Below are 56255 nucleotides of genomic sequence, written 5' to 3' on the forward strand. Positions count from 1 at the left end.
CGACCTGCCGCTGACCGACCTGCGGCCGGCCGAACCGCCCCCAGCCCCGGCCGCTGCGGCGGCGGACCTGCGCCAGTTGCGCATCCTGGTGGTGGAGGACAATCCGCTGGTGCTGATGGCGACGGTGGAGGGGCTGACCCAGGAAGGCTTCACGGTGGAGACCGCGGAAGACGGGGTGTCGGCCTTGACCCTGCTGGAGACCGACCAGAATTTCGATCTGGTGGTGTCGGACGTCGTGATGCCGGGCGGCGTCTCCGGCATCGACCTTGCCCGCCAAATCCGCGAGCGCTGGCCGCAGTTGCGCGTGCTGCTTGCGTCCGGCTACAGCCCGGAGTCGCTGGCCACCATGGGCGCCGACACCGCGTCCGTTCTGGCGAAGCCCTTCAGCCCCGACCAGCTGGCGGCCCGCATCCGATCGCTGGTGCAGGCGGGAGCGGGATCGGCGCGGCCCGCGGGAATCACGCCAGAGGGGATTACGCCAGAGGGGATTACGTAAGGGCGCTGACGAACATCGGCGTCCACATCGCCATGCACCAGACGAGACCAAGGCACAGGCCGCGGGTCAGATCGTCGAAGGTCGGCTGCTCCAGACGGTTCAGCCTCCACATCGCATTCAGTTCCCCCGGCGTCGGCGCCTGACCGGAAGAATCGGCATCGGGACCGGCGGCGCGGCGATCGGTCGGTTCACGGCTTGCGGCTGCGCGCCGTTCAGGGTCGCGTGACAGCATGGCTGGGCCTCGCATCGATAGCGGAATGCCCAACAAGTTTGTGGCCATCGCCGCTGCCGGCCACCCTTTCTTCCGTCAGCCATTGAATTTTGTCGACATACGAAAAAAGGCCGCCATCCGCTGGACGGATGGGGCCTTTTCGCCAAGCTACCGGCCTGTTCGGCCGGAAGCGGTCACTTGCCGGGGCGGATCACCGGGGTGAGCTGGTCGCCCCAGTTGCCGGCCTCGTTGTGATAACGGGCGGTGCGCATCAGCTCCACCGTCACGCCGGCCTCGACCGCCTTGACGACGGCGTCGTTCAGGCGATGCAGGTTGTTGGCGACGATGCGGATGGCGCTTTCCTGCTCCGGAGTCAGCTCCGAGCGGTCGTCCGGCGGCGCGTCCTTGAATCCCGACATGCGTTGTTCCTTCCCCTGGATTGGGACCGCCCCGGCGGGACCGGCTGCGGTCCAGAACTTGGTCATGATCCTGCCCGGCTTCGGATGCCGGTTTCCATCATGTACCACATTGTGTGCGCCGCGACAAAGTTCCCGACGCGCCAAACGCTTGCGACCATTGGCCTCTTGCAACCGGCGAACCGCCCCCATCGCGGTTCGCCGGGGCGTTTCGCGGCAAGGCACCCGCCGGCGGTCTTTTCTTTCGAACCAAAGAAATAATGCTTCAGGGTCATGACAAAAATTCGGATTAACTCCACTGTTGACGAATCTCGATTTCAATGCCCAAATTTCGACACGAACGTAATTTCCCCACACGGAGCTTATCTTGAAGAACGTCGCCGCCAAGGCCCTGCTGGTTGCGTCCACTCTGTTCCTGCTGAATGGTGCGGCGTTCGCCGGACAGCAGGACTTCACGATCGTCAACAAGACCGGCTATCCGCTGAAGCACATCTACGTTTCTGAGAACAACAACAACAGCTGGGACGAGGACATCCTCGGCCGCGACGTCCTGGACGATGGCGAATATTTCGAAGTCGCCTTCGCCAAGGCCGAGAAGACCTGCAAGTGGGACATGAAGGTCGTCTATGACGACGGCGAGTCGGCGGTGTGGCAGGGCCTGAACCTTTGCCAGATCGCCAAGCTGACGCTCAAGTGGAACAAGAACACCGGCGTCACCTCCGCCCAGACCGAGTAAGCGTCTCAGCGGAAATTGTCGGTGCTGCGGTTCATCAGGTGGATGAAGACGTCTTCCAGCGTCGGTTCCGTCGCGGTGATCCGCAGCGCCGGCTGTCCGGTCCCCGGCTGTGCAGTCCAGGGGGCGAGCGCCCGGTCCAGTGCCGCGGCGTCGATGCCGCTGACATGCAGGCGGCTGCCGAAGACCGCGACCATCTCCACCCCCGGCTGCCCTTCCAGCGCCGCGGCAATGCGGTGCAGGCCGCTGCCGGCGACCAGACGGGTGTGCAGGCCCGATTCGGCGATGACCTGATCGACCGTGCCGGAGGTCATCAGCGTCCCATAGGCGATGTAGGCGATGCGATGGCAGCGCTCCGCCTCGTCCATGTAATGGGTGCTGACCAGCACCGTCAGCCCTTCCCCGGCCAACCGGTGGATCTCGTCCCAGAATTCCCGCCGCGCCTTGGGATCGACGCCCGCCGTCGGCTCGTCCAGCAGCAGAAGCTTCGGTTCGTGCAGGATGCAGGCGGCCAGCGCCAGGCGCTGCTTCCAGCCGCCCGACAGTTCCCCGGCCAACTGCGTGCGGCGGTTGGACAGCCCCAGCCGATCCAGCGCTTCCACCACCCGGCGGCGCCGGTCGGGCAGACCGTACATCCGGGCGACGAAATCCAGATTCTCGGCGATGCTCAGATCCTCCCAGAAGCTGAACTTCTGGGTCATGTAGCCGACCTGCCGCTTGATCGCCGCACTCTGCCGCCGGATGTCGAGGCCCAGGCAGGTGCCCTCCCCCGCGTCAGGAGTCAGCAGGCCGCACAGCAGGCGGATCGTCGTGGTCTTCCCCGATCCGTTGGGGCCGAGGAAGCCGTAGATCTCCCCGGTTTCGACCCGGATCGACACATCGTCGACCACAGTCTTGCTGCCGAAGCGCTTGACCAGCCCGCGCACGTCGATGACGGGAGTGCCGGCGGCGGGTGCGCCTTCCTCTCTCATGGCGTCGTCCCCGCCGCCCAGACATCGACCGGCAACCCCGGATTCAGTGGCCGGTCCGGCACCGCCTCCACCCGGAAGACCAGCTTCTCGCGGCTGCCGACGCTGTAGATCACCGGCGGCGTGTATTCGGCCTGGGAGGCGACCCGCGTCACCCGCGCCGACAGGCCGGGCGGGCAGCCGTCGCAGCGCACCGACAGGGTTCCCCCCGGCGCCACGCCCGCCATGGCGGTTTCCGGCACGAACAGCACCAGCCTCACCCGCTCCGGCGGCAGCAGCGACACAACCGGGGAGCCGGCCGGCACCCATTCGCCTGGATTGTAGAGCGTATCCTCCACCAGCGCCGCCGCCGGGGCGACGGGCGCCAGATCGGCGAGCCGGCGCTCCGCCTGGGCCAAAGCCGCCTCCGCCTGGGTCACCGCCTCGTCGGCCGCCCGCAGCTGGTCCGGACGGGCGGGCAGCGCCGCGACCGCCAGTTGCGCCTCCGCCTCCGCCAACTGGCCGCGGTCGCGGTCATAGGCGGCAAGGGCCTGATCAAGCTTGTCGGGGGAGGAGACCTTGCGGGCGACCAGTTCCCGCTGGCGGGCCAGTTCGGCGGTGGACAAGCGCAGAGCCGCTTCCGCCCGCGCCTTCTGTGCAGCCAGCACCGCCACCTCCTGCGGTCGCTTGCCGGTGGCGAGGTCGGCGCGTTGTGCCCGCGCCTGGGCCAGCGCCGCGGCCAGCCGGTCGCGCTCTGCCGTTGCGGTGGCACGGTCGATGGCAAACAGCGGCGCCCCGGCCGCCACCTGCGCGCCGCGGGTGACCGACAGGCTCTCCAGCATACCGGCGCTCGGGGCGGCGATGCGCAGATACTCCCCCTCCACATAGCCATGGGCGAGCGGCGGCGGCCCGCCGACCGCGAACGGCAGACCGACCGCCAGCGCGAGAGCGGCCAGCCCGTCGAGGATGGTCCCGAGAAAGCCGCTCACGGCGCACCCTCCCCTGCCCCGTCTCCCGTATCGCGCAGCAGCACCCGGCGCAGATTGTCGATGTGGATTTCCATCAGCGCCGTCACGTCCAGCGGCGGCTCGCCATCGACGCCGTCGAAGGAGGTCCGCCACACGGCGCTCATCAGCAGCGGCGCCACAATCAGGCGCACCGTGGGATCGACCTCCACGGGGCGGAATTCGCCGCTGTCGATGCCCCGCCGCAGCAGGGCGGCCAGCACACCGAAGCCGCGGCGGATCACCTCCCGGTGGTAGAAGGCGGCAAGCTCCGGGAAATTGCCGGCCTCGGCGATCACCAGCCGCGGGATGACGGCCATGCGGGTCGTCGCTATCAGCCGCGCCACCATGCGCAGAAGCCGCTCCAGCACCGGAAAGCACGGTCCGCCGGCCGCGGCGACCAACGCCTCGGCCTGTTGCAGGTTGGGCAGGATGGCGGCGCGGATCACCGCCTTGAACAGCTCGTCCTTGCTGGGAAAGTAGAGATAGAGCGTGCCCTTGCTGACGCCGGCGCGGGACGCTACCTCCTCCAGCCTCGCGGCGGCGAAACCGCGTTCGGCGAAGACATCCATCGCGGCGGCGACGATCTCCTGCGGGCGGGCCTCCTTGCGGCGGCGCCAGCGTGGCGGGTCGCCGAAGGGGACAGGACCGGAGTCGGGATCGGAGTTGGGACCGGATTGGCGGGAGGGCATGGCTCGCCCCTTTTTATAACTGACCAGTCAGTAATTAACACGACTTGGTCCTTCCACCAATGGCTAAGGTCATTGTGCGGCGCAACAGAATCTATGCAAAAGGTCTTGCCTTTCCGCGAACAGTCACGGACACTTTCCACCGGCTGGCCGCGTACGAACAGAGTCGCGGCCATCCCCGGCCCGGACGGCGGGCTCCAAAACAGGGCATGAACGGCGTGGCCGGACCAACGGTCGCCGCGGTTTTCGGGAGGTACGGATCAAGGCGCCGACGCCGGGACCCGATGCATTGCGATGCCTGGACGACATTGTCCGGCATATGCCCGGGCCCCCTGCCGAGCAAGGGGATCGATCATGCCGAGTGCTGCCCAGTCCGCGTCATCCTCCAGCCTGGAGCTGCTGACGATCTACGAGGTCAGCAAGATCCTCGGGTCGTCGCTCGATCTGGAACAGACCCTGCGCGAGGTGCTGCGCGCGCTGTCCTATCAGCTGCAGATGCACCGCGGCCGGGTCTATCTCCAGGGCGAGGACGGGGCTCTGCGGCTCGTCGCCGCGCAGGGGCTGCCGAAGGACTCGCCGGCGCAGGAGATCGACTACAACCAGGGCGAAGGCATCAGCGGCCGCATCCTGAAGACCGGTATGCCGGCCGTCGTTCCCAACCTGGCGGAAGAGCCGCTGTTCAACAACCGCTCCGGCGGGCGCGACGATCTGGACGAACAGGTTGCCTCGCTGGTCGGCGTGCCGATCAAGGCCGCCGGCACAGTCATCGGCGTGCTGACCATCGACCGCATTTCCGACGATGGCCCCAGCGGCCATTTCGGCTCCGATGTCCGTTTCCTGACCATGGTCGCCAACCTGATCGGCCAGACCGTGCGCCTGCACCGGACGGTGGCCGAGGAGCGGCGCTTCATGATGCGCGAGACCTTCCGCGTCCAGAAGGAGCTGCGGCCGGTGGTGGCCCCCGTCAACGACGTGGTCTGCACCAGCCCGAACATGGTCGACGTGCTGGCCCAGGTGCACCGGGTGGCGCCCTTCAAGTCGACCGTGCTGATCCGTGGCGAGAGCGGCACCGGCAAGGAGCTGATCGCGCGGGCCATCCACAACCTGTCGCCGCGCAAGGACGCCCCCTTCATCCGCGTCAACTGCGCAGCATTGCCCGAATCGCTTCTGGAGTCGGAACTGTTCGGCCACGAGAAGGGGTCCTTCACCGGCGCGCAGAAGGACCACAAGGGCCGGTTCGAGCTGGCGTCGGGCGGCACCCTGTTCCTGGACGAGATCGGCGACATCTCCTCCAACTTCCAGGCCAAGCTGCTGCGCGTGCTGCAGGAGCAGGAGTTCGAGCGGGTCGGCGGGTCGAAGACGATCAAGACCGACGTGCGGCTGATCTGCGCCACCAACCTGAATCTGGAGGAGGCGGTCGGCCACGGCAAGTTCCGCGCCGATTTGTATTTCCGCATCAACGTGGTGACGATCCACCTGCCGCCGCTGCGCGAACGGCGCGGCGACATCGCCACGCTGGCCAAGCATTTCGTCGCCAAGTTCGGCCGTGACAACGGCCTGAACCTGGACATCGCCGCCGAAGCGCTGGAGGTGCTGAACCGCTGCACCTGGCCCGGCAACGTGCGCGAGCTGGAGAACTGCATCGAGCGCGCGGCGACCCAGTGCCGCAACGGCACCATCCGCGTGCCCGACCTGTCCTGCAGCATGAATCTCTGCAACTCGTCCGTGCTGTTCCAGTACCGCACCATGGGCGCCGCCGTCGGCGGGCTGGCACCGTCGATGAGCGGGACCGCCACCAATCCGGCTGCCGGCAATCCGGGAGTGGGCAATCCGGCGCAGGGGCGGGCTCAGCCGGCCCCCATGAACGGCGCCGCAATGCCGCCGGCCGTGCCGGCCCCCGTCAACGGCGGCCCCAACGGTGCGCAGTGGCCGGCCTGCGCGTCCGGCTGCGGGGCCGGGCCGATGCCGGTCTGCGGCGCCTCCAAGCCGCTGCCGCCCTCGGCCATCATTCCCCTGCCCGCACCACAACCGGCGGCATCCACCCCCGCCACCCCGTCCGCACCGGCTCCGCAGCCGGCAGCCGCCGGCCCCGACCTGCCGTTGGACGAGCCCGAGTCAGGTCCGTTGCGCGACCGCCTGATCTGGGCGATGGAACGGACGGGCTGGGTCCAAGCCAAGGCCGCCCGCCTGCTGGGCATGACGACGCGGCAGGTGAGCTACGCGCTGCGCAAGTACAACATCGAGATCAAGAGGTTCTAAGAATCGGGCGAAGCGCCCTCACCGTCACACTTCGCTGCGATTTCGTGCTACCCTGGCGGGCCTTCGGTTCGATGGCGCGTTCCCCGTTCGAACGGATTTCCGTCTTGCCTTCGCTTGAGAAGCCCCTTGCCCTGCTGTTCGTCGACATCGCCGACAGCACGATGTTGTACGAGCGAATCGGCAATGCCACCGCCGCGGCGCTGACGCAGCGGGTGCTGGCCCATCTGCGCCGGCTGGTGGAGGAGCAACGCGGCGGCGTCATCAAGAGCCTGGGCGACGGGCTGCTCGCCGCCTTTCCGGTATGCGACGACAGCGCCCGCGCCGCCTGCGCGATGATGGACATCCAGGACCAGCACGGGATGCGGCTGCGCATCGGCATCCATTTCGGCGCGGTGATCGAAGGGGTGGGCGACCTGTACGGCGACGCCTGCAACGTGGCCGCAAGGGTGCAGCAGATCGCCCGGCCGGGCGAGATCCTGGCGACCCAGGCGCTGGTCGACGGCCTGTCGCCGGACCAACGGAGCCGGACCAAACCGCTGAGCAACGTCGCGATGAAGGGAAAGGCCGCGCCGATCCGCGTCCACCAGATCCGCACCGCCGACGAGGCCGACGACGCCATCGAAAGCACGACGCTGGGCTTTTCCCTGGTGCCGGAGGCCAGCCGCAGCATGGTGACGCTGCACCTCTCCTACCGTGGGCAGGACATCACGATGAGCCGGGGGCTGCCCCGCGTCACCATCGGCCGCGAGGACAGCAGCGGCCTGCGCATCGCCTCGCGCCAGACCTCGCGCCAGCATGCGGTGATCGACTTCACCCGCGAGAGTTTCCTGCTGACCGACCATTCCACCAACGGCACCTACATCCGCAGCGGCGGGTCGCCACCGGTGGTGCTGCGCCGCGATTCGACCAAGCTGGTCGGCAGCGGCCTGATCGGCTTCGGAGCGGAGGCACTGGACGAGAGCCAGGACCATGTCGTCGCCTTCCGCGGCGAACTGGCCTGACCGGTTTGTCGGCACCCCGACAAAGCCCCTTGCCACACCCGCCATTGTCGCAATGACGACAGCGTCCGCGACCCCGACAAATCCAGGCAAGCCATTGTAATTCCTGTATTCTGCACTCTGGCCCCGAACTTGCTTTTCTCCACTTCGTCCAACGGTGTCGTCCGGCACGGCAGGGAAGGAGTGGATGATGAGCAACGTGGTTTCGCTCGACAGCATCTTCGGGCTGGGGGAACTGGCCCCGCCCGCGACGATGCCGGCAGCACCCGAGGCGGCGTCCGGCTGTTCGTCGTCGTCCTGCGGATCCTCCGACGGGCCGGCCGACATGGACCCGGCGGTGTGGGAGAAGGTGAAGAACCACCCCTGCTACTCGGAAGAGGCGCATCACTATTTCGCCCGCATGCATGTCGCGGTCGCCCCGGCCTGCAACATCCAGTGCAACTACTGCAACCGCAAATACGATTGCTCGAACGAGAGCCGGCCGGGCGTGGTCTCCGAAAAGCTGACCCCCGATCAGGCGATCAAGAAGATCCTCGCCGTTGCCCAGGAAATCCCACAACTGTCGGTGATCGGCATCGCCGGCCCCGGCGACAGTCTGGCGGCGAATGGCAGGAACACCTTCGCCACCTTCGAAATGCTGCAGAAGAAGGCGCCGGACCTGAAGCTGTGCCTGTCCACCAACGGTCTGGCCCTGCCCGACCATGTCGACACCATCGCGCAATACAACATCGACCACGTCACCATCACCATCAACATGGTCGATCCGGAGGTCGGCGCGCAGATCTATCCGTGGATCTTCTACAAGCACAAGCGCTGGACCGGGCTGGACGCCGCCAAGATCCTGCACGAACAGCAGATGCTGGGGCTGGAGATGCTGACCTCGCGCGGCATCCTGGTGAAGGTGAACTCGGTGATGATCCCCGGGGTCAACGACGAACACCTGCTGGAGGTGAACAAGGCGGTGAAGAGCCGCGGCGCCTTCCTGCACAACATCATGCCGCTGATCTCCGACCCCGCCCACGGCACCTATTTCGGCCTGAACGGCCAGCGCGGGCCGACCGCGCAGGAACTGAAGGTGGTGCAGGACGCCTGCGAGGGCGGCGCCAAGCTGATGCGACACTGCCGCCAGTGCCGCGCCGACGCCGTCGGCCTGCTGGGCGAGGACCGTGGTGAGGAGTTCACCGCCGAGAAAATCGAGGCGATGGGCGCCATCGACTATGACGACGAGGCCCGCCGCAGCTACCGCGACCATGTCGAGGCCGAACGCGCCGGTCGCCATGCCTCCAAGGCGGCGGCCCAGGCCGATGTACGGGAGAGCATCGGCTTCACCGTCGACCCGATCCTGATCGCCGTCGCCACCAAGGGCGGCGAGCGCATCAACGAGCATTTCGGCCACGCCAAGGAATTCCAAATCTACGAGGTCGGCCCGAACGGCGCCAAGTTCGTCGGCCACCGCCGCGTCGACCAGTATTGCGAGGGCGGCTCCGGCGACGTCGACACGCTGGACGGCGTGCTGGCGGCGATCAACGACTGCACCGCGGTGTTCGTCGCCAAGATCGGCGGCTGCCCGTCCAAGTCGCTGGCCGAGGCCGGGATCGAGCCGGTCGACCGCTTCGCCTTCGACTACATCGAGGAATCGGCGCTGGCCTACTTCAAGGACTACGCCGAGCGGCTCGGCCAGGGCGCCGTCCGGTCCCGCGCCGGCCAGGACGCGGTGATCCGCACCGGAGCGCTGACCGCGCGCCGCGCCTGACACCTTCGTTTTCCCCCCCTTCCACAGCCATCCCATCACCGAAGGAGAGAGCCATGGCCTACAAGATCAAGTCCGCCGAATGCACCGTCTGCGGCGCCTGCGAGGCCGAGTGCCCGAACGTCGCCATCAGCCTGAAAAAGGGCACCTACGTCATCGACCCGGCCAAATGCACCGAGTGCCAGGGCCAATTCGACAGCCCGCAATGCGCCGCCGTCTGCCCGGCCGATTGCTGCGTCCCGGCGTGATGTGAAATCCCCTCCCTCCTGGTGGGGAGGGGGAACCCCAGGAGCACCGCGCCATGCTGGACGAGGTGGATGAGGACTGGCTCGCCCGCCGCTACTACGGCGGGGATCTTCCGTCCGAAGCGGAACGCTGCCTGCATCTGGCCGCCGCCAGCTATGCCGACAGCGGGGCGGCGCTCGCCCATCTCGCCTGCGCGGCGGAGATTGCTCCCGGCCATCGCCTCGTCGATCTCGGTCATTACAAATTCCACTTCTACAAGGCGAACCTGGATCAGGCGCTGGTCTATGGCGAGCGCATGATCGGCCACGCCATGGCCGCGCTCGGCGTCAATCATACGGATTGGCGCACCATCACCCCCGCGACCGCCGATTTCCGGGGGCTGGAGCCGGCGCCGCGCCTGTTTCTGTTCGCCCTGGTCGCCATCGGTTACCTGCTGCTGCGCACCGGCCGGCTCGACGCCGGGCGGGAGGCGCTGACCAAGGTCTGCCAACTCGACCCCGACGACCGCTTCGGCGCCGCCCGCTTGATCGCCGTCGCCGACCGACATGAGCTTGAGGAGGCCGACGCATGAGCGACGACATCCTCGAATCGCTGGACTGGCGCGGCGAACCGGTGGACTGCGCCGCCTGCGCCCACCGCGACCGCCGGCTTGATCCGGAGACCGCCGCCCTGCCGGCCGGCGGAAAAATGCCCGGCCGCTGTCTGCCACGGAAGGCCTGCGTGCAGGACCGCTATGCCAAGCGTATCCAGCGCTTCTTCGAATGGAACCCGGACCTCGCCGCCGGCCATCTCGACCATCCCTATTTCGAAGTGCGGGCGAATGCCGCGCGCTTCGCCCCGATCTTCCTACTTCCCCGACTGATGAACGACCCGGACGAGACGGTGCGCTCCGTCCTGGCCCGCCGGCTGCCGCGCCGGCTGTTGCTGAAGCTGCGCGACGACCCGGACCGCGAAGTGCGGATCGCCGTCGCCAGCCGGTTGGAGGATGCCGACCTTGCCCCGCTGATGCGCGACCCTGACTGTTCGGTGCGGCTGCGCGTGGTGCGGCGGATCTCCGACGGCATGCTGCCGGCGATGATGCATGACGAGGATCCGGAGGTGCGGGTGGAGGTCGCCCGCCGCCTTGCCATGGACTGGCTGCCCAGCCTCGCCTGGGACGACAGCCCGCGGGTACGGCTGGTGGTGGCGCAACGGCTGCCGACGTCGAAGCTGCACGTCCTACTGCCTGACGCCGACTGGATGGTCCGCCTCGCGGTTGCCGGGCGGATCGACGCCGGACAGCTCGGCCCCCTGCTCGACGACCCGGAGGAGGAGGTGCGCGCCATCGCCCGCCAGCGCGCCGCCGGCCTCGCAATCGCCAACGATCTTCCGCCCCTGTAGCGGCCCCTCAACCCACGGAGCGCAGCCCGATGACAGAGACAGCCGCCCAAACCACCGCCCCTGGCCGCCGCGAACGCGCCCGCAACGCCGAGGATGCCAACGAGCTGGTCGGTCCGCCGGTGCTGGAACAGGGCTTCAAGGTCAAGGCGCTGCGCGACGTGCGCAATGACGGCACCTATCCCGGCCGTCCGGTCGGCGACTTCCTGATCCGCGAGGGCGATGTCGGCTACGTCATCTCCACCGGGACCTATCTGCAGATGTATTACATCTATGCCGTTGATTTTTATGAAAAACGGGTCGTCGTCGGCATGCGCGCGCGCGAGCTGGAGGTGATCGACGCCCACTGCAACGACCCCCAATGACCCCGTCCAAGACCCCGGTCCCCAGCTGATAAGGAGCCTCGCGATGTCCGACGTCGAAGCCGCTGCCAAGCCCGGTTTCATCCCGCCGCGCGAACCGCTGTACGACTGGGGCCTGCGGGTCACGGTGCAGGAGGACCTGTTCAACGACGGCAGCCATCCGCAGGTGCCGGACGGCGCGCTGCTGGCGCCGAAGGGCACGCCGGGCGTGATCGTCCGCGTCGGTCGCACCGAGGAAGGCAGCCTGCCGGTCTATCTGGTGGAGTTCCCCGGCGGCACCGTCGTCGGCTGCCTGGAGGAGGAGATCGTCCCGGCCGACGGGTCGCGGCGCGGTGTTCCGGGTGTGATGTGATGGGGGGTGATGTGATGACGATCTACCTCGACAACAACTCCACCACCGCCCTGGCTGCGGAAGTGCGCGAAGCAATGCTGCCGCACCTGTTCGGCGAGTTCGCCAACCCGTCCAGCCCGCATTCCGCCGGCATGGCCGCCCGCCGCGCGGTCAGCGAGGCCAAGGCACAGGTCGCCGCCCTGATCGGCGCCAGGCCGGCCGACCTCGTTATGACCGGCAGCGCCACCGAGGCGACGCACGCCGCCATCCTGGGCGCGCTCCGCGTCATCGAGGAGACCGACCATCGCCGCGACCACATCGTCACCACCGCGGTGGAGCACCCGGCGACGCTGGCCCTGTTCGACGACCTGCGCCAACGCGGCTGGCGCGTCACCATCCTGCCGGTGAACCGCGACGGCCTGCCCTCGCTGGTCGATCTCGCCGCCGTGGTGACGGAGGCGACGGCGCTGGTCTCCATGATGTGGGCCAACAACGAGACCGGCGTGCTGATGCCGGTGGAGGGCGCCTCCGCGATCGCCCACGCCCATGGCGCGCTGTTCCACAGCGACGCGGTGCAGGCGGCCGGTCGGGTGCAGGTCGACTGCGGCATCGCCGATTACCTGACGCTGTCCGCCCACAAGATGCACGGGCCGAAGGGCGTCGGTGCGCTCTATGTCCGCAAGGGCGCCCCCTTCCACGCGCTGATCCACGGCCATCAGGAACGCCGCCGCCGCGGCGGGACGGAGAATGTGCCGGGCATCGTCGGCTTCGGCGCCGCCGCCTCGCTGGCATCTCTCTGGCTGGACGAGGCAGACCTGATCGCCTTCCTGCGCGACCGTCTGGAACAGGGCATCCTCGCCCGCTGGCCGGGTGCGGTGGTGAACGGCGCCAGCGTCGCCCGGCTGCCCAACACCAGCAACATCCGCTTCGCCGACGGCCATGGCCATCCGATGGATGGGGAAGAGTTGCTGATGCGGCTCGACCGCGCCGGCATCGCCGTGTCGATGGGGGCGGCCTGCTCCTTCGGCAGCAACGAGCCGAGCCATGTGCTGACCGCCATGGGGCTGAACGACGCCGAGGCCGCCGCCAGCCTGCGCTTCTCGCTCAGCCGCTACACCACCGCGGCGGAGGTGGACGCCGTCCTGTCGGAACTGCCGGCGCTGCACGCCCGGCTGATCGCCGCCTGAGGCAAAAGACAATCAGAACAACAGGATGGAGTGTCCGCGATGAAGGTGATGATCCGCAAGGCGTCCGAGCAATACACGATCTACGTCGCCAAGAAGGACCTGGAGGAACCCATCGTCGAGATGGAGAAGCCGGGCCTGTGGGGCGGATGGATCAAGGTCGCCAACGGCTGGACGCTCGACCTGCCGGAGATGCCGGACGACACCCGCCTGCCGATCACCGTCGAAGCCAAGAAACGCGGAACGGAGTGACGCCCATGGCCCTGTCTCCCGAGCGCATCGACAGCATCGCCACGCTGGCCGGCCGGCTGTTCGCCGGGGGCGACAAGCTCGACGCCGTGGTCCGCGGCGTGCGCGAGGCCAACCCGGACCTGAAGACCGTCACCGGCGCCATGGCGGCGGTGATGGCCGAGGATCCGTTCCGGGAAGAGGCGGGCTTCGACCTGCATCTGGTGGACGGCAACAACCACTGCTGGCTCATCACCGACAAGCCGGAACTTGCCACCGGCGTCGTGATCGCCCAACGGGACGAGGACGAGTGAATGAGCGATGCCGCCGCGGTTCTGCACCAGCCCTCCCCCGCCGATGAAGACGTCACCGACGATCTTGAGTTTGACGACTACATCCCGCTGACCGACCCCGACATCTCGGGAGCGGAGGTCGAAATGCTCGCTCGCCTGCTGTCGTCCGGGGCCTTGAGCGACGGGCGGATGGTGCGGGCGTTCGAGGACGCCTTCGCCGCCTATGTCGGCCGCGACCATGCGGTGGCGGTATCCAGCGGGACGATGGCGACGCTGCTGATGCTGAAGGGCTATGGCATCGGTGAGGGCGACGAGGTGCTGTGCAGCCCCTTCGGCTGGCATCAGGTCCAGCATGCGGTCGCGCTGTCCGGCGCCACGCCGGTGCTGGTCGACATCGATTACTGGCAGCACACCATCAACCCGGAGAAGGCGGCGGCTCTGATCACGCCGAAGACCAGGGCGATCCTGGCCGGCAACGTCAACGGCCACCCCGCCCATTGGGACGAGCTGCGCGCGCTGGCCGATGCCAAAAACCTGATCCTGCTGGAGGATTCGACCGAAGCCATAGGCTCCACCTACAAGGGCCGGATGGTCGGCACCTTCGGCGACGCCTCGGTCTTCGACTTTTCAGAGCCCGGCATCCTGCTGGCCGGCGAGGGCGGCATGATCGTCACCGACGACCGCGACCTTGCCCACCGGCTGCGCTACATGCGCCGGCGCGAGACGGAGCACCGCAACACCGTTGTCATCACCCGCACCCTGCCCTGGCAGGCGGGGATGAGCGACCTGAACGCGGCGCTCGCCCTGGTGCAGTTGAAGCGGCTGCCGGAAGTCCTGACCCGCCGCAATCTGGTCATCGCCTATTACGACGCGGCGATGGCGAGCTTCGAGGGGATCAAGCCGCCCTATCGCGGACCGGGTGCGGAGGTGGTCAACCCGATGGTGTATTGCGTCCATCTCGGCACCCGCTTCACCGCGTCGGGGCGCCGGTCGATCATCGAAGACCTGGACACCCACGACATCGACGCCAGCGACTACGGTCAGCCGCTGCACACCCAGCAATACTACATCGAAGCGCTCGGCGAGAGCCGCGCCGGCCGCGGTGCCTGCCCGGTCTGCACCAAGACGGCCGACCGCGTGCTGGCCCTGCCACTGCACCGCAAGATCACCCGCGATCAGGTCGCCTTCATCGTGGAAACGCTGAAGGACGCCAGCGTCAACACCGGCGCCGGCGCCGCGATCTATCTGTGAAGCCCCGAAGGGAAGAGGCACCCATGACCGTCACCACGCTTGCAACCGATCCTGAGTCCGTCACGGTTCCGGACGCCGCGGCGGCGCTGGCCGACATCGCCGCGGCGCTGGCGGCACGGCAGGTGGTGCCCTATCTCGGCCCCGGCGCCTTCGCCCTGCTGCCGCCCGACCAATGCCCGATCCCGCGCAATTCGGCGGAGCTGGTGCAACGTCTGAACGCCAAGGTCGCCGCCCCCGGCCGCATCCGCTCCAACCTGACCGCGGTCGCCCAGTTCATCGAAACGCGCAAGCACCGCAAGACGCTGGAGACCATCCTCAACGAAATCTTCCGCCAGACCGTGCCGGCGACCCCGGTCCACGCCTTGCTGGCGACGATCCCGGCACCGCCGCTGCTGGTCGACGTCTGGTACGACACTGTGCTGGACAGCCTGCTGAGTGCGGCGGCCGACCGGACCTGGGGGCAGATTCAGGGGGTGTCGCACCCGCAATCGACCGGCGAATGGGTGCGCTACTACGCCCCCGACGGCACTGAGTCGACGGCAGAGGCGGCGGCCGGCTGGGACACCGTGCTGTACAAGCCGTCGGGCGCGGTGGCGCCGGCCGGCAACTACCTGATCTCCGACAGCGACTATGTCGAGATCCTGACGGAGATCGACATCCAGACCCCGATCCCCGCCATCGTGAAGGATCGCCGCGCCGGCCGGCACTTCCTGTTCCTCGGCTGCCGCTTCGACCACGAGATCCAGCGCACCTTCGCCCGCCAGATCGCCAAGCGCTCCGCCGACAGCCACTGGGCGGTTATCCCCGGCGAACTGTCGAAGAACGAGGCGCGCTTCCTGGCGCTGCACGGGATCAAGCGGATCGATGTGACGCTGGAGGAGGCGGTGGAGGGATTGCAGGCAAGGGTTTGAATTGTTGGGGTGTCGGCTTCGGATGCTCCCACCTAGCCTCCCCCGCTGGGCGGGGGAGGGACTGCCGCTGCCTTTTTGAACAAGTACTTATCCCCTCCCCCGCCCAGCGGGGGAGGGTTAGGGTGGGGGCAATCGAAGCCGACACCCTACCCCCAAAGAAGCCGCACCGCAGCGCAACACACTCCACCTCCGTCCGTTACAGTGCGAAACGGATGGAGCGTGCCGGAATGGTGACGAACAGCGGCCCCGCTTTGGCCGCGGCATTTGCGACCCTGCTGCTGACGGCATCGGCGGCCATATCGGCGGCGAACGCGCAGGAAACCACTCCTCCCCCCGGCGATGAGCCGGCGACCTCCGGCCCGGCCATCGGCTTCTGGATCGACAACGACCTGTTCGGCGGCGGGACCGACCGCTATTACACGAATGGATTCCAGTTCTATTACTTCTCGGGCGCACGGCCGACCTACGGCAACATCGACTGGCTGGCCAATCTGGTGCCGTGGATCGAGCCTGGCGGGGTGCGGCGCTATGGCTTCGCCTTCGGCCAGAACATGTATACGCCCAGCAATCTGAGTGCCCGCAACCCGGACCCCAAGGACCGGCCCTATGCCGGCTGGCTCTATGGCCGGCTGTCGGTGCTGAACGAGGCGCCGACGGCGGTGGACCGCTTCGACCTAGACCTCGGCATGGTCGGCCCGGCTTCGCTGGCGGAGCAGACGCAGAAGACGGTCCACAAGATCGTCGACGGCGCCACCTATCCGGAGGGCTGGAATTATCAGCTGCGTGACGAGCCGGGCGTGGTGCTGAGCTACGAGCATGTCTGGCGCGACGAGAAGCCGAACAGCCTCGGCCCGGTGGAGTGGGACTTCAGCCCCCATGTCGCCGGCAGCCTGGGCAATGTCCTGACCTTCGCCGCGGCCGGGGCCACCGTCCGGCTGGGCGGCAACATGCCGCCGCCGGTGGGCGCGCTGGTGAATCGCCCAACCTCCAGCATCCCCTACCAGGACAATCCCTATTCGGAGCGGCCGGGGCGCTTTTCCTGGTACGTCTACGCCAGCGCCGAAGGGCGGGCGGTGGTGCGCAACATCTTCCTGGACGGCAACACGTTCCGCGAAAGCCGGTCGGTCGCCAAGCACCCCTTCGTCGGCAGCATGCAGGCCGGCCTGACCCTGCGTTACGGCCGCTATGGCCTGACCTATGCCCAGACCCTGCAGACGCCGGAGTTCCGCGGCCAGAAATCGCTGACCAACTACGGTTCACTGCGTCTGTCGGTCCAGTTTTGAGGGGTCAAAGGAAGGGCAGCGGCAGGATCAGGGTGAAGCCGTCCGCCGCCATCAGCACCCCCGCCGCAGCCAGCGCGCGGCTGGTCCACAGGATGAAGCCCTTGTTGGTGATGGCGAAGACCGACGCCAGCACGATGGCGAGCTGCAGCATGCCCTCGGCGAAGTCAAAATAGGGGTCCTGGGCTGCGGCATGGTCGCGCCGCAACTCCGCCGCCTTCGCCTTGCCCAGCAGGTCCTTGCGGCTGTTCTTGCCCTCGTCCGCCTCCATCCGTTCGGCCGACTGGCGGTATTCGGCGGAGCGCTGCAGCGCCTTGGCCTGCGCGTCGGCCGGCATGCCGGCGGACAGCAACTCGATCTCGTCGGCGGCAAGCCGCAGGCTGATCTGGCGCTGGGTCTTGGCCTGATAGTAGGCGAAGCTGTCCGACGCCTCGATGGCGCTGGCCATCAGTTCCTTGCCGGCGTTGGAACCGGCGACGCTGACGATGGCGAGCACCGCCGCCAGGACCGAGATGTAGATGGCGGTGGAGGTCTTCACCCCATGCCCGCCCTCTTCCCTGTCTTCCGAATGGTGCCGTCCGGCGGCACGGCGCTGGGCCTCCTCCCGCTCATGCGCTTCGTCGATCAGGTCCTTCACTTCGGCTGCTTCCATCGTCTCTCTGCCCTTCGTCGGAGACCCGCCGATCGGCGGATGACGAAAGAGGTAGCGAAACACGCGACGCGAGAAAAGCCCCGCTTGCGCTCCTGCGGGCCGAACCGCGCGATGTCACCGCCGTACGCACCCTTTCGGTGAGCGGAGTAGCGCACCCGAACGTCCCGCCCTCCAACATTCGCCCCTTTCATGGGCGGCCGGTTCAGGCTATGTCAGGGGCATGAACCAGTTCGCACGTCTGGCGATCGAGGCCGGCCCGCTCGCCGCCTTCTTCGTTGCCAATTCGCAGGCCGGCATCATGACCGGCACCGCGGTCTTCATGGTCGCCATCACCATCGCGGTGGCGGTGTCCTGGCGGCTGGAACGCCGCATCCCGATCATGCCGGTGGTCGGCGCCGGATTCGTGCTGCTGTTCGGCGGCCTGACGCTGTGGCTGCAGGACGACCTGTTCATCAAGATCAAGCCGACCCTGGTCAATCTGCTGTTCGCCATCGTCCTGTTCGTTGCCCATGCGATGCGGCGCAATGTGATGAAGCGCCTGCTCGGTACGGTGCTGAGTCTGTCGGACGACGGCTGGCGCACGCTGGGCATCCGCTGGGCCTGGTTCTTCCTGCTGCTGGCGGTGCTGAACGAGGTGGTGTGGCGCAACTTCACCACCGACATGTGGGTCAACTTCAAGGTGTTCGGCATCATGCCGCTGACCTTGCTGTTCAGCGCCTTCCAGGCGCCGCTGATCATGCGCCACCAACTGCCGGAGGAACCGGCGGAAAGCGGCCCGGCGGCCTGAGGGGCGCCCTTTATCACGGCGCTCCCGACAGCCGCCTCTTGTGCGGCGCGGAAGGGGCACTCACATTGGTGGCGACCGCGACGACGTCCGCTCCGACCGAATTTCAGAGGTATTGATCGATGGGCAGTTTCAGCATCTGGCACTGGTTGATCGTTCTGGTCATCGTGCTTCTCCTGTTCGGCGCCGGCAAGCTGCCCAACGTGATGGGCGACATCGCCAAGGGCGTGAAGGCCTTCAAGGCCGGCCTGAAGGACGAGGACGAGGCCAATCCGCCCGCGGCGACCACCGCCCAGGCCCCTCCCGCCGCGATCAACCCGGCCCCCGCCCAGCCGACCCAGTCCGCGGCCGCCCAGCCTGTCGCGCCCCAGCCGGCCCCCACGCAGCCGGTCCAGACTCAGCCCGCCGACCCGGCCAAGCCGCACCAGGGCTGACGTCCCTTCTTTCGTGCCGCCCACCCGCCGGGCGCGACCGCATGGCGGTTTGATGGAGCGGCAAAATACGATAAAGAGAAGGGGCTTTCCGCAGCCGGGCCGTGTCACCGCGGCCCCGGCGATCGGAAGGCCCCTTTTTCTGCATTCAGCCGGCCCGCATGACGGGCAAGCGCAGGTCAACCGTGACGCTCCAGCCACCGCCCCGGCGGGCTCCCACCCTGACGACACCGACTTCCAAGGACGAGATGAAGGCCAACGGCAAACCTTCCGAGACTCCGCCGCCGGAGAACGAGGACATCGCCAAGCTGCTTCGCGCCTTGAACGAGGATCTGCGGGCCGACCCGCAGGACGAGGACGTGGAGTATGAGGAGGAGGAACCGGCGGGGCGCAGCCTGCCGCTGGGCAAGATCGCGCTCGCCCTGCTGGCGGCCGGCGGCATCGCCGTCGGCGTGGTCTATTTCGGCTCGGGCGATCCGGCACCGGTGACGACGGCCACCAACAGTTCGGCGCCGATGGTGCCGGCGCCGGCCATCACCCGCGCGCCCTCCTCCCCGGCCCCCGCACCGACCGCCGCACCGACCGCCACGGCCCCGACGACCGAAAGCCTGCCGGCTCCCGTCCAAACGGCACCGGTCCAGTCGGCACCGGTCCAGGCCGCGCCATCCGCCGCGCCGCCGCCTCCGGTCGCCGCCCTGCCCGCCAGCCCGCCGCCGGTCCTGAAGGTGCCGGAGCCGCCGGCGGTGCCAGCCACCGCCCCTGCCTCCTCGCCGAAACCGCGGGCCGCCGCCCCGACCGAGACCGCTCCTGCCGCGCCGGCCGCACAAAAGCCGGAGCCGGCGAAGCCCGACCCGGCCAAGCCGGAACAGCCCGCCGCCGCGCCGAACGATTCCGGCTCCCTGCAGGCGATGCTGGCGCCGCCCAAGGATGCCGCGAAGCGCCCGCCTGCGGCATCGGCCGGCAATGGCGAGGCGAAGCCGAACGCCAAGGCCCTAGGCCCGTCGGCAGCCCCGTCCGCAGCCCCATCAGCCACACCGCCGGCCGGGCGCTATACCGTGCAGGTCGGCACCTTCTCGGTGACGGCCAACGCCGATTCGCTGGCGCAGCGGCTGCAAGGCGGCGGCTTCCAGGCCTATACGGTGGACTGGACCGACAGTTCGAACCGGTCCTGGCGCGCCGTGCGCGTCGGCGGCTTCCCCGATCCGGCCGCGGCCAAGCGCGAGGCGGAGCAGTTGAAATCGAAGATGGGGCTCAACCCGGTCGTCGTGACCACGCGCTGATCCCGGTCCGGGCCGGAGGCGATTCGCTGCCGGTTCTTGCCCCTGCGACACTGTGTCATCCAAACGAAAGCCCGGCGGCGACATTTGGTCGCGGCCGGGCTTTTTCTTGGGCTTAGTACCCCCGTTCTTTGGTCGGGGGAGCCGGGAGTGCCGCTTGATCCGTGCTTCTCTTTGCTCGTACCATGGACATTCCAGGGCACGAATGCATTGCCCCGGCCACAAATTGGGAAGCCGGCAAAAGACCGGCGTACCGGAGGACGCCCCGCCATGAAGCCGACCATCCTGGTTGTCGACGACGAGCCCAGCATCGTCCTGTCGCTCCAGGTTCTCATGCAGCGCGCCGGGTTCGACGTGCGCATCGCCCGCGATGGGGACGAGGCGCTGCGCTCGGTGGAGAATTTCACCCCCGACCTGATCCTGCTCGACGCGATGATGCCGAAGCGCGACGGCTTCGACGTCTGCCAGACCCTGCGGACCAATCCGGCCTGGAAATCGCTGCCCATCATCATGCTGACCGCGCGCAGCCGCGACGTCGAACGGCAGAAAGGCATGGCACTGGGCGCCACCGACTACATCACCAAGCCCTTCTCCACCCGCGACCTGCTGACCACCGTCCGCCGCCATCTGGGCCTGACCGCCGCGACCGGTGGCGGGGAGCCGTCGCCATGACCGCCCCCGCGCCCTCAGCCAATCCCCTGCCCCGCCGCATGATCCCGCTGGCCTTCCGCGCCGCCGGCCTCGGTCTGGTGGCGCTGGCGGTCGGGCTGGCGGCGGCGGTGCGCGGGTCGGACGCATCGGATCCGCTGCTGACCTATGCCGTGGTGATGACGGCGGCCTGCGCCACGGCGGTGTGGGGGCTCTGGCTGGCGGTCGACCGCTTTCTGCTGCGCGCCGCCGAGACCCTGAGCCGCGAGGCCGGGCTGATCGCCCATGGCAATGCGGAGGGGGCCGTCGGCGGCCGGGTGCCGCTCACCCGCTATGGCGACCTGCTGCCCATCGCCCGCGCGGTGAACGAGCTGTCGGACAAGCTGGCCCAGGTCCGCCGCGACATCGCCCGCACCGTCGCCGACCACACCGCCAAGGCGGAGGAGCAAAAGACCCAACTCGCCGCCGTCCTGCGCGACCTGCACGAAGGCGTTCTGGTCTGCAACACCAAGCACCAGATCCTGCTCTACAACCAGACCGCCCTCGACATCCTCCACCTTGCCGGTGACCTCGGGCTGGGCCGCTCGCTTCTGCATTTCGTGGTGGCGGAGCCGGTGACCCACACGCTGGAACGGCTGACCCTGCGCGTCCGCGAAGGCCGGCACCTCAACCACGAGCACGGCACCACCGCCCAGTTCGTCGGCGCCACCACCGACGGCCGCATCCTGCTGGAAGGCCGGATGAGCGCCATTCTGCAGGATCCCGACCCGGGGTCCGACGAGCCGCCGACCATCACCGGCTATGTGCTGACCCTGTCCGACGCCACCAGCGAGCTGGCCGCGCTTGGCCAGCGCGACGCCCTGCTGCGCGAGGCGACAGAGGGATTCCGCGCCCCCATCGCCAACCTGCGGGCGGCGGTGGAGACTCTGTACGACGCCCCCGACCTCGGCCCCGGAGACCGCGCCGCATTCGAAAGCGCGATGCTGGAATCCTGCGACAGCCTGTCGCAAAGGTTGGAGCGGGTGACGACCGCCTACCGCAACGTCGTCACCGGCAGCTGGCCGATGAGCGACATCCACTCCAACAACCTGATCAACCTCGTGGCCCACCGGGTTGGGGCGGAGACCGCCACCACGGTCACGCTGACCGGCCTGCCGCAATGGGTGCATGGCGACAGCCACAGCCTCGTCCTGCTGTTCGCCTATCTGATCGGGCGGGTCCAGGCGCTGACCGGCGCCAACGCCTTCGACCTGGAAGCCGCCGGGCCGCAGGATGGTGACCGCTGGGTCTATCTCGACCTCGTGTGGGAAGGGCCGGCGGTGCCCAGCGCCACGCTGGACGGCTGGCTGGACCAGACGCTGCCCGGCGGCCTCGGCGGCCTCAGCGCCGGCGACGTGCTGCAGCACCACCGCAGCACCGCCTGGAGCGAGCCGCTGCCGAACGACCTGCCCGGCAGTGCCGGCCGCGCCCGGCTGCGCGTGCCGCTGCCGCCGGCACAGTCGCCACGCACCGCCCAGCCGCGCGCACGGGCCGGCGCCCGCCCGGAGTTCTTCGATTTCGGGCTGCTGCACCAGCCTCTGGCGACCAGCGAGCTTGGCCGCACGCCGCTGGACCGCCTGCATTACGTGGTGTTCGACACCGAGACCACCGGCCTCTCGCCCAGCACCGGCGACGAGATCATCCAGATCGCCGCGGTCCGCGTCGTCGGCGGGCGCATCCTGACCGGCGAGACCTTCAACACGCTGGTCGATCCCCGGCGGCCGATCCCGCCGGAGTCGGTCCCCTTCCACGGCATCACCGACGGCATGGTGGCGGGCAAGCCGACCATCGACGCCGTGCTGCCGCAGTTCCGCAGCTTCGTCTCCGGCGCGGTGATGGTGGCGCACAACGCCGCCTTCGACCTGAAATTCCTGAAGATGAAGGAACGGGCGGCGGGGGTGTCCTTCGACTGCCCGGTGCTGGACACCATGCTGCTGTCCCGCATGCTGCTGGGCAATGACGGCGACCACACGCTGGACGGCATCGCCGAACGGCTGGGCATCGCGGTGGTCGACCGTCACACCGCGCTGGGCGACAGTCTGGTCACCGCCGCGATCTTCCTGCGGATGGTCGAGATGCTGCGCGAGCGCGACGTGCGGACGCTGGACGACGCCATCCGCGGCGCCAACATCCTGGTCGAACTCGCTGCCCGGGAACGCGCCTTTTGAGCGCGCCTGACGGTGAAGCGGGCCGGGACCCGGGCCGGGAATCTGGCCACGACACGGTCTCCGGCCGCCACCGCGACCGGATGATCGGCTTGTTCCTGCTGGCGGCGGCGCTGTTCAACCCGCCGCTGCTCGGCCTGTTCGGGGTGGAGGGGAGAGTCCTGGGGGTACCGGCGCTCTATGTCTGGGTGTTCGGCCTGTGGGCGGCGGTGATCGCGCTGGCCGCGCTGGCCGGCCGGAAACGATAGGGGCGCGGCATGGAGGTCGGACTGGATTGGACCGCCGTCCTGATCGCCGCCCTCGCCTACCTTTCCGCCCTGTTCGCCATCGCCCATTGGGCCGACCGGCGGGAGGTGGCGGGGCGAAGCGTCATTGCCTCGCCCACCGTCTTCGCGCTGTCGCTGGGCGTCTACTGCACGACCTGGACCTTCTACGGATCGGTCGGGCGGGCGGCGACGCTGGGCATCGGTTTCCTGCCGGTCTATCTGGGCCCCACCCTGCTGATGCTGCTGGCACCGCTGGTTCTGCGCAAGATCCTGCGGATCGCCAAGACGCAGCGCATCACCTCCATCGCCGATTTCCTCGCCAGCCGCTATGGCCACAGCCCGCTGCTGGGCGGGCTGGTGGCATTGACCGCGACCGTGGGCGTGACCCCCTACATCGCCCTGCAATTGAAGGCGGTGGCCGTCAGCTTCGACGCGCTGACCGGCGGCGGCGGGCTGGGTCCGGCGGAGGGTCCGTTTCTCGACCATGGCTTCCTGATCGCGGCGGTGATGGCGCTGTTCGCCATCGTCTTCGGCGCCCGCCAGATCGACGCGGCGGAGCACCATCCCGGCATGGTCGCCGCCATCGCTCTGGAATCCCTGGTCAAGCTGGTGGCTTTCCTGGCGGTCGGGCTGTTCGTCGTCTGGGGTCTGCAAGACGGTCTGGGGAGCCTGTTCGATGCCGCCGCCGCCCGTCCCGACCTCGCCCGCCTGATGGGCAGCGATCCGGCACTCGGCCATACGCCGGCGGGAAACGGGACAGTGGGAAACGGGCCAGTGGGAAACGGGCCGTGGGGCGCCTGGGTCACCACCACCATCCTGTCGGCCGCGGCGATGCTGTGCCTGCCGCGCCAGTTCCAGGTGATGGTGATCGAATCGGTGGACGAGCGCCATCTGGACCGGGCGGTCTGGCTGTTCCCGCTCTATCTCCTGCTCATCAACCTGTTCGTGCTGCCGGTTGCCCTGTCGGGGCTGCTGAGCTTCGGTGGACGGCTCGATCCGGACCTGTTCATGGTCGCCCTGCCGCTGAGCGGCGGAGCGGACTGGCTGGCGCTGCTGGCCTTCCTGGGCGGGTTGTCGGCGGCGGCCGGGATGATCGTCGTGGAGTCGGTGGCGCTGTCCACCATGCTGTGCAACGATCTGGTGATGCCGATCCTGCTGCGCACCCGGTCGCGGGCGCTGGCGCGCTCCGCCGATCTGGCGCCGCTGCTGCTGTCGGTCCGGCGCATCGCCATCGTCGCGATCCTGCTGTTCGGCTACGCCTATTTCCGGCTGGCGGGATCGGCCTACGCACTGGTGTCGATCGGGCTGATCTCCTTCACCGCGGTGGCGCAGTTCGCCCCGGCCCTGATCGGCGGCCTTTACTGGCGCGGAGCGACCCGGCGCGGCGCCATCGGCGGGGTGACGGCCGGGACGCTGGTCTGGGCCTACACCCTGCTGCTGCCCAGCTTCGCGCGGTCGGGCTGGCTGCCGGCCAGCTTCATCGCCGACGGGCCATGGGGCATCGCCGCCCTGCGGCCCTATGCGCTGTTCGGGCTGGAGGGTTGGGATTCGCTGGCGCATTCCCTGTTCTGGACCGCGCTCGCCAACATCGGTGCTTATGTCGGCCTGTCGCTGTTCGACCGGCCCGGCGCTGCGGAGCGGGCGCAGGCCGCCGCCTTCGTCGATGTCTTCCAGTCGGCGCCGAACGGTGCCGTGCCGCTGCGGGAAGCACCACCGGACTGGCGCAGCGCCGCCAGCGTCGGCGACCTCACCCGCGTGGTCGCCCGTTTCCTCGGGCCCCAGCGCGCCGAGCGCGCCTTTGCCGGCGCCGATCCGGACGAGCCGGCCGGGCCGGAACGGCTGCGGCTGGCCGAGCGGCTGCTGGCTGGCGCGATCGGCGGGGCGTCCGCCCGCGTCGCCCTCGCCTCCTCCGTCTCCGCCGGGGCGGTGGAGGCGGCGGAGCTTCTGCGCATGCTGGACGAGACCAGCGACGTCATCGCCCACAGCCGCGAGCTGGAACGCAAGACCGCGGAGCTGGAGCGCGCCACCGACGCACTGCGCGCCGCCAATGAACGGCTGACCGAGTTGGACCGGCTGAAGGACGATTTCCTGTCCACCGTCACCCACGAACTGCGCACGCCGCTGACCTCGATCCGGGCGCTGAGCGAGATCCTGCACGACGACCCCGACCTCGAGTCCGACCAGCGGCAGGAGTTCCTGGCCGTCATCATCAAGGAGAGCGAGCGGCTGACCCGCCTGATCAATCAGGTGCTGGACATGGCGAAGATCGAGGCCGGGGCGATCGACTGGCGGATCGAGACCATCGACGCCGGACCGGCGCTGGCCGAGGCGGTCGCCGCGACGGAGGCGCTGTTCCTGGAGCGCGGCATCACCCTGTCGGTGGACATTCCGGGCCACCTGCCGCCGGTGCGCGGCGACGTCGACCGGGTGATCCAGGTGGTCGTCAACCTGCTGTCCAACGCCGCCAAATTCACGCCGCTCGGCGGCCGGACCCGGCTGGAGACCCGGTTGGAAACTGGCTTCCTGCGGGTGACCGTGAGCGACAGCGGACCCGGCGTTCCGGCGAAGGACCGCGAACTGGTGTTCGACCGCTTCCGCCAGTCCGGCGACACGCTGACCGGCAAGCCGGCCGGCACCGGCCTGGGGCTGGCCATCGCCAAGCGAATCGTCGAGCATCTCGGCGGCCGGATCGGGGTGGCGGACGCGCCGGCCGGGCCGGACCCCGAGTCGGGCAAGGGCGCCGCATTCTGGTTCACCCTGCCGCTCGCCGGGAGCGCGGCCGATGTCCCGGAGCTTGGAGAGCGGCGGGAGTGATCGGGCACCGATCCGCTACAATGGTCTGGCGGGGCCGCAATCCCGTGTTATCCTGCAGGATATCCGCGCCCCACATCAAAACCCCACATTGAAAAAGGATTTCCGCTTGCGGTCCGGCCCAAGCTCTCGCCCCGAGCGGCATACAACCGATGGGGTGCCATACGCCACAGCCCTTCCCGTTCGGACGATGCGCGCTTATGGTAGGCTGCGCGGAACCGGGCGCGCCGCGGGGCGCCATGCGGGTCCGGCGGAGCGGCCCGCCTGTCGGGCGGGTTGGCGGTAGGAAGGCGGGATGGGCAAGATACTGGTTGTCGACGACGAGCGGGACGTCCAGACGCTGATCATGCAGCGTTTCCGCCGCGCCGTACGTGCCGGCGAACTGGAATTCCTGTTCGCCCATGACGGCAAGGAGGCGCTGGAGACCCTGCGCTCCCGTCCCGACATCGACATGGTTCTGAGCGACATCAACATGCCGGGCATGGATGGGCTGACCTTGTTGGACCATCTGCCGCAGGTGAATGCCGACATCCGGGCGGTGATGGTGTCGGCCTACGGCGATCTCGGCAATGTCCGCGCGGCGATGAACCGCGGCGCCTTCGACTTCATCATCAAACCCATCGACTTCGCCGATCTGGAAGCCACCATCCACAAGACGCTGGAGGCCTGCCGTTCCGTGCGCCGGCTGCGCGACGCGCTGCAGGAAACCCGGACGGCGGAGGCGGCGTCGCGCGCCCAGGCCGCCCGCCTGCGCCGGGTCCTGGACGGCAGCCCGATCGGCGTGACGATCATCACGGAAAGCGGCGAGCTGCTTTACTGCAACCAGCGCTGCACGGACCTGTTCGGCGTGCCGGCGGAGACGCTGCAGCTTCACTGCGCCCCCACCCTGTTCCGCCATGTCCAGGACCGGCTGACGGCGCGGCCATCGGAAACCGAGGCTCTGTCGGCTTCGGAAGAGATCCATTACGTGCGCGAGGACGGGCGCACGGTGTGGATGGCGATGTCCGTCGACCGCACCAACTATGAAAGCAAACCGGTCTTCATCGTCTGGCTCTATGACATCACCGAACGCAAGGTGCAGGCGGAAGCGTTGCGCCGTGCCAAGGATTCGGCCGAACAGGCGCTGGCCGATCTGGAACGCATGCAATCCGACCTGATCCGGGCGGAGAAGATGGCGGTGATCGGACAGCTGATCGCCGCGGTCGCACACGAGATCAACACGCCCGTCGGCATCGCGCTGACCGCCGCCACCCATCTGCAGACCGCGTCGGAAGCGATCATCCTGACCTTCAACGGCGGCCAGCTGCGCAAAAGCGATTTCCAGGAGTATATCGGCACGGCCAGCGAGGTTTCGACGCTTCTGGTCGCGAACATCGAACGCGCCGCCGCCCTGATCCAGAGCCTGAAGCTGGTGACGGAGGGCAAGGCCAACTCCCCGCGCAGCCGCTTCGACCTGCGCGACTATCTGGCCGACATTGTGCTGGCGGTGCAGGTGCAGCCGGCCGCGTCCAGGCACCAGCTTGTGCTGGACTGTCCCGACGGCATTGCCCTCGACACCTACCCCGGCGCGCTGACCGAGGTGCTTCTGGCCCTGCTGACCAATGCCTTCGCCCACGCCTTCGAGACGGAACCGGCCGCGGCGGCCGTCGTGGAAGGCGTCGGTGCGATGGCCGCCGGCGGAACCGATGGCCTGGAAGAGGGGCCGGATGGCAGCCGGAACCGCCGGGGCCGGGTCACGGTTTCGGTCCGGCTGCTCGACAACGATCGGATCGAACTTGGCGTCTCCGACAACGGCCGCGGCATCCCGGTCGACATCCAGCCGCGGCTGTTCCAGCCCTTCGCCACCACCCGGCGCGGATCGGGCAGCATGGGGCTGGGGCTTTATGCGGCGTTCAACCTCGTTACCGGCAAGCTGGGCGGCGAGATCGACATCGACAGCGTGGTCGGCCGTGGAACGACCGTGATCCTGCGCCTGCCGCTGGATGCCCCCTGACACGGCTTGGATGACCACCTCGCAAGACCGATACGGGCGACGGGAAACAGGCGACGGGAAACGGACACGGACATGGACGATTTCACCAACCGTAAGGTTTTGCCGCCCCGATCCGTGCAGGAAGCCCTGGACCTTGGGCGCGTCTATCACGACCAGCTCGTCGCCGCGATGCCCGGTCTGCTCGTGCACTGCAACGACACCATTCTGCATTGCAGCGCTACCCTCGCCCGCCTGCTCGGATATGAGTCGGCCGAAAGCATCCAGGCACTGCCCGGCGCCATGACGCTGGTCCCCGAAGACGACCGGCACACGGAACAGGATGTCTACACGCGCTGCCTGAAGGGATTGATCCGGTCGCAGGTGCGCCGGATCAAGCGTCAGCGCGCGGACGGCAGCGTCCAATGGTTCGACCAGCTCATGGAGTCGGTGGACTGGGGCGGCCGGCCGGCGGTGATGGAGATGCTGACCCTGATGCGCCCGCTGGCCGCCAATGCCGAGCTGCCGCACCAGGAGCAGTTGTTGCAGGCGGCGATCGACGCGATGCCGAACGGTGTCCTGATGTTGGATCGCGACCTGAATGTCGAAGGCGCCAACAGCGAATTCTATCGGCTGTGGGATTATCCCATCGGCATGTTCCCCCCCGGAACGGCCGTTGCCTTGATTTTGACCTACAACCACGCACGCGGCGATTATGGCGACGTTCCCTGTGAAGAGACCGTCGCGGAATTGTGCTCCCGTTATCTGGTCAAGGGGGTCTTCAACTCCGAGCGCCGCGTCCCGAACGGCCGCACCCTCGATATTCGCACCGCGCCACGTGCCGATGGCGGCTATGTCATCACCCACCATGACATTACCGACCGCAAACGCATCGAAGATGAACTTCGGCAAGCCAAGGAGCGTGCCGAAGCGATCCTGAAGGAACTGCGTGAAACCCAGCGGCAGTTGATCGTGCAGGAAAAGATGGCCGCACTGGGCCAACTGACCGCCGGAATTGCCCATGAATTGAAGAACCCACTGAACTTCGTCAACAATTTCGCTGAGCTTTCGGGAGAATTGCTGGACGAGTTGCTGGAGCTGCTGGAGCCGCTGAACGGCCATCTGGATGATGCCACACGTATCGATGTCAACGACCTGGCCGGCAGCCTGCAAGGCAATTTGCGCAAGATCGCCGACCATGGCCGGCGCGCCGACGGCATCGTCAAAAGCATGCTGGCCCATTCGCGTGGCGGCGGTGGCGAGTGGCAGGCGACGGATCTGAATGCGCTGGTCGACGAGGCGTTGACCCTGTCCTACCATGCCTTCCGCGCCCAGGATCGTGCCTTCAACGCCATATTGGAAAAGCACTTCGACCTTGTGGTCGGCGAGGTGAAGCTGGTGCCGCAGGACGTGTCGCGTGTCCTGGTCAACCTGTTCACCAACAGCTTCTACGCCATCCGGAAACGCCAACTGATCTGCGGCGACCCGAATTTCGCGCCAAGGGTCGACGTTACAACCTCTGCAAGCGCCGCCGACGTGTCGATCCGAATCCGGGACAATGGCATCGGCATGTCGCCGGCCGTCCTCGACAAGCTGTTCACACCCTTTTTCACCACCAAGCCGACCGGGGAGGGGACCGGGTTAGGCCTTTCGCTGAGCTATGACATCGTGGTACATCAGCACAGGGGGCGATTCGACGTGTCCAGCGTCGAGAACGACCACGCCGAATTCACAATCACGCTGCCACGTGCAGCGACCGCGGTGTCGTTAGGGGAGCGCCGAAAGACATGACCCTGGGAATTCTTGTCGTCGACGACGAACCCGACATCGAGGATCTGTTCCGCCAGCGCTTTCGTGCCGAGCTCCGCCGGGGTGAATTGGTCTTTCATTTCGCCGCTTCGGCCGAGGAAGCGTTGCAGAGTCTGAACTCCGGACTGCAACCGGAGGCGGTGCTCGTTCTTAGCGACATCAACATGCCGGGCATGAGCGGGCTGGACCTGCTGGAGCGCCTGCGGGTCGACTCGCCGGACGTGCCGGTCATCATGGTCACCGCCTATGGCGACAACGAGAACCGCCGCCGGGCGCTCGACATTGGTGCCGCGGATCTGGTGACCAAGCCCGTCGATTTCGTCGCGCTGAAAAAGCTGGTCCACAGCGTCATCGAGCAGAAAAGCGCCGCCTGACGGGGCATCCCGGTCCATTCCGTTCATGCCCCGCACACGGCGGTGATGTCGGTCAGTTCGGATGATGCGCCGGTCGCGCAGGACGGGCAGTGCGGGTCGACCGGAACCGCGATCTCGCTGAACTCGCCCCGCAGGCCATCATAGAGCAGGAGGCGGCCGGCCATCGGCTCTCCCAGCCCCAGCAGAAGCTTGATCGTCTCGGCCGCCATGATGGTGCCGATCACGCCGGGCAGCACGCCCAGCACGCCGGCCTCGGCGCAGGACGGCGCGTATTCGGCCGGCGGCGGTTCCGGGAACAGGCACCGGTAGCACGGGCGCACGCCCGGCGCGGCGCGGCCGAACACGGAGACCTGGCCTTCGAACCGGAAGATGGCGCCGTAGACATTCGGCACGCCAAGCCGCAGGCAGGCATCGTTGACGAGATAGCGCGTCGGCAGATTGTCGGATCCGTCGACCACGACGTCATGGCCGGCGAGCAAATCCAGCACGTTGGCGGCTTCCAGCCGGGCTTCGTGGGCCACCACCTCGATGGTCGGGTTCAGGTCGAGCAGCGCGGTGCGTCCGCTCTCCACCTTGCGCTGCCCCAGCCGGCTTTCGGCATGCAGAATCTGCCGTTGCAGGTTGCTGCGCTCCACCCGGTCATCGTCGATCAAGGTCAGCCGGCCGACGCCGGCGGCAGCCAGATACAGCGCGATCGGCGACCCCAGGCCGCCGGCGCCGATCAGGGCGACGCGGCTGCGCAGCAGCTTGTGCTGTCCGGCCTCGCCAACCTCGGGCATGGTCAGGTGACGGCGGTAGCGCTCGCGCTGGGCGGCGTCGAGCCGCGGCGGCACCTCCACCGGCAGGCCCGCGGCCTTCCAGGCGGAGAAACCGCCGGCGACCGAACGCACATCCCCATAGCCCAGCCGCAGCAGATCCTCGGCCGCGAACAGCGACCGGGTGCCGCCGGCGCACATCAGCAGGATCGGGCGCGCCGGATCGGGCGCCGCGTCTTCGATGCGCAATTCCAGGAAACCGCGCGGCAGGCGCAACGCCCCGGCCGGCGTGCCGGTCGCCGTCTCCTCGTCCTCGCGGACGTCGACGAGCAGGGCGCCTTCGGCCTGGAGGGACTGTGCCTCGGCGGCGGCGACCTCCGGAATACGGGCGCGCAGGTCAGACAGGCGCCGGTCCTTCAAGCTCATGACTGCTCCTCAACCACCCGCCAAGGCGACCATCAGCGTCAGGGTGGCGCCGGCCGGCACTGCCGCCTCCAAGCCACCCAGACGCCGCACGTCGTCGCGACCGAGATAGACGTTCACGAAGCGGCGCAATTCGCCCTCCGCGGTGAACAGCCGGTCACGGAACGCCTCCTGCCCGGCGGTCAGCGCCGCCAGCGCCTCGCGCACGGTGGCCCCCGGAACCGCCACCTGATCCTTCCCGCCGACGAAGCCACGCAGCGGGGTCGGTATGCGAATCGTCACCTCGGTCACGCCTGCATCTCCTCTTCGGGCAGGGCCTCCGCGGCCTTGCCAAGCGCCGCCTCCGCCTCGGCGGCCAACCGGCGGAACAGATCGCGCACCTGCTTGGCCCGCATCAGGTCGATGCGCAGGTCGAGCACGTCCTTGAAGCCGTTCTCGTTGGCCCAGACGTCGGCCGGCGCATCCATGCGGCAGTTGGTATGGGCGAGATGGTCGGCGATCAGCTCATCGATCGAGTCGGTCGGCTGCTGGCTGTTGTCGCCGAAATGGAGCGCCATCACCTGTTCGATCAGCGCCGCCTCCTCCGCCGTCGCCTCGTACAGCCCGCGCAGGCGCAGTTCGTTCAGCACCGGCTTGGTCGTGCGCGCCAGCATGCGGCGGGGGATCAGCCAGCGGATCATCGCCCGCTCGACCGCCAGTTCATGGATCAGTTCGGCGAATTCGGCGTCGGTCAGGTCGTTGCGGCGACACCAATCGGCCAGCGCCTCCGGGCTGCCGAGCTTCCTTGCGCTGCAAAAACGCCAGACCTCGGCATCGACCGCCGCCTGATCGACGGTCACGCCGACCACCTCCGCCAGTTGAATGATCAACAGCCGGCCGAGCGCCGCCTTGTTGATCTGGGCGAAGTCCGGACGGTGCAGCGCCGCATGGCTGGCAATTTCCGACAGCGGCACGCTGTACCCGCCATGGGCGACGCGCCGGTCACGCTCATACAGAACATTGAACGCATGCGAGGCGTTGAAGGTGAAGGGGGCCGGACGCGGCGGCATGATCAGGCTGGCGAGATGGCTCAGCAGCGCCTCGGCGTCGCGGCGCTTCTGGTCGACCGCACCGACCGCCAGGAAGGCTTCGATCCGCTCCGCCTCCGCGTCGGTCAGCCCGGCATCCGCCCAGATGCGGTCGCGCTTGCGGTCGGTGAAGTAGAGCCGCTTCGCCGCAGCAATCACCCGATCGTGCAGATCGGCATCGACCACCCCTGCCGCCCGCGCGGCCGCCATGCTGGCGCGCAGATTCACCAGTGGCTCCGACAATGGGAAATAGCCGTCCTCCGGTCCGGCATGGGCAAGCGCGACCTCGTCGTCGCCGGTCAGGCGGCCGTCGATGAACTGCCGCGCCACCTCGCCCACCGGCACCATGCCGAAGGGATGGCACTCCGCAGCCCGCAATGCCCCCATGCTGGAGGCGCCATAGACGGCGACCCCCTGATGCAGGGCGAACAGGATCTCCTTGTGCCAGACCGATAGCGACTGGCCGAACACGCCGTCGATCAGGGCGATCACGTCCGGGCGATGAATGGTCATCGCGCTGAGGACGTCCGCCTGCGCCGCCGGCGGCAGATAGATCGCGTCGGGCAGCAGCGCCCGGGCGTCGTCCAACGGCATCGTCGGGCCGAGGAACACGCAGATCTTCATGCGCCCCTTCCTGTTCATGCGACCGCTCCCAGCAGACCGGCCTGCGCCTGCAGTGCCTTGGCAAAGGCCAGGGGGCGTGCGCCCGGGGTGTAGAAATCGAAAAGATAACCTTCCAGACCGGGCACCACCACCCGCACGACCGGAATGCCGATCTCCGGCTGGGTCAGGTCGAAGACCAGGGCCTGTTCGATGCCGGACCGGCGCAGAACCTCCAGCAGCAGCGCAATATCGCCCTCGAAGGTCGGCGCCGAAAGATTCGCGTGACGCCGGCCGTCCACGTTGCACGGCGTGCTTTCCAGCGCCGCGATTTCCGCCGTGCCGTCGGCGTTCTGGTTGCGGATCAGGTCGCGGCGGAAGAAGTCGTCCCGCGATCCCGCGATCAGCACGAGGCGCGACTGCACCGCTTCGGTCAGGGCACGGCACATGGCGACCGCCGGCTCCAGATGGCTGCCGTAGCCGCGATGCATGCCCGTCTTGCGGACATCCCGGTCATAGACCATCGCCATATAGCTCGGCACCCCCATGTCGGTGGTGACGTCGAACAGCAACGGACAGATGCCGGCTTCATCGAAACGGCGCAGCAGATCGAGGACGGAGGGCGCATCGATGGTCGACAGGTCCACCCGCGGCATCGGAATGCGCAGCGCGTCGCTGGCATAGCGCCAGCACGCCACCGAGTCGCGCTCGATCACCTCGTAGAGGCCGGCGGCGATCGCCTCAAGGATGTGGTTGCCGCTGGCCAGTCCGTTGGTCCCCATCGCATAGAAGCTGCGCAGGCCGGGCCGGGCGACCGGATTGCTGTAGAGGCCGACGGAGGTCCACGGCGCGGCGACCGGGCGTCCGTTCATCAGATCCCAGCCCCAGGTCCAGAATTCCGGATTGTCGGGACGGAAAGCTCCGCCCTTGGTGCCGGGGATCCGGTCGAGCGGAATGCGCCCGTCGGCGGGCAGCTGGTTCCAGCTGACCTCCAGATAAGGAAGCTGCAACGTCTCGGCGTGGTAGAACTCGATCGCCTCCATCGCAGCCGACACGGTGGCGGCGGCAAGGCTGAAGCCCTTGCCGGCACTGCCCGACAAGGTGGGGCTGTTGGGCCGGTGACCCAGCACCGTGTGGATGCCCAACCGGTCGAGCCCGGTGACGTCGGCCAGCCGGGTGATCCCGCAGCGCGCGAAATGGGGGGAGATACGCACCAGCGTCTCTTCAGGCGTCGCCGTGCGATGGGTGCCCAGGAAGAAGCGCTTGGCCGCATTGTGGACGGTATCGCCCAGCCGGATACCGAACGGCGCCGCTCCATTCGGAGCGGGAGTGACACCGGGCTGCAGTGCGGCCGGAGGCGGCGATGCCGGGCGGCTTTGATCGAACGAAGCGTTGACTGGCATGGGTGCGGTCTGGGCCCTCGGCTGCGGCCGGTTCGGAAAGGGACGTCAGCATTCATCGTCCCACCGCGATCGGCAAGAGCCAACTCGGCGGAACCACTCAGCGGAACTAGCGTGACGCGGGGGCCGGACGCCGCGAGGACGCCGGCCCCCTCGACGTCACGACTTGACCGGCGTGTCGTCGTCGGTCGCCGGCGGATTGGCCGTGCCCGCAGCGCCGGCCGCAGGAGACGGTGCGCCAGCCGCAGCGAAGCCGGCCATGCCAGCGGCGCTGGCCGCAGGAGACGGTGCGCCAGCCGCAGCGAACCCGGCCATGCCCGCACCGCTGAAAGCAGGCGACGGAGCACCCGCCGCAGCGAACCCGGCCATGCCCGCAGCACTGGCCGCAGGAGACGGTGCGCCAGCCGCAGCGAACCCGGCCATGCCAGCAGCGCTGGCCGCAGGAGACGGTGCGCCAGCCGCAGCGAACCCGGCCATGCCCGCACCGCTGAAAGCAGGCGACGGAGCACCCGCCGCAGCGAACCCGGCCATGCCCGCAGCACTGGCCGCAGGAGACGGTGCGCCAGCCGCAGCGAACCCGGCCATGCCGGCAGCACTGGCCGCAGGAGACGGTGCGCCAGCCGCAGCGAACCCGGCCATGCCAGCAGCGCTGGCCGCAGGAGACGGTGCGCCAGCCGCAGCGAACCCGGCCATGCCCGCACCGCTGAAAGCAGGCGACGGAGCGCCAGCCGCGGCGAAGCCGGCCATACCCGCAGCGCTGGCCGCAGGCGACGGAGCACCCGCCGCAGCGAACCCGGCCGTACCCGCAGCGCTGGCCGCAGGCGACGGAGAACCCGCCGCAGCGAACCCGGCCATACCCGCAGCGCTGGCCGCAGGAGATGGAGCGCCAGCCGCAGCGAACCCGGCGGTGCCTGCAGCACCCGCCGCAGCAAACCCAGCCATACCCGCACCGCTGAAAGCAGGCGACGGAGCGCCAGCCGCGGCGAACCCGGCCATACCCGCAGCGCTGGCCGCCGGCGACGGTGCACCTGCGGCGGCGTGCCCGGCCATGCCTGCGCCGGCAAAGGAGGGAAGCGCGACGCCGGCCAGCGAAACAGCCGATGCCGCATTGGCAATCGATTCAGCGACCGTTGCGACACCGGTCTCGTTTGACAGGTTACCGAATGCCTCCGCCGCGGCAGAGCGTACATCCTCGGCCGTTATTCCGGCGAAACCGCTCTGCGCGAGAAGCGCTTGCTTGCCGGCAATATCCGACGTGTTCAACTGATCTCTAAATCCGCCATCGGTGGCGAGACGCTTTATAAGGTCAAGAGCCTGTTCGCTGGCCATTTGGCCCCTCCTGCAACGGGACTGCCAATTCGATTGTTACTATCGTTGAGCAACAGCTAAACCAATAGCATAGGCAATCGAGTTGGTTTCTACCAAATTCCGGCGGATTCCGATGAATCGCGCATAAATTTAATGTTGGGCCGCTGACCAGTCAGGCGACGGAAACCGCACCGATCCGCAAAGAAAACGCCGCGCATTGATCCAATGCACCAAATGTTAAGAACGACACGCAGAGACAAAAACGGTCGCCGCGATAAACTAGTGTCAAAAACGGCAGGCCGACTGGAGCGACTCGGCATTGCTCCAGTCAGCCCGCACATTACCGTTCCTGAACTCAGGCGGCCTTCTGATAAGCAGAGGCGGAGGCACCGCTGAAATTAGCGGTAAACGACGCCATCACATGGACATCGACCGTTTCAATCGCCGACGCGCTGGCAGCGACATGCCGCGGAGCGAGCGCGCGACCGTCGGCGGTCTCGATCGCCGACGCGCTCATCGCAACATGCCGCGGAGCCAGCGCACGACCATCAGCCGTCTCGATCGCGGACGCGCTCATCGCAACATGCCGCGGAGCAAGCGCGCAACCATCAGCCGTCTCGATCGCAGACGCGCTCATCGCAACGTGCCGCGGAGCGAGCGCGCGACCATCAGCCGTCTCGATCGCAGACGCGCTCATCGCAACGTGCCGCGGAGCGAGCGCGCGACCGTCGGCGGTCTCGATCGCAGACGCGCTCATCGCAACGTGCCGCGGAGCGAGCGCGCGACCATCAGCCGTCTCGATCGCAGACGCGCTCATCGCAACGTGCCGCGGAGCGAGCGCGCGACCATCAGCCGTCTCGATCGCAGACGCGCTCATCGCGACATGCAGCGGAGCAAGCGCACGGCCGTCGGCCGTCTCGATCGCGGACGCGCTGGCGGCAACCTCGGTCACCATGCCTGCGCTCGGAGCGAGGTTGGAAGCAACGGCTGGAACAGCTTCAGCTTGCGTGCCGAAGACGTTTGCAGCAGCCGTGCGCATGTCGGACGCCGTCAGCGTTCCGAAGCCGCAACGCTGGAGAAGATCGCGCTTCCCCTGTGCGTCGAGCGATTGCAACTGGCTGCGAAAGCCATGGTCGGTAGCGAGGGACTTCAAGAGATCGAGAGCCGTCGAGTCGGCCATGTTCATCGCCTCCACAATTCATGCCGGCCAGTTCCAGCGGACACGACGACGGTACTGTGAAGCCTCAGCCTCGAACAAGCTAAAAAAGTTGCACAATGCGGGAATATTGCTACCGTCAGGCCATCGAATCATTAAGCCCGACTCTGCAGCGACCGGACTGCTTGAGCGCGACCGCAGCCGAACCACTCCTCCCGGGTCTGGCGCCAGAAATCAGCCTCCGCCGGGACCATCGGTTCGGGCAGAAGACCCGACCCGCGGATCCGGGAACCAAGCCGGCGCGCCACGGCCTGCGAAGCCGCATTGTCCGGGTGGATCGAATGGACGACCTCGGTCCAGCCGAGATGGTCGAACACCCAGTCGATGGCCGCGACGGCACTCTCCATCGCATAGCCGCGCCCCCAGCACTCGCGTGGAAGAACCCAGCCAACCTCCGTCACCGGCCAGCCTTCCGGCACCCATGGGCCGACCCGCCCCACCCACCGGCCGCTGTCCTTCTCGATCACCGAAAACATGCCGAAGCCCTGGATCGCCCAGGCACCGGCCATGCCGACGAACCCCCGCCATGCCACGGATCGCGATTGCAGGCCGCCGATGAAGACGGTCGCCTGGGGATCGGTCATCATCGCAGCCCAGGCGTCGAAGTCCTCCGCTTGCGTGGGCCGAAGGATCAGACGCGCGGTTTCCAGAACCGGTTCACCCATGGATGCCACCATCGCCAATCAGAAAGCACCGCGAAGACGGAAAACCCAAGCCGGGAATATCCTTTGCAAGGAGCTGCGGCCTCGCGCGCAGATCAAGGATAATCGACAACCGAAAACACATGGCGGCACCGTGTCAGACAACGCATGGACGAATCATCATTCACAGGCATCAGCCGTCCGTCCAGAGCGAACTGTCGGTACTACCCCTTCATCTAAGCGGAACACCCTAGGCGTTCTGGGCTAGGGTGGCGGCGCGTCCGGCATCCCATATAGTAGCGCGCCTCCCGGTCCCGCGACCGTGGGGGGACAAGAAGAACGGACACAAGAACGGAGTACGATGATGTCGCGGTTTCGGATGGCGGTTCTGGCCCTGACGGCAATGAGCGGCGCAACCCTGGCCCTCACCGGCTTCAGCGGCGCCGCCGCAGCCCAGTCCAAGCTGGATTCCTCGGGCCAGCCCGTGTGGGACGAAAGCCATAACCAGCGTCCGACCGCGCCCAGCGACCGCGCGCTGGCGGCCGGGGTGGTGACCCTGCGCACGGCGACCTCCGCCCCCGGCCTGCTCGGCGTCTACGCCCGCAACGGCCTGCCCTTCGACATCGTGCTGAGCCGGGTCGACGCCACCCAGTGCGTCAACATCGTGCCGGAGGATTGCGGCCTGCTCGGCACCGACATCCGCGTCGCGACCGGCGCGGAGGTGCTGGTGCGCAGCGTGCGGCAGGCCGACATGACCCGCACCTACGGTGTCGTCCCGGTCTACAGCTGGCGCCCGGCGGTCGCCGCCAAGTAAAGTGGCCAGACGGGACCGCCGCCACCCGTGCGGCGGTCCCGCCCTTTCCATCTCCACCCTATTCTCTTGACTTCCCGTCGCCTGCGGGCTGAATGCCCGGGAGATCAGACGGGTTGCCGGCGATGATGTCCTTGTCCAAGATTATTCTCCTTGCGCTGGTGATCGGCGCGGTGTGGTTCGGCTGGCGCTGGGTCAACCGCGTGCAGGAAATCGGCCGCGCCCGCACCGCCGCCCGCCGCCAGGACGGCCCCAACCAATCCGGACGGCGCGATGCCGCATCCGGCGCCTCGACGCGCGACGCCGGCACCTACGCCGTGGAGGCGGAGGACATGGAGAAATGTCCGGAATGCGGCGCCTATGTCGCCCCCCGCTCCGCCGTGTCCTGCGGCCGCCCCGCCTGCCCCTACGGCCGCTGACGGCGGGAGCGGTCTGCCGCGCTGCGGCTTGATTTGACGGTCCCACCCGCCTATCGTGCGGCGCGTTTTCAACATTTCTATTGTGGACCGTCCATGGCCTCCCAGATCGGGACTTCCGACGGCGGAAACTCCGCCGACCGCCGCGGCCTGTCGTTCCAGGCCCTGATCCTCAAGCTCCACCAGTTCTGGTCGGAGCAGGGTTGCGTCATCCTGCAGCCCTACGACATGGAGGTCGGCGCCGGCACCTTCCACCCCGCGACCACGCTGCGCGCGCTGGGTCCCGATGCCTGGAAGGCGGCCTATGTCCAGCCGTCGCGCCGGCCGAAGGACGGCCGCTATGGCGAGAACCCGAACCGCCTGCAGCACTATTACCAGTACCAGGTCATCATGAAGCCCTCGCCGGCCAACGCGCAGGAGCTTTACCTGGACAGCCTGCGCGCCATCGGCATCGACCCGGCGCTGCACGACATCCGCTTCGTCGAGGACGACTGGGAAAGCCCGACTCTGGGCGCCTGGGGCCTGGGCTGGGAAGTGTGGTGCGACGGCATGGAAGTGACGCAGTACACCTATTTCCAGCAGGTCGGCGGCATCGAATGCGATCCGGTCGCGGTCGAGCTGACCTATGGCCTGGAGCGCCTCGCCATGTATGTGCAGGGCGTGGAGAATGTCTACGACCTGGACTTCAACGGCCAGGGCGTGAAGTACGGCGACGTCTTCAAGCGCGCCGAGATCGAATACTCGAAGCATAACTTCGAGTTCGCCAACACCGACATGCTGCTCCAGCATTTCAAGGACGCCGAGGCCGAGTGTCAGGCCCTGGTGGCGCAGAACCTCGCGCTGCCCGCCTATGACCAGTGCATCAAGGCGTCGCATCTGTTCAACCTGCTGGACGCCCGCGGCGTGATCAGCGTTGTCGAGCGCGCCGCCTATATCGGCCGCGTGCGCACGCTGGCCAAGGCCTGCTGTGAAGCCTGGACGGGGGCGAAGTAATCCCATGACCGAACTCCTGATCGAATTCTTCTCCGAAGAAATCCCCGCCCGCATGCAGGCGCGGGCCGCCGACGACCTGAAGCGCCTCGTCACCGACAAGCTGGCGGCGAACGGCCTGACCTTTGCCAAGGCCGAAGCGCATTCCACCCCGCGCCGTCTGGCCCTGGTGGTCGACGGGCTGCCGGAGCGCACCGCCGACGTGCGCGAGGAAAAGAAGGGTCCGCGCGTCGGCTCGCCGGAGCAGGCGGTCGCCGGCTTCCTGAAGTCGGCCGGCCTCGACAGCCTCGACCAGTGCGAGCAGCGCGACACCGGCAAGGGCGTCTTCTATTTCGCGGTGACCGAGAAGAAGGGCCGCGAGACTGCCGAGGTGCTGGCAGAGATCATCCCTGCCGCCATGGCCGAGCTGCCCTGGCCGAAGTCGATGCGCTGGGGCACCGGCACCGTACGCTGGGTCCGTCCGCTGCACTCGATCATCGCCCTGTTCGGCGGGCGCGTGCTCGACGGCGGCTATGACATCGGCGGCACTCAGGGCCGTATCGCCTTCGGCAACGGCACCCGCGGCCACCGCTTCCTGGCGCCCGACGCCTTCACGGTGGAGAGCTTCGCCGACTACAAGGAGAAGCTGCGCGCTGCCAAGGTCGTGCTCGACCGCGAGGAGCGCAAGGCCAAGATCAAGGCCGACGCCGAGGCGCTGGCCAAGGCCCAGGGCCTGACCCTGTCGCCCGACGACGCGCTGCTGGAGGAGGTCGCCGGCCTCGTCGAATGGCCGGTCGTGCTGATGGGCAGCATCGACGAGAGCTTCATGGACGTGCCGTCGGAGGTTCTCATCACCTCCATGCGCACCCATCAGAAGTATTTCGCCGTGCTGGACGCCGAGGGCCGGATGGCCCCGCGCTTCATCGTCGTGGCCAACACCGAGACGCTGGACGGCGGCAAGGCCGTGGTCGCCGGCAACGAGCGCGTGCTGCGCGCCCGCCTGTCCGACGCCAAGTTCTTCTGGGACCAGGACCGCAAGACCAAGCTGGAAGCCCGCGTTCCGGCGCTGGAGAAGATCACCTTCCACGCCAAGCTGGGCACGGTGGCCGAGAAGGTCACCCGCGTGCAGTTGCTGGCCGCCGAGATCGCCCGCGCCATCGGCGCCGACAGCGACGCCGCCAGCCGCGCCGCCCTGCTCTGCAAGGCCGATCTGGTGACCGAGGTGGTCGGCGAATTCCCCGAGGTCCAGGGGATCATGGGCCGCTACTACGCGCTGGGCCAGGGCGAGAGCGCCGACGTCGCCAACGCGATCGCCGATCATTACAAGCCGCTCGGTCCGTCGGACAGCTGCCCGACCGCGCCGGTTTCGGTTTCGGTGGCACTGGCCGACAAGATCGACACGCTGGTCGGCTTCTTCGCCATCGACGAGAAGCCGACGGGCTCGAAGGACCCCTATGCACTTCGCCGTGCCGCGCTGGGCGTGATCCGGCTGGTGCTGGAGAACGGGCTGCGGGTGACGCTGTCGGAGATTTTCGCTGCGGCCCATGGCGCCTACACGGTCAGCGGCTTCGCCTCGGCCGGCAGTGTCGGCGGCGACCTGATGTCCTTCTTCGCCGACCGCCTGAAGGTGGTGCTGCGCGAGCAGGGCGTCCGTCACGATCTGGTCGATGCCGTGTTCGCGCTCGGCGGCGAGGACGATCTGGTGCGGCTGCTGGCGCGGGTGAAGGCCCTGCAGGCTTTCGTCGGGTCCGACGAGGGCGCCAACTTGGCAGCGGCCTATAAGCGCGCGTCCAACATCGTGCGCATCGAGGAGAAGAAGGATGGCGCGAGCTTCGACCAGCCGGTCGATGCCGCCCGTCTGGCCCAGGACGAGGAAAAGGCGCTGTTCGCCGCGCTGAATGAAGCCTCGGCGACCGCCAAGCCGCTGCTGGACGCGGAGGACTTCACTGGCACCATGGCGGCGCTGGCGAAGCTGCGCGGCCCGGTGGATGCCTTCTTCGACAAGGTGACGGTGAACGCGGAGGACAAGGAACTGCGCGCCAACCGCCTGCGCCTGCTGACGCAGATCCGCACGACGCTGAACGCGGTGGCCGACTTCTCGAAGATCGAGGGGTGAGGCTTTCGGGGGTGGGGCGTTAGACCCCCACCCTGACCCTCCCCCGCTGGGCGGGGGAGGGGATAAGGGCTTGTTCGGAAAAGCAGCGGCAGTCCCTCCCCCGCCCAGCGGGGGAGGATAGGTGGGGGTCTAACCCCGCACCCTCACAACCCCGCCAAAGCCCGCCGGATCGCTTCGCGGAAGGCATCGAGCGAGGCGATGTCCAGCAGGAACAGCGCGTGACCGCTGGCATCACCGGCAGCCAGCGCCATGTCGATGCGCACGAACAGCACCGGGTCGGTGGCGGACCCAATGACCGCCGCCGGCGCGCCGGTGCCATAGCCCGGAACCGCGCCCAACAATTCGCCGCCGATCAGGTTGGATAGGCTGGCGAGGCAGCCGTTCAGGATGATGTTGCCGATCTCGGTCAGCGCATCCTGTTCCATCTCTCCCGGCGCCTCGGCGGCGGGGTCGACGGGGACGAGGCGGCCGACCAGGGCCAACGTGCCGCGTTCGGGGAAGATCAGCATCGCTTCGCCGGTGAAGGGGCCGGTGAAGGCGCCGCGCACGGCACAGACCGGCTGGTCGCCCTCCAACTCGCCACCCACCTCGCTGGTGATGCGGGCGCGGGTCGACACCGCGAAGGACGGCACCGACAGATGCACCTCCTCCCCCAGCATGCAACTGAGCGCGGCGGCCGGTTCGCCCATGCCGATGTTGAACAGCTCGGCGATGGCGTCGGCCTCATCGGCGTCGAGGCGGAGCGGGTCTTCCGATGCCGGGCCGGCGGATGTGGAGTCGGCCATCGGCGTCACTGCCCGGCCGCGGCGAGGAAGTCGCGGATCTTGTCCGACGTGATCGGCTTGGCGATGAAACGGACGCCCAGCGCCTCCGCCTTGCGCTTCAGCGTGTCCTGCACGTTGGCGGTCAGCAGGCCGATGGGCAGGCCGACGAAGCGCTCCTTCAGCCGCTCGGCCAGGGCCAGCCCGTCCATGCCCGGCATGTTGTAATCGACGATGGCGGCGACCGGCGGCACATCGCCGACGATCTCCAGCCCCTCTTCGCCGCTGGCCGCGGTGACGATGGTCCAGTCGGGCCGCAGAGAGGCGATGACGCTGGAGACCATGTTGCGCGCCAGTCGGCTGTCGTCGACGACGAGGATGCTGGTCATGCCGATACTTCCGTCCTAAAGGTTCCGTTCACACCTTGCGGGGTTCTTACCGCAAAGCGCCCCTGCCCACAACAGACGCTTCGCATCGGCCCCGACAACTTCAACCGCGATGGTCCTGCAATATATCAATGCTCAGCCGTGACTCCGCCGCTCTCGACGCGGTTCGCCCTTCGGCTCCGATACCGGTCCGGGCCGTGCTCGACACCAACATCCTGGTTGCCTATGCGCTGCTGGGCGATGCCGCGGCACGCCGGCACGACGCGATCCGCCGCTGCGTGGAACGGGTGCGCGCCGACCATGGCCTCGTCGGCAGCGCCGAAACGCTGGCGGAGTTGGACGAGGTGCTGATGCGGCCGACCTTCGACCGCTACGCCGCTGCGGCAGATCGCCGCGCCTTCCTCGTGCTCATCAGGAATGAGACGACACTGGTCGCCCCCGCCGCCGTCGGGCGCCTGTGCCGCGATCCGGAAGACGACATGTTTCTCGCCGCAGCGGTCGGCGGATCGGTACCCTGGCTGGTGACCGTCGACCGCCAGCTTCTGTCGGTGCGCCGGGCCGGCGAAACGCGGGTGCTGCGGCCGGAACGCTTCCTCGAAGCGATGGCTCTTCAACATGGTCCCCAAGAATAGCCGCCAAAAATAGCCCGTGGGCATAGCCGTCAGAATCCGCTCGACAAACCGGGCGCGCTTTCTAGAATGAAAAGAGAACACACCGCAAACCGCGGGTGAACAGGGAATGGCCGGTGCGGAAAGCGCCGGCGGTATTGGCGGAGCGCAGGGGGCAACCGCAGCGATGAGCGTCCAACGGCTTCTGTTCGACGATCTGCCGGAGACCGAACCGGCGCGCAAGCCGCGCCGGGCGCGGGCTGCCGCGGGCGCCACAGCTTCGACGATGGCCGCCCAGGTCGCGGTCGATGTGGTGCGGGAGGCCGCCCCCCTGCCCAGGGCGGCGGTGATGGCGGCGACTGTCGCGACCCTGCCGCTCGCTCCGCCGGCTCCGCCACCACCGCCCCCGGCCTTCGATCCGGCCGCCCTGTCCAACCCCGAACTTCGGGCGCTGGTGCAGGCGCTGCCCGACCAACGGCTGGCCCATCTGCTGATCGAGGCGGCACGCGAACTGAAACGCCGCGCCGCCCCCGACCGCGGCGATGCCGACGGTGAGGATGGCGATGTCCCGATGGAACCCAATCCAGCCCTTTTGCGCGCCGCCCGGCAGGCTGTCGGCGAATTGTCCGGGGATGACTTCTGAGCCACGTCTCACCGTTGGGGCGGCCCCTTAGTCAATAAAGTTTCCGAGACAAACCGCGCGGCTTTATGTCATGATCTGTCCCAGCCCACGCTCTACATGCCGCATCGCACAATATAGCGGTTACAAAGCGCCACCGGGCCCGCCGAACCTACAAGCGACGTCTCCCGGAGGGGTCTTTGGACTGGATCACTTGGTTGCAGGAATGGGGGAACGCCTTTTACCCGATGGCCTTTCTCTGGGCCTTTTTTGAAGGTGAAACATTTGTAATCTTCGGCGGGATGGGCGCCAAACTTGGCATCGTCAATCTGTATTGGCTGGTCGGTTCGGTGTGGATCGGCAGCTTCCTGGGCGATCAGGTCTGGTTCTGGCTGGGGCGCCGTTGGGGCAAAAAGGCCCTGGCCCGCTTTCCGTCCGCCGATGCCCATGCCTGCCGGGTCCTGAGCTGGCTGGAGAGATACGGCGTCGCCTTCATCCTGGTCTTCCGCTTCCTCTATGGCGTGCGCAACATCGCGTCGGTCGCCATCGGCACCTCCGGCATGCGGTGGTCCCGCTTCCTGTTCTGGAACTTCATCGCCGCCGGCATCTGGGCCTGGACCTTCGCCGGGGCCGGTTACCTGTTCGGTGAAGCCGCCGCCGCGATCGGCGAGGACGGGCCGAAGATCCTGTTGCTGAGCGGCCTTGCCATCGGCGGTCTGTGGATCGGGGTCAAGAGCTTCCGCTGGGTCCGCCGCCGTGCGCTTGCCGCGACCAACCCGGCGGAGTGATCCGCCGGCTTCTCGGACCGCGCCGGTCTCAGACCGCAAGAGTCTCCTGATCCTTCAGCCGCTCCCAGATCGCATTGAATTCCGCATGGCGGCCGGCAAACAGCGAGAGCAGGCGCGGGTCGAAATGCACCCTCGGATCCAGGCGGTCGTCACCGTTCAGCAGGATGTCGACCGCCTTCTCGTGGCTGAATGACGGCTTGTAGGGACGGGCGCTGCGCAGGGCGTCGTAGCAGTCGGCGATGGCGACGATGCGGGCGGCCAGCGGGATTTCCTCCCCCTTCAAGCCACGGGGATAGCCGGTGCCGGCCCACTGCTCGTGGTGGTACAGCGCGATCTCGGCAGCCATCTTCAGCCGGTCCGACGCGATCAGAATGTCGTGGCCGTAGACCGGATGGCGCCGCATCTCCGCCAGCTCACGGTCGTCGAGCCGGCCCTTCTTGTGCAGCACCGCCTGATCGACGCTCATCTTGCCGACATCGTGCAGGGCGGCGGAAAAGCGGATCTCGTTGCAGAAGGCGCGGCTGCAGCCGGCCCAGGTCGCCAGCGCGTGGGAGTATTCGTTGACGCGCAGGATGTGGTTGCCGGTGTCCTCGTCATGCACCTCTGCGGCGCGGGCCAGCAGGTTCACCGACACCATGAAGGCGCGCTCCGTCTCCGCCTGCAGTTCGGCGACGCGGCGGCGCTCCCGGGTCAGGGCGCGGTTCCGCTCGGTCAGACGCTCCAGCGTCGCGGCGCGCTCCAGCGCCCGGCCGACGATGTGGTTGACCGGAGCGATCATCTGCTCATGTTCTGGCAGAAAGGAAGGCGGTCCCTCCACCGGGCGGCGGTTGATCAGCTGCACCACCCCGATCGGCCGGTCACGGAAGCCTTTCAGCGCGAAGGCCATGATGGAGCGGGTGCGGAAACCGGTGCGCTGGTCGAAGGCGGGGTTGAAGCTGTAAGGGCGATCCTCCGCGATTGCGTAGGCATCCTCCAGCAGCAGAGTCTCGCCGGTCGCCGCGACATAGCCGACAATGGAGGCTTGGCTCACCGGCACCGAGAACAGCGTCGGTTTCGCGCGGATCACGTCGTTCTGGGCGCTGACCGCCTCCAGATGCCGGTGTCGCCCCTGCCCGCGCAGCATGAAGATCGTGCCCGCCTCGGCCCCGGTCAGGTCGCGGCATTTGCGCAGCACCCGATCGCTGAGCGATCGCAGCGACTGGTTCGGCGCACTTTCGATAAATTCAAGGAATTGGCCGACCAGACCCACAGCGCTCCCCCACCCCGGCGCACATACATCGGTGCACGAACAGAGTACCCCAATTGTCGCGCCCGGAAGAAGGGGCTTGCAGTTCTGAAAGTCACCAGCTGATCACAGGTCACAGACGACCGTCACAGCCCCATCCAGCCGCCGGCCCACAGCCAGACCGCCGCCAGCGCCATCGACAGCAGCGCCATCGGCACACCGCAGCGGGCGTGCTCGACAAAGCCCAGCCGGACACCGGCCGCCGCCGCCCGCTCCGCCACGATGATGTTGGCGAGGCTGCCCGGCAGCAGCAGGTTGCCGGCCAACGTCGACAGCAGCGCCAGACCATAGAGCGCCCCCTCCGGCGGCGACGGCCAGGCGGCCAGCAGCAGGATCACCGCCGGCACATTGCCGATGCTGTTGCTGCCCGCCAGCGCCAGCGGCAGCATCACCGCCAGCCGGTCGGGAAGCCATCCCGCCGCCTGCAGGTCGCCGACCAGGGCCGCCGGGATGCCGGTCAGCCCCAGCGCGTGATTGATGGCGAAGAGCGCCGCGAACAGGACCAGCAGATGCCAGTCGACCATCCCCAGCATGTCGCGGCTGGCCATGCGCCGGCTGATCATCATCACGCCGGCCACCAGCAGCACCGAATGCTCCTGCGGGATGTCGCGGGTGAACAGAACCAGCAGAACCAGCGTCGCCGCCACCGCCTTGCCCAACTGCCAGCGGTCGAGCGCCACCGGCGCCACCTGTCCCCCGCCCTCCTGCGGCATGCCGAAGCGCCCGCGCCAGACGAGCCAGACGGTGCCGTAGACGATGGCCATGGCGGCCAGTGCCGGCCCGCCGCAGACCGCCAGGAAGCGCCAGAAATCGAGATGCCCGACCTGACCGATCAGGATGTTCTGCGGGTTGCCGATCAGCGTGGCCGCCGACCCGGCATTGGCCGCCCCGGCGAGCGCGATCAGGTAGGGCCGCGGGTCGAGCTTGCGCGCCTGCAGGCCCAGGCACAGCATCGGCGTCATCGCGAAGACGACCACGTCGTTCGCCAGCACAGCGGACAAGCCGCCGGCGACCAGCACGATCACCGCCAGCAGCCGCGCCGGCGAGCGCGCCGCCTGCGCAACCTTCAGCGCGCACCAGTCGTAGAAACCACTGCCGGCATATTGCGCGGACAGGATCATCAGCCCCAGCAGGATGAAGATCGTCGGGAAATCGACCGCCGCGACCAATTGCGTGGTGTCGAGCGCACCGGCCGCCAGCAGCAGGATCGCCGCGACCAGCGCGATGCCGGTGCGGTCGATGCTGAGACCGGGAAAACGCCCCAGAGCCATGCCCAGATAGGTGGCGGTGAACAGAATCAGGATGGTGGCGGTCATAATGCCCGATGCGCAGGGAAAGTCAGTCGAGGGAGATGGTGGTTCCCTCGCGCGCGGCAAAGCAGTTCGGGAACTCCGCCTTCGCCGCCGCCTCGATCCGCTCCATGGTGGCGTCGTCGTGGTCGGGATCGTGATGGAACAGGCCCAGCGTCTTCACATGGGCCGCGCGGGCGATCCGCACCGCCTCCATCCAGGTCGAATGGCCCCAACCGACGCGCTGCGCCCATTCCTCGTCCGTGTAGGTCGAGTCGTAGAGCAGCAGGTCGACGCCATCGACAAGGTTCAGAATGTTGCGGTCGGGCTGGTCCGGCACATGTTCGGTGTCGGTGACATAAGCCACCGACCGGCCCTGATACTCGATCCGGTAACCGGTGGCGCCGTCGGGGTGGTTCAGCGCCGCGGTGTGGATTCGCACCCCGCCCTCCAACTTGAAGCTGTGGCCGGGCGGCACCTCAAGGAAGCTCAGGTTGCCGCCCATGGTGCGCAGCGGCACCGGGAACAGCGGCCGTTCCATCTGGCGCGCCATCACCGATTCGATGTCGGGACTGCCGGCCAGATGGCCGGAGACCACCCGCAGATCGAAACCCTTGGTGTAGGCCGGCGCGAAGAAGGGAAAGCCGCTGATGTGGTCGAGATGGGTATGGCTCAGCAGCAGTGTCGCGCTGGTCACCCCCTCGGCCAGCAGCTTGCGGCCCAGCATCCGCAGTCCGGTGCCGGCGTCGATGATGATCCGCTGCTTTCCCGCCTGCACTTCAACGCAAGCAGTGTTGCCGCCGAATCCCAGATGCGAGGCCATCGGGCAGGGAATCGTGCCGCGCACGCCCCAGAAGGTGACTGAAAACCCCATTCCCCCGCCTCCAGGCGCGTTGATACGCCGATCCAACCCCTTTTGGATGGCGAGTTTAGCGCGATCCTTCGGTATGTACACGATGGCGGACGTTCGGCAAGGAATGATCGCCGAAAAACGGACGGGGCCGCTTCACAGGAAGCGACCCCGCCAATCATCCTACTGCTCGGCCGTCTTACAGTTCGGCCGCCATGTAGGTCGGCAGCCAGCCTTCGTTGGCCTCGCGCAGGCGCTTCAGCGAGACGATGTCGCCGCCACGGCCCGACAGCGACGTGCCGCGGGTCTCACCCAGCACACTGACCGGAACGCCGGCCGCCTTGGCCTTCTCCTGCACCGTCGCGGCAATGTCCGGACGGACGGCCAGGACGTAGCGGCCCTGGTCCTCGCCGAACAGCACGCGCGGACCGGCGCCGTCGAAGCCGGTCAGGTAGGCGCCGATGCCGCCGGCCAGCGCCATTTCGGCGATGGTGACGATCAGGCCACCGTCGGCCACGTCGTGGCTCGACACCACCAGACCCTCGCGGATCAGGCCGCGGACGAAGTCGCCGTTGCGACGCTCCACCGCCAGATCGACCGGCGGGGGAGCCCCCTCCTCGCGGCCGAGGATCTCGCGCAGGAAGATCGACTGGCCGATGTGGCCTTTCGTCTCGCCCACCGCAAGGATCACGTCGCCCTCACCCCGGAAGGCGATGCCGACGGCGATCATCGCGTCCGGCATGATGCCGACGCCGCCGATGGCCGGGGTCGGCAGGATCGCCTCGCCGTTGGTCTCGTTGTAGAGCGAGACGTTGCCCGACACGACCGGGAAGTCCAGCGCCTTGCAGGCCTCGCCGATGCCCTGAACGGCGCCGACGAACTGGCCCATGATCCGCGGCTTCTCGGGGTTGCCGAAGTTCATGTTGTCGGTGATGGCGAGCGGCAGGGCGCCCACCGCCGACAGGTTGCGCCACGCCTCGGCCACAGCCTGCTTGCCGCCCTCGACCGGGTCGGCCAGGCAGTAGCGCGGGGTGCAGTCGGTGGTGATGGCGACCGCCTTGGTCTGGCCCGGCACGCGCACGACCGCGGCATCGGCCTGACCCGACATGAAGCGGGTGTCGCCGCCGACGAGGCTGTCATACTGCTCCCAGATCCAGCGCTTGGAGGCCAGATCGGGGCAGCCGAACAGCTTGGTCAGCGTGTCGCCCAGGTCGCCGGAATAGCCGGCGAGCACGCTGTCGTCGACATCCGAAGCCTTCGGCGTCGGCTCCCACGGGCGGTTGTATTCCGGCGCGGCGTTGGAGACCGGGGCGATCGGCATGTCGCACCAGGTCTCGCCATACATCTTGATGACGAGGTTGCCGGTGTCGGTCAGGTGGCCGATGACGGCGAAGTCCAGCTCCCACTTGTCGAAGATGGCCTTCGCCACCTCCTCGCGGCCGGGCTTCAGGATGATCAGCATGCGCTCCTGGCTTTCGGAGAGCATGATCTCATAGGGCGTCATCGCCTGTTCGCGCATCGGCAGGGTGTCGAGCGTCAGCTCGATGCCCAGACCACCCTTGCCCGCCATCTCGACCGAGGAGGAGGTCAGGCCGGCCGCGCCCATGTCCTGGATGGCGACGATGGCGTCCGTCTCCATCAGCTCCAGGCAGGCTTCGATCAGCAGCTTTTCGGTGAAGGGGTCGCCGACCTGCACGGTCGGGCGCTTCTCCTCCGAGTCCTCGGTGAATTCGGCGGACGCCATGGTGGCGCCGTGGATACCGTCGCGGCCGGTCTTGGAGCCGACATAGACGACCGGGTTGCCGATGCCGGCGGCGGCCGAATAGAAGATCTTGTCGGTCTTGGCGACACCCACGGTCATGGCGTTGACCAGGATGTTGCCGTTGTAGGCCGGGTGGAAGTTGGTCTCGCCGCCCACGGTCGGCACGCCGACGCAGTTGCCGTAGCCGCCGATGCCGGCGACCACGCCCGACACCAGATGGCGGGTCTTGGGATGGTCGGGCGAGCCGAAGCGCAGCGCGTTCATGTTGGCGATGGGGCGCGCGCCCATGGTGAACACGTCGCGCAGGATGCCGCCCACGCCCGTCGCCGCGCCCTGGTAGGGCTCGATGTAGGACGGGTGGTTGTGGCTCTCCATCTTGAAGATGACAGCGTCGCCGTCGCCGATGTCGACCACGCCGGCATTCTCGCCGGGGCCGCAGATCACCTGCGGGCCGGTGGTCGGCAGCGTCTTCAGCCACACCTTGGACGACTTGTAGGAGCAGTGCTCCGACCACATGACCGAGATGATGCCCAGCTCGGTGAAGGTCGGGGTGCGGCCCAGGATGTCCAGGGCGTTCTGGTATTCCTCGGCGGACAGGCCGAACTCCTTGGCGAGTTCGGCGGAGACCGGACGCTCCTGCGCCTTGGTAGCTTCAGCGCTCACGACAGGGCCTCCACCAGACCTTCGAACATGGGCTTGCCGTCGGTGTTGCCGTGCAGGGCCTCCACCGCGTCCTCGGGGTGCGGCATCAGGCCCAGCACGGTGCGCTTGGCGTTGAAGATGCCGGCGATGTCGGACACCGAGCCGTTCGGGTTGCCGCGCGGGTCGCTACGCGCCTCGTCACCGACATAGCGGAAGGCGACCTGGCCTTCGCCGTCCAGCCGCTTCACCGTCTCCGCGTCGGTCCAGTAGTTGCCGTCGCCGTGGGCCACGGGGAACCGGACGATCTGGCCCTTCGCGTATTTCTTGGTGAAGGGGCTGTCGGTGTTCTCCACCCGCAGATGCTGGACGCGGCAGACGAACTTCAGCGCACCGTTGCGCATCAGCGCGCCGGGCAGCAGCCCGGCCTCGGTGATGATCTGGAAGCCGTTGCAGACGCCGAGGACGCGCACGCCCTGATCGGCCCGCACCTTCACCTCGCGCATGATCGGCGAATGCGCCGCCATGGCGCCGGAGCGCAGGTAATCGCCATAGGAGAAGCCGCCGGGCACGACGATCAGGTCGACCTTGGGCAGTTCGGTGTCGCGGTGCCAGACCAGATGCGGCTTGGTCCCGCTGACGGCCTCCAGCGCGGCGACGGCGTCGCGTTCGCGGTTGGAGCCGGGGAAAACGACGATGGCGGCCTTCATGGGGCGGTCAAAATCCGGCGTCGTGAGGGGGAGGAGTTCGCGCCGGACACTAAAGCCGCCGCCCCGGCAAAGCAAGGGGTGGCCAAGGGACGGCGGACTTGTGTGCGGCGCATTACATGCCCGGCGCGTCCTCTTCCGGGTATGCGGTGATGTGGTGCAACGACAGGTCGGCGCCCTTGTACTCCTGTTCAGGGTCCAGGCGGATGCCGACGGTGACGCGCAGCAGGCCGTAGACCGCCAGACCGGCGGCGAATCCGAAGCCGGCGCCGCCCAGCGTACCGACGATCTGGCTGAGGATCGACACGCCGCCCAGGCCGCCCAGCGCCTCCTGCCCGAAGACGCCGGCCAGCAGGCCGCCGGTCAGGCCGCACAGCCCGTGCAGCGGCCAGACGCCCAGCACGTCGTCGATCTTCCAGTTGATCTGGCACTTGTTGAAGGCCCAGACGAACAGCAGCCCGGCGATGCCGCCGGTGAGCAGCGCGCCCAGCGGATGCATCACGTCGGACCCGGCGCAGACCGCCACCAGACCGGCCAGCGCGCCGTTGTGGACGAAGCCGGGGTCGGTACGGCTGATGACCAGCGAGGTCACGATGCCGCCGACCATCGCCATCAGCGAGTTCAGCGCGACCAGACCGGTCACGCCGTCCAGCACCTGGGCGCTCATCACGTTGAAGCCGAACCAGCCCACGCACAGCACCCAGGCGCCCAGCGCCAGGAAGGGGATGTTCGACGGCGGGATGGCGATCAGCGAGCCGTTGGGGCGGTAGCGGCCGCGGCGGTTGCCAAGGTTCAGCACGGCGCCCAGCGCCACCCAGCCGCCGAAGGCATGCACCACCACCGATCCGGCGAAGTCGTGGAAAGGCTGGCCGAAGGTCGCGGCCATCCAGCTTTGCAGGCCGAAGCGGGTGCCCCACACCGTGCCTTCCAGCAGCGGGTAGAACAGCGCGATCAGCGCCAACGTGGCGCCGGCCTGCGGCCAGAACTTGGCGCGCTCGGCGATGCCGCCCGACACGATGGCCGGCACCGCTGCGGCGAAGGTCGCCAGGAAGAAGAACTTCACGAGGTCGTAGCCGTAGGCCGCGAAGCCGCCGGCGCCCTTGCCGACCAGCGTGTGGGCGTCGGCGAAGAAATCGACGCCATAGGCCACCGCATAGCCGACGAAGAAATAGGCGATGGTCGACATGGCGAAATCCGACAGGATCTTCACCAGCGCGTTGACCTGATTCTTGCGCCGGACCGTCCCGACCTCCAGCAGGGCGAAGCCGCAATGCATCGCCAGCACCATCACCGCGCCCATCAGCACGAAAAGGACGTCGCCACCCGTCTTTGCCGCATCCATTTGCACAAACCTTCAGCATTTCGCCTAAAAAAGCGGCAGATTGCTAACAGATCAGGCAGATATGCGCAAGGGCCTAGCTGACGTTTGGTCAGGCGGAGTGGCGGAAATGCAGCACAAAAAGCGGGCGAACCCGCTTTGGGTTGCCCGCTGTCTGCGCAAGAACGATGCCAAGTGATGAAGAGACGGGCGGAGTGCCTCCGCCACGTGCGGCCTTATGCCGCCGACTTACATGCCCGCGATGGTCATGCCGTCGATGCGCACGGTCGGCGCATCCATGCCGAAGCGCAGTTCCAGGTCGTCGGCGGCCTCCATGTTCAGGAACATGTCCTTGAGGTTGCCGGCGATGGTGATCTCGTTGACCGGATAGGCGAGCTGGCCGTTCTCGATCCAGAATCCGCCGGCACCACGGCTATAGTCGCCGGTGACGCCGTTGACGCCCATGCCCATCAGGTCGGTGACGTAGAAGCCGTCCTTGACCTCCGCCAGCATGTCGGCGCGGCTGCGCTTGCCGGCAGCCATATAGACGTTGGCCGGAGCCGGGCCGGGAGGACCGGAGGTGCCGCGGGCGGCGTGGCCGGTGGTCTGGAGGCCGAGTTGACGGGCGGAGCGCAGGTCGAGCAGCCACGTCGTCAGCACGCCGTCCTCGATGATCGTACGGCGCGACACTTCGACGCCCTCCGCATCAAAGGGGCGGGAACGCAGGCCGCGCTTCACATGCGGGTCGTCGACGATGGTGACGGAGGGCGCGAAGATCCGCTGCCCCATCTTGTCCTTCAGGAAGCTGGTGCCGCGGGCGATGCTGGGTCCGCTGATGGCGCCGGTCAGGTGGCCGAGCAGGCCGCGCGACACCCGGGGATCGAACACCACCGGCACCTTGCAGCTCTTGACCCGGCGCGGGTTCAGGCGGCGGACGGCCCGTTCGCCGGCCTCGCGGCCGATCTCGGCGGGATCGCGCAGGTCGGCGCCATAGACCTTGCTGTCATAGTCGTAGTCGCGCTCCATCCCCGTGCCGGTGCCGGCCAGGACGGAGGCGGACAGCGACTGGCGCGACACGCCATAGCTGCCGGCGAAGCCGTTGGACGCGGCGATCGCGATGGTCGAGCGGCTCCAACCGGCATCGCCGCCTTCGGAGTTGGTGACGCCTTGGACCGCCAGCGCCGCCTCTTCGGCGATTCGCGCCCGCTCGATCAGCGTTTCCGACGACGGTTCCTCACTGTCGCAGATGTCGAGGTCGGGCCAACTGCGGGCCAGTTGCTCCGGATCGGCGATGCCGGCGAAGCCGTCCTCCGGCACCACGCGGGCCATGGCGATGGCGCGTTCGACCAGCTCGTCCAGCGCCTTGGTGCTGCGGTCGGTCGAGGAGACGATAGCCTGCCGCTTGCCGACGAACACCCGCAGGCCGAGATCGCCGGATTCGGAGCGCTCCAGCTTTTCGGTCTTGCCCAGCCGATGGGAAAGGGACACGGACGCGCTGTCGAACAGCACGGCATCGGCGGCATCCGCACCGGCGGCGCGCGCCTTGGCGATCAGGTCGTCCAGCAGATTCAGGACCCCGGACGAATCCGTCTTGTGCTGGTCGTTCGGCGAAACGGTCATCAGGCTCTCCGGTTGGTCTCCGTCCTGTCTACCAAATGGGACGGCGACGCGGAACGGGGAAGAGGCAAATTGCCCCCTCCCCGCTCCGCGTCGCCATGGAATGCGGTTTCCGGTTGCTGATCAGGCCAGTTCACGACGGGCAGCATGGGCGTTCAGCGCCGGAACCTTCAGGGCGAAGGCGCCCTCGCCCAGCAGTGACTGCACCACCAGCAGGACCGTCCAGAAGGCCGGGAACTCCCAACCGCCGCCCTGCGAATTGAACACCCAGCCATTGCCGACATGCTGCAGCGTGGCGCCGATCATGATCGGCAGCAGGGCCAGCGCGATCCAGCGGGTGTAGACACCGGCGATCAGCAGCAGCCCGCCACCGATCTCGCCCAGGATCACGAGATAGGCGAAGAAGCCGGGATAGCCGATGCTCTCGAAATAACCGACGGTGCCGGGAATGGTGAAGGTCAGCACCTTCAGCACAAGGCCATGGGCCAGGAACAGCAGGCCGAGGCCGACGCGCAGCAGGAAGGCGGCATAGGGGGCGGTGCGATTGTCGATCATGGTCAGGGTCTCCTCGATCAGGGTGGCCGGTGAGGGCCGCGTTTTGTCTGAAGAGGAGATTAGCCGAGTCGAGATGCGGGATAATCAGCGAAGTTGATGAAGGTTTGTTGCGGACGGAGGGACAATAAGGAGAAAGCACACTCTCCCGGCTCGGTAACCCTCTCCCCCCCAGGGAGAGGGCTGGGTGAGGGGGAGGCGCGGCGAGGAGTCTTGGGAAGGCACGCGGTGCATCCCCCTCACCCTAACCCTCTCCCCGGGGGGAGAGGGGACTTTCGCTAACTCACCCCCGCTTCCAGGTCGTGCCCTGCGGACCGTCTTCCAGGACGATGCCTTTGTCGGCCAGTTCCTTGCGGATGCGGTCGGCCTCGGCGAAGTTCTTCCCCGCGCGGGCGGCCTTGCGGTCGGCGATCAGCTGCTCGACGTCGGCGTCGCTCAGCCCTTCGGCACCGCCGCCGGCCGGCGCCCAGCGGAACCACGCCTCCGGGTCCTGCTGCAACAGGCCAAGTTGCTGTCCGGCCGCCAGCAGGGCACCCTTGGCCGCAGCCTTCTCGGCATCGCTCTTCGCCTTGTTCACCGCGGTCGCCAGCTCGTGCAGATGTGCGATGGCGAGCGGGCTGTTCAGGTCGTCCTCCAGTGCCGCCAGCACGTCGAAGGGCAGCTCCGCCGCCGCCGGCACCGGATCGCCGCGCAGGGCCTGATACCAGCGGTCGAGTGCACCCTTGGCCTGCCGGATGCCCTCGCGGGTGAAGTCCAGCGGCTGGCGGTAGTGGGCGCTCAGAAGCGTCAAACGGGTCGCCTCGCCGGGGAACTCGTCCAGCAGGTCGTGAACGGTGAAGAAGTTGCCGAGCGACTTCGACATCTTCTCGCCTTCGACCGTCACGAAGCCGTTGTGGACCCAGGTGCGGGCCAGCCGGTCGGTGCCGTTGGCGCAGCAGCTCTGCGCGATTTCGTTCTCATGGTGCGGGAAGATCAGGTCCAGCCCGCCGCCATGGATGTCGAAGGTGACGCCCAGATGCTCCTTCGCCATGGCGGAGCACTCGATATGCCAGCCCGGACGGCCGCGGCCCCACGGGCTGTCCCAACCGGGCTGGTCGGGGCTGCTGGGCTTCCACAGCACGAAGTCGGAGGCATCGCGCTTGTAGGGAGCCACCTCCACCC

Annotated in this window: 56 protein-coding genes (2 of these 56 running past the window's edge); 33 read left to right on the forward strand and 23 right to left on the reverse strand. The window is 67.9% G+C overall.

Annotated elements, in window-relative coordinates:
- On the forward strand, positions 1 to 496 hold the 3' portion of the coding sequence (locus ACCD06_RS13540) for an ATP-binding protein (protein WP_413341218.1). Its footprint begins 1658 nt before the window's first position; 496 of the gene's 2154 nt are visible here — the last part of the coding sequence; its start codon lies off the left edge, out of view; the stop codon is at positions 494 to 496.
- Here the strand turns inward: ACCD06_RS13540 and ACCD06_RS13545 are convergent.
- Both ACCD06_RS13545 and ACCD06_RS13550 read right to left on the reverse strand, forming a co-directional pair.
- Positions 489 to 728 (reverse strand): hypothetical protein, encoded by a 240-nt coding sequence (locus ACCD06_RS13545; RefSeq protein ID WP_136704419.1) that lies wholly within the window; start codon positions 726 to 728, stop codon positions 489 to 491. The two genes, ACCD06_RS13540 and ACCD06_RS13545, sit on opposite strands and share 8 nt — an antisense overlap.
- Positions 729 to 901: 173 nt before the next feature.
- The gene (locus tag ACCD06_RS13550) at positions 902 to 1126 is read right to left on the reverse strand and encodes a hypothetical protein (RefSeq protein WP_085090721.1); all 225 of its coding nucleotides are present in this window, start codon (positions 1124 to 1126) and stop codon (positions 902 to 904) included.
- A 364-nt stretch (positions 1127 to 1490) separates the two neighbouring features.
- Between ACCD06_RS13550 and ACCD06_RS13555 the strand changes: the two genes are divergently transcribed.
- The gene (locus ACCD06_RS13555) at positions 1491 to 1859 is read left to right on the forward strand and encodes a hypothetical protein (RefSeq protein ID WP_109157690.1); all 369 of its coding nucleotides are present in this window, start codon (positions 1491 to 1493) and stop codon (positions 1857 to 1859) included.
- A gap of 5 nt (positions 1860 to 1864) precedes the next feature.
- On the opposite strand, the gene ACCD06_RS13560 is transcribed toward ACCD06_RS13555, so the two are convergent.
- From ACCD06_RS13560 to ACCD06_RS13570, 3 genes are read right to left on the reverse strand one after another with little or no spacing between them, the layout of a single operon-like run.
- Positions 1865 to 2827: an ABC transporter ATP-binding protein gene (locus ACCD06_RS13560; RefSeq protein ID WP_413341221.1), complete on the reverse strand. Its 963-nt coding sequence runs from the start codon at positions 2825 to 2827 to the stop codon at positions 1865 to 1867.
- Positions 2824 to 3792, reverse strand: a complete 969-nt coding sequence (locus ACCD06_RS13565; protein WP_413341223.1) for an HlyD family secretion protein — start codon at positions 3790 to 3792, stop codon at positions 2824 to 2826. The genes ACCD06_RS13560 and ACCD06_RS13565 overlap by 4 nt, the downstream gene beginning before the upstream one ends.
- A complete protein-coding gene (locus ACCD06_RS13570) occupies positions 3789 to 4499 on the reverse strand; it encodes a TetR/AcrR family transcriptional regulator (RefSeq protein WP_413341225.1) in 711 nt (236 codons plus the stop codon). Before ACCD06_RS13570 ends, ACCD06_RS13565 begins: the two co-directional genes overlap by 4 nt.
- A gap of 351 nt (positions 4500 to 4850) precedes the next feature.
- Between ACCD06_RS13570 and nifA the strand changes: the two genes are divergently transcribed.
- The 14 genes from nifA to ACCD06_RS13640 all read left to right on the forward strand — a co-directional run bounded on the left by nifA (position 4851) and on the right by ACCD06_RS13640 (position 16969).
- Entirely contained in the window at positions 4851 to 6755 is a 1905-nt protein-coding gene (nifA, locus tag ACCD06_RS13575; RefSeq protein WP_136704424.1) for a nif-specific transcriptional activator NifA, read from the forward strand.
- A 104-nt stretch (positions 6756 to 6859) separates the two neighbouring features.
- Positions 6860 to 7756 carry an adenylate/guanylate cyclase domain-containing protein gene (locus tag ACCD06_RS13580; RefSeq protein ID WP_413341228.1) on the forward strand — a complete coding sequence of 299 codons (897 nt, stop codon included), beginning with the start codon at positions 6860 to 6862 and terminating at the stop codon, positions 7754 to 7756.
- Positions 7757 to 7940: 184 nt separating this feature from the next.
- Positions 7941 to 9506 carry a nitrogenase cofactor biosynthesis protein NifB gene (gene nifB, locus ACCD06_RS13585; protein WP_413341230.1) on the forward strand — a complete coding sequence of 522 codons (1566 nt, stop codon included), beginning with the start codon at positions 7941 to 7943 and terminating at the stop codon, positions 9504 to 9506.
- A gap of 53 nt (positions 9507 to 9559) precedes the next feature.
- Complete coding sequence (locus ACCD06_RS13590; protein ID WP_085090027.1) at positions 9560 to 9751, forward strand: 4Fe-4S dicluster domain-containing protein; 192 nt, start codon at positions 9560 to 9562, stop codon at positions 9749 to 9751.
- 53 nt (positions 9752 to 9804) lie between these two features.
- Entirely contained in the window at positions 9805 to 10320 is a 516-nt protein-coding gene (locus ACCD06_RS13595; RefSeq protein ID WP_413341232.1) for a hypothetical protein, read from the forward strand.
- Entirely contained in the window at positions 10317 to 11129 is an 813-nt protein-coding gene (locus ACCD06_RS13600) for a 4Fe4S-binding leucine-rich repeat protein (protein WP_413341234.1), read from the forward strand. The genes ACCD06_RS13595 and ACCD06_RS13600 overlap by 4 nt, the downstream gene beginning before the upstream one ends.
- A gap of 29 nt (positions 11130 to 11158) precedes the next feature.
- Positions 11159 to 11491 (forward strand): nitrogen fixation protein NifZ, encoded by a 333-nt coding sequence (locus ACCD06_RS13605; protein WP_109156499.1) that lies wholly within the window; start codon positions 11159 to 11161, stop codon positions 11489 to 11491.
- Between the two features lie 43 nt (positions 11492 to 11534).
- Entirely contained in the window at positions 11535 to 11840 is a 306-nt protein-coding gene (locus ACCD06_RS13610) for a nitrogen fixation protein NifZ (protein ID WP_063635114.1), read from the forward strand.
- Between the two features lie 14 nt (positions 11841 to 11854).
- Positions 11855 to 13006: a cysteine desulfurase family protein gene (locus tag ACCD06_RS13615; protein WP_247871394.1), complete on the forward strand. Its 1152-nt coding sequence runs from the start codon at positions 11855 to 11857 to the stop codon at positions 13004 to 13006.
- Positions 13007 to 13045: 39 nt separating this feature from the next.
- Positions 13046 to 13255 carry a putative nitrogen fixation protein NifT gene (gene nifT / locus ACCD06_RS13620; protein WP_109156501.1) on the forward strand — a complete coding sequence of 70 codons (210 nt, stop codon included), beginning with the start codon at positions 13046 to 13048 and terminating at the stop codon, positions 13253 to 13255.
- Positions 13256 to 13260: 5 nt separating this feature from the next.
- Positions 13261 to 13545, forward strand: coding sequence for a hypothetical protein (locus ACCD06_RS13625; protein WP_109156502.1), 285 nt, complete (start codon positions 13261 to 13263; stop codon positions 13543 to 13545).
- Positions 13546 to 14775 carry a DegT/DnrJ/EryC1/StrS family aminotransferase gene (locus ACCD06_RS13630; protein WP_413341237.1) on the forward strand — a complete coding sequence of 410 codons (1230 nt, stop codon included), beginning with the start codon at positions 13546 to 13548 and terminating at the stop codon, positions 14773 to 14775.
- 23 nt (positions 14776 to 14798) lie between these two features.
- Positions 14799 to 15686 carry an SIR2 family NAD-dependent protein deacylase gene (locus tag ACCD06_RS13635; RefSeq protein ID WP_413341239.1) on the forward strand — a complete coding sequence of 296 codons (888 nt, stop codon included), beginning with the start codon at positions 14799 to 14801 and terminating at the stop codon, positions 15684 to 15686.
- A gap of 227 nt (positions 15687 to 15913) precedes the next feature.
- Entirely contained in the window at positions 15914 to 16969 is a 1056-nt protein-coding gene (locus ACCD06_RS13640) for a lipid A deacylase LpxR family protein (RefSeq protein WP_413341241.1), read from the forward strand.
- A gap of 4 nt (positions 16970 to 16973) precedes the next feature.
- On the opposite strand, the gene ACCD06_RS13645 is transcribed toward ACCD06_RS13640, so the two are convergent.
- A complete protein-coding gene (locus ACCD06_RS13645) occupies positions 16974 to 17618 on the reverse strand; it encodes a DUF4337 domain-containing protein (protein ID WP_413341243.1) in 645 nt (214 codons plus the stop codon).
- Positions 17619 to 17838: 220 nt separating this feature from the next.
- On the opposite strand from ACCD06_RS13645, the gene ACCD06_RS13650 reads away from it, so the two are divergent.
- The 10 genes from ACCD06_RS13650 (at position 17839) to ACCD06_RS13695 (ending at position 30191) form a co-directional block, all read left to right on the forward strand.
- Complete coding sequence (locus ACCD06_RS13650) at positions 17839 to 18405, forward strand: septation protein A (RefSeq protein WP_109154513.1); 567 nt, start codon at positions 17839 to 17841, stop codon at positions 18403 to 18405.
- A 119-nt stretch (positions 18406 to 18524) separates the two neighbouring features.
- Positions 18525 to 18836 carry a twin-arginine translocase TatA/TatE family subunit gene (locus ACCD06_RS13655; RefSeq protein ID WP_109156508.1) on the forward strand — a complete coding sequence of 104 codons (312 nt, stop codon included), beginning with the start codon at positions 18525 to 18527 and terminating at the stop codon, positions 18834 to 18836.
- 182 nt (positions 18837 to 19018) lie between these two features.
- Positions 19019 to 20113 (forward strand): SPOR domain-containing protein, encoded by a 1095-nt coding sequence (locus ACCD06_RS13660; RefSeq protein WP_413341246.1) that lies wholly within the window; start codon positions 19019 to 19021, stop codon positions 20111 to 20113.
- A 267-nt stretch (positions 20114 to 20380) separates the two neighbouring features.
- Positions 20381 to 20782: a response regulator transcription factor gene (locus ACCD06_RS13665; RefSeq protein ID WP_109154510.1), complete on the forward strand. Its 402-nt coding sequence runs from the start codon at positions 20381 to 20383 to the stop codon at positions 20780 to 20782.
- On the forward strand, positions 20779 to 22965 hold the full coding sequence (locus tag ACCD06_RS13670) for an exonuclease domain-containing protein (protein WP_413341248.1): 2187 nt from the start codon (positions 20779 to 20781) through the stop codon (positions 22963 to 22965). Before ACCD06_RS13665 ends, ACCD06_RS13670 begins: the two co-directional genes overlap by 4 nt.
- The gene (locus tag ACCD06_RS13675; RefSeq protein ID WP_413341250.1) at positions 22962 to 23210 is read left to right on the forward strand and encodes a hypothetical protein; all 249 of its coding nucleotides are present in this window, start codon (positions 22962 to 22964) and stop codon (positions 23208 to 23210) included. The genes ACCD06_RS13670 and ACCD06_RS13675 overlap by 4 nt, the downstream gene beginning before the upstream one ends.
- Positions 23211 to 23219: 9 nt before the next feature.
- Positions 23220 to 26042 (forward strand): ATP-binding protein, encoded by a 2823-nt coding sequence (locus ACCD06_RS13680; protein WP_413341252.1) that lies wholly within the window; start codon positions 23220 to 23222, stop codon positions 26040 to 26042.
- Positions 26043 to 26334: 292 nt separating this feature from the next.
- Positions 26335 to 28032 carry a response regulator gene (locus ACCD06_RS13685; RefSeq protein WP_413341254.1) on the forward strand — a complete coding sequence of 566 codons (1698 nt, stop codon included), beginning with the start codon at positions 26335 to 26337 and terminating at the stop codon, positions 28030 to 28032.
- A 72-nt stretch (positions 28033 to 28104) separates the two neighbouring features.
- Positions 28105 to 29799, forward strand: coding sequence for a PAS-domain containing protein (locus tag ACCD06_RS13690; protein WP_413341256.1), 1695 nt, complete (start codon positions 28105 to 28107; stop codon positions 29797 to 29799).
- Positions 29796 to 30191, forward strand: coding sequence for a response regulator (locus tag ACCD06_RS13695; RefSeq protein ID WP_109156515.1), 396 nt, complete (start codon positions 29796 to 29798; stop codon positions 30189 to 30191). Before ACCD06_RS13690 ends, ACCD06_RS13695 begins: the two co-directional genes overlap by 4 nt.
- 23 nt (positions 30192 to 30214) lie before the next feature.
- Here ACCD06_RS13695 and moeB read toward each other — a convergent pair whose 3' ends face one another.
- The 6 genes from moeB to ACCD06_RS13725 form a co-directional block, all read right to left on the reverse strand.
- Positions 30215 to 31372 (reverse strand): molybdopterin-synthase adenylyltransferase MoeB, encoded by a 1158-nt coding sequence (moeB, locus tag ACCD06_RS13700; protein WP_109492986.1) that lies wholly within the window; start codon positions 31370 to 31372, stop codon positions 30215 to 30217.
- Between the two features lie 9 nt (positions 31373 to 31381).
- Positions 31382 to 31660, reverse strand: a complete 279-nt coding sequence (locus tag ACCD06_RS13705) for a MoaD/ThiS family protein (protein WP_247870982.1) — start codon at positions 31658 to 31660, stop codon at positions 31382 to 31384.
- Positions 31657 to 33060, reverse strand: coding sequence for a TfuA-like protein (locus tag ACCD06_RS13710; RefSeq protein WP_413341259.1), 1404 nt, complete (start codon positions 33058 to 33060; stop codon positions 31657 to 31659). Before ACCD06_RS13710 ends, ACCD06_RS13705 begins: the two co-directional genes overlap by 4 nt.
- A 14-nt stretch (positions 33061 to 33074) precedes the next feature.
- Positions 33075 to 34439 carry a YcaO-like family protein gene (locus ACCD06_RS13715; RefSeq protein ID WP_136704442.1) on the reverse strand — a complete coding sequence of 455 codons (1365 nt, stop codon included), beginning with the start codon at positions 34437 to 34439 and terminating at the stop codon, positions 33075 to 33077.
- 1660 nt (positions 34440 to 36099) lie between these two features.
- Positions 36100 to 36924, reverse strand: coding sequence for a hypothetical protein (locus ACCD06_RS13720; protein ID WP_413341261.1), 825 nt, complete (start codon positions 36922 to 36924; stop codon positions 36100 to 36102).
- 131 nt (positions 36925 to 37055) lie between these two features.
- Positions 37056 to 37625, reverse strand: a complete 570-nt coding sequence (locus ACCD06_RS13725; RefSeq protein ID WP_413341263.1) for a GNAT family N-acetyltransferase — start codon at positions 37623 to 37625, stop codon at positions 37056 to 37058.
- A gap of 337 nt (positions 37626 to 37962) precedes the next feature.
- Here ACCD06_RS13725 and ACCD06_RS13730 point away from each other — a divergent pair, with 337 nt between their 5' ends.
- From ACCD06_RS13730 to glyS, 4 genes are all read left to right on the forward strand, one after another.
- Entirely contained in the window at positions 37963 to 38415 is a 453-nt protein-coding gene (locus tag ACCD06_RS13730) for a hypothetical protein (RefSeq protein WP_247871171.1), read from the forward strand.
- A 125-nt stretch (positions 38416 to 38540) separates the two neighbouring features.
- On the forward strand, positions 38541 to 38831 hold the full coding sequence (locus ACCD06_RS13735) for a hypothetical protein (protein ID WP_247871178.1): 291 nt from the start codon (positions 38541 to 38543) through the stop codon (positions 38829 to 38831).
- A 93-nt stretch (positions 38832 to 38924) separates the two neighbouring features.
- Positions 38925 to 39821: a glycine--tRNA ligase subunit alpha gene (locus tag ACCD06_RS13740; RefSeq protein ID WP_109150075.1), complete on the forward strand. Its 897-nt coding sequence runs from the start codon at positions 38925 to 38927 to the stop codon at positions 39819 to 39821.
- Positions 39822 to 39825: 4 nt separating this feature from the next.
- On the forward strand, positions 39826 to 41913 hold the full coding sequence (gene glyS / locus ACCD06_RS13745; RefSeq protein ID WP_413341266.1) for a glycine--tRNA ligase subunit beta: 2088 nt from the start codon (positions 39826 to 39828) through the stop codon (positions 41911 to 41913).
- A 143-nt stretch (positions 41914 to 42056) separates the two neighbouring features.
- Here the strand turns inward: glyS and ACCD06_RS13750 are convergent, their stop codons facing one another.
- The gene (locus tag ACCD06_RS13750) at positions 42057 to 42698 is read right to left on the reverse strand and encodes a chemotaxis protein (RefSeq protein WP_413341268.1); all 642 of its coding nucleotides are present in this window, start codon (positions 42696 to 42698) and stop codon (positions 42057 to 42059) included.
- A gap of 5 nt (positions 42699 to 42703) precedes the next feature.
- On the reverse strand, positions 42704 to 43063 hold the full coding sequence (locus ACCD06_RS13755; RefSeq protein WP_109075627.1) for a response regulator: 360 nt from the start codon (positions 43061 to 43063) through the stop codon (positions 42704 to 42706).
- A 194-nt stretch (positions 43064 to 43257) separates the two neighbouring features.
- Here ACCD06_RS13755 and ACCD06_RS13760 point away from each other — a divergent pair, with 194 nt between their 5' ends.
- The 3 genes from ACCD06_RS13760 to ACCD06_RS13770 all read left to right on the forward strand — a co-directional run bounded on the left by ACCD06_RS13760 (position 43258) and on the right by ACCD06_RS13770 (position 45075).
- Complete coding sequence (locus tag ACCD06_RS13760; protein ID WP_247871172.1) at positions 43258 to 43692, forward strand: putative toxin-antitoxin system toxin component, PIN family; 435 nt, start codon at positions 43258 to 43260, stop codon at positions 43690 to 43692.
- A 163-nt stretch (positions 43693 to 43855) separates the two neighbouring features.
- Positions 43856 to 44311 carry a hypothetical protein gene (locus tag ACCD06_RS13765; RefSeq protein WP_109075625.1) on the forward strand — a complete coding sequence of 152 codons (456 nt, stop codon included), beginning with the start codon at positions 43856 to 43858 and terminating at the stop codon, positions 44309 to 44311.
- 224 nt (positions 44312 to 44535) lie between these two features.
- The gene (locus ACCD06_RS13770) at positions 44536 to 45075 is read left to right on the forward strand and encodes a DedA family protein (protein WP_109075624.1); all 540 of its coding nucleotides are present in this window, start codon (positions 44536 to 44538) and stop codon (positions 45073 to 45075) included.
- Positions 45076 to 45103: 28 nt separating this feature from the next.
- On the opposite strand, the gene ACCD06_RS13775 is transcribed toward ACCD06_RS13770, so the two are convergent.
- From ACCD06_RS13775 to cysS, 9 genes are all read right to left on the reverse strand, one after another.
- Positions 45104 to 46324, reverse strand: coding sequence for an HD-GYP domain-containing protein (locus tag ACCD06_RS13775; protein WP_413341271.1), 1221 nt, complete (start codon positions 46322 to 46324; stop codon positions 45104 to 45106).
- A 122-nt stretch (positions 46325 to 46446) separates the two neighbouring features.
- Positions 46447 to 47676: an SLC13 family permease gene (locus ACCD06_RS13780; RefSeq protein ID WP_413341273.1), complete on the reverse strand. Its 1230-nt coding sequence runs from the start codon at positions 47674 to 47676 to the stop codon at positions 46447 to 46449.
- A gap of 22 nt (positions 47677 to 47698) precedes the next feature.
- Positions 47699 to 48523 (reverse strand): MBL fold metallo-hydrolase, encoded by an 825-nt coding sequence (locus tag ACCD06_RS13785; RefSeq protein ID WP_109075622.1) that lies wholly within the window; start codon positions 48521 to 48523, stop codon positions 47699 to 47701.
- Between the two features lie 175 nt (positions 48524 to 48698).
- Positions 48699 to 50924 carry a phosphoribosylformylglycinamidine synthase subunit PurL gene (purL, locus tag ACCD06_RS13790; RefSeq protein WP_413341275.1) on the reverse strand — a complete coding sequence of 742 codons (2226 nt, stop codon included), beginning with the start codon at positions 50922 to 50924 and terminating at the stop codon, positions 48699 to 48701.
- On the reverse strand, positions 50921 to 51610 hold the full coding sequence (gene purQ, locus ACCD06_RS13795; RefSeq protein WP_413341277.1) for a phosphoribosylformylglycinamidine synthase subunit PurQ: 690 nt from the start codon (positions 51608 to 51610) through the stop codon (positions 50921 to 50923). The genes purL and purQ overlap by 4 nt, the downstream gene beginning before the upstream one ends.
- 112 nt (positions 51611 to 51722) lie before the next feature.
- Positions 51723 to 52949, reverse strand: a complete 1227-nt coding sequence (locus ACCD06_RS13800; RefSeq protein ID WP_413341278.1) for an ammonium transporter — start codon at positions 52947 to 52949, stop codon at positions 51723 to 51725.
- 225 nt (positions 52950 to 53174) lie between these two features.
- Entirely contained in the window at positions 53175 to 54545 is a 1371-nt protein-coding gene (locus ACCD06_RS13805; protein ID WP_413341280.1) for a TldD/PmbA family protein, read from the reverse strand.
- A gap of 120 nt (positions 54546 to 54665) precedes the next feature.
- Positions 54666 to 55097, reverse strand: coding sequence for a DoxX family protein (locus tag ACCD06_RS13810; RefSeq protein ID WP_413341282.1), 432 nt, complete (start codon positions 55095 to 55097; stop codon positions 54666 to 54668).
- 280 nt (positions 55098 to 55377) lie between these two features.
- Positions 55378 to 56255 carry the 3' portion of a cysteine--tRNA ligase gene (cysS, locus tag ACCD06_RS13815; RefSeq protein WP_413341284.1) on the reverse strand. The gene runs 502 nt beyond the window's last position, so only the last 878 of its 1380 coding nucleotides appear in the window; its start codon lies beyond the right edge, outside the window — the gene reads right to left on this strand; its stop codon occupies positions 55378 to 55380.

The sequence above is a fragment of the Azospirillum sp. CT11-132 genome (assembly GCF_047302835.1).
Taxonomy (GTDB): Bacteria; Pseudomonadota; Alphaproteobacteria; order Azospirillales; family Azospirillaceae; genus Azospirillum.

Excerpts from the sequence above, each read along its gene's own strand:
- ACCD06_RS13545 (WP_136704419.1), bottom strand. The coding sequence starts at position 728 with ATGCTGTCACGCGACCCTGAACGGCGCGCAGCCGCAAGCCGTGAACCG.
- ACCD06_RS13550 (WP_085090721.1), bottom strand. The coding sequence starts at position 1,126 with ATGTCGGGATTCAAGGACGCGCCGCCGGACGACCGCTCGGAGCTGACT.
- ACCD06_RS13560 (WP_413341221.1), bottom strand. The coding sequence starts at position 2,827 with ATGAGAGAGGAAGGCGCACCCGCCGCCGGCACTCCCGTCATCGACGTG.
- ACCD06_RS13570 (WP_413341225.1), bottom strand. The coding sequence starts at position 4,499 with ATGCCCTCCCGCCAATCCGGTCCCAACTCCGATCCCGACTCCGGTCCT.
- nifA (WP_136704424.1), top strand. The coding sequence starts at position 4,851 with ATGCCGAGTGCTGCCCAGTCCGCGTCATCCTCCAGCCTGGAGCTGCTG.
- nifB (WP_413341230.1), top strand. The coding sequence starts at position 7,941 with ATGATGAGCAACGTGGTTTCGCTCGACAGCATCTTCGGGCTGGGGGAA.
- ACCD06_RS13590 (WP_085090027.1), top strand. The coding sequence starts at position 9,560 with ATGGCCTACAAGATCAAGTCCGCCGAATGCACCGTCTGCGGCGCCTGC.
- ACCD06_RS13595 (WP_413341232.1), top strand. The coding sequence starts at position 9,805 with ATGCTGGACGAGGTGGATGAGGACTGGCTCGCCCGCCGCTACTACGGC.
- ACCD06_RS13600 (WP_413341234.1), top strand. The coding sequence starts at position 10,317 with ATGAGCGACGACATCCTCGAATCGCTGGACTGGCGCGGCGAACCGGTG.
- ACCD06_RS13605 (WP_109156499.1), top strand. The coding sequence starts at position 11,159 with ATGACAGAGACAGCCGCCCAAACCACCGCCCCTGGCCGCCGCGAACGC.
- ACCD06_RS13610 (WP_063635114.1), top strand. The coding sequence starts at position 11,535 with ATGTCCGACGTCGAAGCCGCTGCCAAGCCCGGTTTCATCCCGCCGCGC.
- ACCD06_RS13615 (WP_247871394.1), top strand. The coding sequence starts at position 11,855 with ATGACGATCTACCTCGACAACAACTCCACCACCGCCCTGGCTGCGGAA.
- nifT (WP_109156501.1), top strand. The coding sequence starts at position 13,046 with ATGAAGGTGATGATCCGCAAGGCGTCCGAGCAATACACGATCTACGTC.
- ACCD06_RS13625 (WP_109156502.1), top strand. The coding sequence starts at position 13,261 with ATGGCCCTGTCTCCCGAGCGCATCGACAGCATCGCCACGCTGGCCGGC.
- ACCD06_RS13630 (WP_413341237.1), top strand. The coding sequence starts at position 13,546 with ATGAGCGATGCCGCCGCGGTTCTGCACCAGCCCTCCCCCGCCGATGAA.
- ACCD06_RS13635 (WP_413341239.1), top strand. The coding sequence starts at position 14,799 with ATGACCGTCACCACGCTTGCAACCGATCCTGAGTCCGTCACGGTTCCG.
- ACCD06_RS13640 (WP_413341241.1), top strand. The coding sequence starts at position 15,914 with ATGGTGACGAACAGCGGCCCCGCTTTGGCCGCGGCATTTGCGACCCTG.
- ACCD06_RS13645 (WP_413341243.1), bottom strand. The coding sequence starts at position 17,618 with ATGGAAGCAGCCGAAGTGAAGGACCTGATCGACGAAGCGCATGAGCGG.
- ACCD06_RS13650 (WP_109154513.1), top strand. The coding sequence starts at position 17,839 with ATGAACCAGTTCGCACGTCTGGCGATCGAGGCCGGCCCGCTCGCCGCC.
- ACCD06_RS13655 (WP_109156508.1), top strand. The coding sequence starts at position 18,525 with ATGGGCAGTTTCAGCATCTGGCACTGGTTGATCGTTCTGGTCATCGTG.
- ACCD06_RS13665 (WP_109154510.1), top strand. The coding sequence starts at position 20,381 with ATGAAGCCGACCATCCTGGTTGTCGACGACGAGCCCAGCATCGTCCTG.
- ACCD06_RS13670 (WP_413341248.1), top strand. The coding sequence starts at position 20,779 with ATGACCGCCCCCGCGCCCTCAGCCAATCCCCTGCCCCGCCGCATGATC.
- ACCD06_RS13680 (WP_413341252.1), top strand. The coding sequence starts at position 23,220 with ATGGAGGTCGGACTGGATTGGACCGCCGTCCTGATCGCCGCCCTCGCC.
- ACCD06_RS13685 (WP_413341254.1), top strand. The coding sequence starts at position 26,335 with ATGGGCAAGATACTGGTTGTCGACGACGAGCGGGACGTCCAGACGCTG.
- ACCD06_RS13690 (WP_413341256.1), top strand. The coding sequence starts at position 28,105 with ATGGACGATTTCACCAACCGTAAGGTTTTGCCGCCCCGATCCGTGCAG.
- ACCD06_RS13695 (WP_109156515.1), top strand. The coding sequence starts at position 29,796 with ATGACCCTGGGAATTCTTGTCGTCGACGACGAACCCGACATCGAGGAT.
- moeB (WP_109492986.1), bottom strand. The coding sequence starts at position 31,372 with ATGAGCTTGAAGGACCGGCGCCTGTCTGACCTGCGCGCCCGTATTCCG.
- ACCD06_RS13710 (WP_413341259.1), bottom strand. The coding sequence starts at position 33,060 with ATGAAGATCTGCGTGTTCCTCGGCCCGACGATGCCGTTGGACGACGCC.
- ACCD06_RS13715 (WP_136704442.1), bottom strand. The coding sequence starts at position 34,439 with ATGCCAGTCAACGCTTCGTTCGATCAAAGCCGCCCGGCATCGCCGCCT.
- ACCD06_RS13720 (WP_413341261.1), bottom strand. The coding sequence starts at position 36,924 with ATGGCCGACTCGACGGCTCTCGATCTCTTGAAGTCCCTCGCTACCGAC.
- ACCD06_RS13725 (WP_413341263.1), bottom strand. The coding sequence starts at position 37,625 with ATGGGTGAACCGGTTCTGGAAACCGCGCGTCTGATCCTTCGGCCCACG.
- ACCD06_RS13730 (WP_247871171.1), top strand. The coding sequence starts at position 37,963 with ATGATGTCGCGGTTTCGGATGGCGGTTCTGGCCCTGACGGCAATGAGC.
- ACCD06_RS13735 (WP_247871178.1), top strand. The coding sequence starts at position 38,541 with ATGTCCTTGTCCAAGATTATTCTCCTTGCGCTGGTGATCGGCGCGGTG.
- ACCD06_RS13740 (WP_109150075.1), top strand. The coding sequence starts at position 38,925 with ATGGCCTCCCAGATCGGGACTTCCGACGGCGGAAACTCCGCCGACCGC.
- glyS (WP_413341266.1), top strand. The coding sequence starts at position 39,826 with ATGACCGAACTCCTGATCGAATTCTTCTCCGAAGAAATCCCCGCCCGC.
- ACCD06_RS13750 (WP_413341268.1), bottom strand. The coding sequence starts at position 42,698 with ATGGCCGACTCCACATCCGCCGGCCCGGCATCGGAAGACCCGCTCCGC.
- ACCD06_RS13755 (WP_109075627.1), bottom strand. The coding sequence starts at position 43,063 with ATGACCAGCATCCTCGTCGTCGACGACAGCCGACTGGCGCGCAACATG.
- ACCD06_RS13765 (WP_109075625.1), top strand. The coding sequence starts at position 43,856 with ATGAGCGTCCAACGGCTTCTGTTCGACGATCTGCCGGAGACCGAACCG.
- ACCD06_RS13770 (WP_109075624.1), top strand. The coding sequence starts at position 44,536 with ATGGCCTTTCTCTGGGCCTTTTTTGAAGGTGAAACATTTGTAATCTTC.
- ACCD06_RS13780 (WP_413341273.1), bottom strand. The coding sequence starts at position 47,676 with ATGACCGCCACCATCCTGATTCTGTTCACCGCCACCTATCTGGGCATG.
- ACCD06_RS13785 (WP_109075622.1), bottom strand. The coding sequence starts at position 48,523 with ATGGGGTTTTCAGTCACCTTCTGGGGCGTGCGCGGCACGATTCCCTGC.
- purQ (WP_413341277.1), bottom strand. The coding sequence starts at position 51,610 with ATGAAGGCCGCCATCGTCGTTTTCCCCGGCTCCAACCGCGAACGCGAC.
- ACCD06_RS13800 (WP_413341278.1), bottom strand. The coding sequence starts at position 52,949 with ATGGATGCGGCAAAGACGGGTGGCGACGTCCTTTTCGTGCTGATGGGC.
- ACCD06_RS13805 (WP_413341280.1), bottom strand. The coding sequence starts at position 54,545 with ATGACCGTTTCGCCGAACGACCAGCACAAGACGGATTCGTCCGGGGTC.
- ACCD06_RS13810 (WP_413341282.1), bottom strand. The coding sequence starts at position 55,097 with ATGATCGACAATCGCACCGCCCCCTATGCCGCCTTCCTGCTGCGCGTC.